We start from the raw sequence: 57,671 nt of genomic DNA on the forward strand, positions 1-57,671 counted from the left end.
CGACGTTCTGAACAGGCAATACATCCTCATGGCCAAGCCGCGGATGCCGCGCGCTCGATTTCGAGTGTGACAATTTCATGAATGATCCAGCGCAAGACCTTTGTGGTCGATGGCTGTTACGAAGCGCTTCATCAGACTGCGACATCAGCCCATGAAGACAGACATCGTCAAAGAGCTCGGACAGCCCGACATCCTGTTGCCGCAACTGGTTGCGGAAGGCTTGGCGGCGAACGATCGCATCAAGCTCCGTCTCAGTGCGCTGCAGGCGGCGGCACAACATGCAAAGCAACCGCGCGGCAACGTGCCTGATCTCACGATGGAGAGTCGCGCCGCCGGAATTGCGCCTGCCGCGCTGGTCACGCTGATCAGCGGAGCTCATCTCGCCGGCGACGACAAGGTCGTTGCACCGGGACTGGCGCCTTTGCTGAAGAGCATCGAGGGCGATATCGTCGCGATGATCAGCGCGGCGGCCGCTGGCGATCCGGCCGAAGGCCAACACTTCGAAAAGCGCCTGGCTTCGATCCGCAGCGCCGGTCATCTCGACGCGACGCCGGAAATCGAGATCGCCCGCATTGGTCGTCTTACGGGCGTGGACCATGAAGGGCCGGACAGCCTCCATCGGCTGGTGATGGATCTGCACAAAGCTTTGAACGGTCTGGCCGCAAGTCAGTCAGAGGCGGTCATCGCGGGGGCCCATGTGTTCGGCATCCAGGACTCCGATCGCGCTCCGATCGCGAGTTTCATGCGTGGCCTCAACGAGACACGACCGCTCAAGTTCAACCATCCTGGGCTGGATGCGACCGCGATACGGGCGGGCGATCGCCTGGTGATTCAGAACGACATCGGCACCACCGATGCCCATGTGATCGTCATCGTCGTAACGGCAAGTACTGTCACGATCACCTATACCGACATTCATCTTGCGCGCGCGAAATTCTTCGTGTCGCTGTTCGATGGTCGGCCGCTGAAATGGAGCGGGTTGGACAAGCATGCCGCCGCCGGACTCGAGGACGACGGGACCTTCTATCTCATCACCGGATCCTACGAGTATGGCAGGCCTGATGATCGAGACGAATTGCTCGCCGTCATCGGTGCGTCGCTGGTGTTCTTGATCGACTGGAACAAAGCCCGCAAGCTGCTGCGCAGCTGGGTCGCGAAGAACGATGCGGTACGGATCCTGGAGTGGGCGGCTCGCCAGCGGATCGGCCACCGCGGCTTCCTGGAACTCGGCGGCTACGAACTGCTCGGTGCAGCCGTTCGTAGCGCGGCTCCCACGCGCATCGGCTTCGGCGAGAGGCTCGATCAGGTGCTGGGACGGGACGGCGCGGTCAGCTTCCTCAAGACGGCATTGCAGATTTCGACCGAGGCTCTGCTTGGAGGTCAGTCCTCGCGGCTGGCGCGTGACCGGATCGGCGCCGACCTCGTCAGGCATCTCGATCGCGTCGATAGCGCACTGCTTGCCATGGTACTCCGACAGATCGGCCTATCGCGCGATGTCGCTGCGCTCGTTCTGCAATCCTTGTCCATGATTGATCCGGATCCGGTCGCAGTCAGACAGCTAGCGGAACGGGCTGGCCGGATCGAGCGCAAGGCCGACAAGATCGCCATCGAAGCGCGTGCTGAAATTGCACGGCTCAATGCGAAGCCAGTCATCGGCGAGCTCGTTGATCGCATCGAGCAGACGATCGACGAGCTGGAACAAGCCGCGTTCATCGCGTCTTTGGCGCCGGGGCCGATGAAGCCGGAGATCAGATCCGCGCTGGGAAGTCTGGCCTCCATCACCGTCACTGCAACTGAGCAGGCGGCGTCTGGACTGGCTGCCGCCGCAGAGGTCCAGGAAGGCCGCCGCGCGGATTCGGAGGATGCGCTTGCGGCCGTTGCCCGGCTGATGGATGCGGAGCATGAGGCCGATGCCAGGGAGCGCGAGATCACCGCGAGCGTGTTCTCCGGCGGGCTCGACGTCGCCGCATCGCTGGCTGCGCTGGAGCTCGCGCGAGCGATCGAGCGCGCAACCGATTGTCTGGCGGGCTTCGGCCACCTGCTGCGACGCTACACGATGAGTGACCTCTCGGCTTGAGGAATGATGTGATGATGATCGTACGGATCGGTGATGGCCGACGTGAGCTGCCCACGGCGGAAGACATCGGCGCAAAAGCGGCCAATCTCGCCAGAATGGCGGCGCTGGACTTGCCGGTTCCGCCTGCCTTCGTGCTGCCCGTGCAACTTTGCGCGGACGTGGTGGCCGGGAAGGGCCACGCAACGCGCCAACTGGTCGAAGGACTGAAGGAGGGGATCGCCTTTCTCGAGCAGACGACCGGAAAATCGTTCGGCTGCTCCCGCAACCCGCTGCTCGTCTCGGTCCGCTCTGGCGCCGCGCGGTCGATGCCCGGCATGCTGGACACTGTTCTCAACGTCGGCTGTACGTCCCGCGCCGTGCGCGGTCTCATTCGCGCGACCGGACGGCTCCGCCTGGCATGGGACTGCAGGCGGCGCCTGCTCGAGAGCTACGCCGAAACGGTCCTCGGGATCGATCCCGCTCCGCTGGCCGAGCGTCTGAACCAGATGATTGCTGCCGAACGCGTCAGCAACGATCGCGAGCTGGACAGCGAGGCGCTCGAGCGCCTGGCTTCCGATGAGCGCAAGCTCTTGGAAGATTTCGACGACGACGGCTGGCTGGAGGATGCCGCGCTCCAGCTGGAACGTTCGGCACGAGCCGTCTATCGATCCTGGACCAGCGAGCGGGCACAGACCTATCGCGGCCTGCAGGGGATGGAGCATCTGAAGGGCACTGCCGTCACCGTGCAAGCCATGGTCTTCGGTAATGGCGGCACGTCGTCCGGTGCGGGTGTCGCATTCTCGCGCGATCCCTCGACAGGAGCGCGCGAGCCGGTGATCGACGTGCTGTTCGATTCGCAGGGTGAGGACGTCGTGTCCGGCCGACGGACGCCGGAGACGGAGGCGGCTCTCGTGCGGGCGCTGCCGGCGGTGGCGGAGCAATTGCGCGCCACGCTCAAGCGGCTCGAGGGCGAATTTCGCGATGTGCAGGACGTGGAGTTCACGATCGAGGAAGGCCGGCTGTGGATCCTGCAGACACGAGCAGCGAAGCGCACCCCGTATGCTGCGACCCGCATTGCGGTCGATCTGGTGCATGAAGGGCTGACCACGCGCGCGGAGGCGATCGGAAGGATCGAAGGTATCGACCTCACCGCGCTCACGGAGACCTCGCTTGTCGCAACCGGGCAGCCCGCAGCCGTCGGAATTCCGGCGTCGAGCGGCGTCGCAACCGGACGAGTTGCATTCGACAGCGCTTCCGCAGAGCGGCTCGCGGCATCGGGCGATCCAGTCATCCTGATGCGTCATGACACCAGCACCGCTGACGTCGCCGGTTTTGATGCCGCCGCCGGGATCGTCACCGCCGTGGGTGCTCGCACCGCACATGCGTCGCTGGTCGCCCGACAGATGGGCAAACCATGCGTGGTCGGGTGTGGCGCGATCCGGGTTGATGGCGAAGCTCGTCAGGCGCGCATTGGTGAAGCGGTCATTTCCGCAGGTGATTGGATCACCGTCGACGGCAATGCAGGCTGCATCTATCTCGGTCGCTGCGAAATCGTCGCGCGGCGGCCTGAAGCCGAACTCGCGGAGCTGGCGAGCTGGCGCAGCTTGCAGGATTCCGAGTTTGACGGAGCGAACGTGGTCGCGGCGGCACCGGCTGCCTGATCGGCGGCAGCCTTTGCGGCAGAACTTTCGGACGGAGCACAAGGAAAAGCGGACGGTCTCGAATGCCCGTCATATCTCCGTGTTAAGCTCATAACTCGGTCATGGTCTAACATTAGCCTGCAGGTGTTCCAGAGCGTTCGATGGGGAGGGAGCGTCACCATCAAATTGCGGCTGTGTCGGCCAGGAGCGGCGTGCTGCATCGTACCGTCTTGCCGCTGCTGGTCGCCATGGCGTTCATGCTCGTCAATGCGGCGGCGAGTTTGGCTGTCGAAGCCGGCAGCCCAGGCGACGAGCAGCCCCGCTTCTTTACAATTCCAGCGCAGCCACTTGCGGCGGCGCTACAGGCCTTCGGCCAGACGGCTGGAGTTCAATTGCTCTATGAAAGCAGGTCGGCTGAAGGACGACAGTCCGCGGCGATCGACGGACTCTATACCTCCCGTGAGGCCTTGATCAGGCTCCTGGCGGGCACCGATCTCAAAATCCAATACAGCCGCCCTGGAGCGGTGACGCTGATGCTTGATGCTCCGACCGGTTCCGATGGTGTCACGCCACGATTTGGCGCGGATCTGTCGCTCGGAACGCTGCACGTCCGGGGCGAAGCGGCGAGCACGTCACACTCGCAGGAGTTCAGTGACTCGGTGCGGAGGGATGTCCATAACGCGCTGCGCAGCAACCCCCGGACGCGCGACGGCAACTATCGCGCGGTCGTGAACCTGTGGATCAACAACGAGCGCACCATCGAGCAGGTCGAGGTGGCCGCCACATCCGGCGATCCGGCGCGGGATACATCCTTGATCGCGGCATTGCGTGGGCTCACCATGAGTCGCCCACAACCGCCCGGAACGGCGCAGCCGGTCCGTGTCGGCGTCAGTGTCCGGACGTACTGACGTTTCGGTTCTCGCTTGGTCGACCGTCCCGCCGTGGACGTTGGCGGCGGTCATGCGCTCAGGTTGCGTTATTCGACTGGATCGCGCATCCGGCCGGCACGCGGCGTCGACATTCCGCCGATCGCGACCGAAACTCTTTCGGTGCCGGTCCCGATCAATCGTCTGTTTACCAGTGAACCGACCCACAGCGGCGCGCGTCCCGGACGCGCGCTTGGAGGTGAGGTTGCGCGCGCCGGAAATCAGGAGCGAACGATGTCGCAGGGCAGGTCGATGCACGCGAGGCGGGCAGCAGTGGCGATCACGTGCCAGCGACGTGCTGTGCATGCGGGCGACAGCGGCCGGCGCTCGCCGGACATCGGGGTACAGGCGCCGGCTGCAGGTCCCGCCGTCGCGTACCGGCACGCTGCGTGCGGGGCGCATACGTCCCGCTTCAAGCGATTGGTATGGCTCGGTTGCGTGAGTGCAATCGCGCTCTTCTTGAATGGCGCTGCCGTCCAGGCGCGACCACTCGGTGCGTCGGGGGCGGCGTCGGCTGCCGCCGCGGCGAGCGCTGCAGCCTCGGCCGCCTCTCAACAGGCAGCAACGATCGCAAAGCAGTCGCAGGATGCGATGACCAAGGCTGCAGCCATGCTGAAGGCGATGCAAGCGGCGCAGGCTGCTGCCCGCAATGTCGCGACGACCGGCACGTCGAACAGCCTCGGCGTCGGCCTTCCGGCTGTGACCGACGGTTTGTCGCCCGGCGGCCTCGTGGTCGATCCACGCGTCGTGAACGCTTCCCAGGCCGGCACGGCCACCAACCTCTGGAGCGGAGCCGACCAGCCGGTTCAGTCCGCGAGCAATGGCCAGACCACGGTCACGATCAAGCAGACCGCCTCTCAGGCGATCATGACCTGGTACCAGTTCAATGTCGGCAAGAACACCACACTCGTTTTCGATCAGAAGGGCAATCCCGGCTGGGTTGCTCTCAACCGCGTGGATGCGACCGGCAAGCCGAGCCAGATCCTCGGCAACATCAAGGCCGATGGCACGGTTCTGCTGATCAATCCGAACGGCATCATCTTCGGCGGCGCCAGTCAGGTGAATGTCGGGTCACTGATTGCGACCACCCACGATATCGCTGGAACCTCGACCGCTGCTGCCTCGGCCTTCTCGGGTACCAGCCCGAACTACAGCCTGCAGAGCGTCACCGCGAACGGTACGTCGTACTCGTTTGCCGCACCGGCCAACGAGAGCGGCGCTAACGACTTCTTCCTGCAGAGCGGGCTTTTCGTCACGGCCGCAACGAACTCCAACGGACTCTCGGTGGCCAGCGGCAAATCTGCCGTCTTCGTGATGGGCGACCAGACGCTGGGATCGCTCGGCGGCGGCGGCATCGTGGTGCAGCCGGGTGCGAACATCACCGCCAACCCCGGTGGCTCGACGACCAGCAACGGCTATGTAGCGCTGATCGGACCTACGGTCACCAATTCCGGCACGCTGACCGCCATTAATGGCCAGATCGTCCTCGCAGCTGGAAGCGGGATCGTGCTCACCGAGCCGTTCTCGTCGGCGACCGGGGTCAAGCAGGCGCTGACGGCGACCTCGTTCACGCCGGGCACGACCACAGTGTTTGTCAACGTGGCGAATCAGGACCAGATCGCGCTCTCGGCGGCGATCGCGACCAAATCTCTCACCACGGTTTTGCCGAATGGCGGCCTCGTTACCAATGATGGCCTGATCGTCTCCAACGACGGTGCGGTCAGCGTGGTCGCCGATAGCATCCGCCAACTCGGAGTGATCGAAGCTACGACGAGCGTCACCCGACCTGGGTCGATCGGTCTGAGCACATCCTACACGGCTCCGACGGCCAACGGAGCGATCGGGAGCATCGTGCTCGGACCGAGCAGCCTGACGACGATCCTGCCGGACGAGACCAGCAGCACCATCCCCACCAATACGGCCACGTCGACCTATTTCGCGGCCAACATCCAGCCGCAGATCTCGATCAAGGCGAGCGGTGACGTCGACCTGCAAGGCACTGCAGATGGTGCTGGAGGGGCGTTCCTCAGGGCGCCCGGAGCGGCGGTCGAACTGGCGGCCGGAGTTCTGTCAAGTGGGACGAGCGGCACCGTTCTGATGGAAACGGGCAGCAGCATCGACCTGTCAGGTCTCGTCGGCGTGACCTTGCCGACTTCCAACTACATATTGAGCTTTAAGGTGACTGCTGCCGAGGTCGCGGATACGCCGCTGGCGCGGGGGCTGATCGGCAGCACCGTCACGATCGATGCACGGCTCAGCGGAACGCGGGCCGACGGATTTTCGTGGGTCGGTTCGCCGCTTCTCAATGCCCAGGGCTTTACCGGCCTGATTCCGAAGACGATCGAAGAGTTGCTGACCGTGGGCGGCAAGCTCACGATCACTGCGGGACAGAACGCGATCACGCTGCCTGGTTCCTCGATCAACCTCTCCGGCGGCTATGTCCAATATGCCCCGGGCTTCGTGGCCACGACACGGGTGGTCGGCTCCAACGGCCGCGTCTACAACATTGGCAGCGCGCCGTCCGATCTCAGCTACACCGTTCTCAGCGGCTTCACGGTCGATCATGCACGCTGGGGCGTGACCGAGACCTACGCCAGCATGTTGGCGGCCGGCTATTATGATCCGGGCTACGTCTCCGGCCGAAGCGCCGGCTCCGCCGGCTTCACCGCGGCCGCGCCAATTCTGGAAGGATCGTTCGTATCGGGGATCGTTGTCGGTGAGCGCCAGCGCGCCGGCCTCGAAAGCATGCCGAATGGCGCAGGACTCGGCGTGACCCTGTCGGGCACCAACAGCACGACCTACACAGTGTTGCTCGAACCGCGGGCCGACGCCGGCCTGGATCCGTTCGGCATGTCGACGTTCAAGCTCGGAACATCCTGGTCTCCGACGCTGGTCGCGCTTGCCGACGGCACGCTGGCATTCCCGGTGTTCAGCGACCTCCTCACATCGTCAGCCTTCCGCAGTGTCAGCATCAACACCGGCAGCAATGCCATGCTGCAGATGACCGCAGATGCCGCGCTCACCGTGCTGCCCGGTGGCAGCGTGACGCTCGGCAACGTCGAGCGGGTCGACGGGACCATCACGGCGCGCAGCGGCAGCATCGTCCTGACGGGATCGACCATCGACACCGGGCTCGCCCGATCCGTGGCGGTGCAGGATCTCCTCGTCACGGGTCGGCTCGATGTCAGCGGACTGTGGATCAACGACAGCGGCGCCGCTAACGGCTCGCTGCTCGGATCCGCCTATGTCGACGGCGGCTTGGTGACGATCAGCACGACGGCGGACATCGTCCCCACGATCGGAGCTTTGATCGGATCGGGAACGACCACCTCCGGAACCGACCTTAGCAAGACGGTCGACAACATCGTCAGTGCGACCGACGACCTCACGCGCAGCATCACGTTGGCGAAAGGAAGCGTCATCGACGTCTCGAGCGGGGGCTATCTCGATCGCGGCGGTGTCCTTAAGAGAGGTGCCGACGGGGTGCCGCTCGGACGAGGTGGAAGTCTCAGCCTCAATACCTACGTCTCGTCTCGTTCGTTCCTGCTGCCGACCTATGACGTTGCGAAGACTGCGATCCTGGACAGCTCAGGAAAAGTCCTGGTGAATGCGGGCGGCACCTTCTATCACGCGTCGGCTACGCTGGATCTCGGCACCGTCATCTTTACGCCGATCCAGAGTGGCTATCGTGCCAACACCTATATGCAAGGGAGCATCTACGCCCAGAGTTTTGCCGGGGGAGGCACTTTCACACTCAAGGCGCCCTACCTCCAGGTCGGTGGGACCGACACGGTCTCCTATGCACCGGGTGAGACCCAGAGTGGCGGCGTCGGCCAGATCAACCTGCCGACCTCCTTCTTCAGCAAAAGCGGGTTCGGCAGCTACGCGCTGATCGGGCTGGCGGAAGCCAATGTAGCCGCAAACACCGCGCTGACGCTGCAACAGTCGAATCTCCTGACCCCGGCTCCCGGATCGCTGGCAGGGACCGCGACGAACGCTGCAAAGGCGAGCGATCTTGCCCAGGCCGGGACCGTGATCGATGGCCTGCGCAAGCCGCTCAATCTGTCGCTCACGCAGTCCGGCATCGATCTGTCCCAGTCCGGCTTTGCGAACGTGACCGGCGGTATCAATGTCGGCGCGGGGACGACGATTACCGCCGATGCCGGAGCAACAGTGAGCTTGGTCGCCGATCAGGCCGTGAGCTTTAAAGGCAGCATTGCCGCCGGGGCGGGCGCCACGGTCACGATGGTCTCGAACAATGCCGCCTTGACCGTCGCCGGCAGCGTCAAGGCGCAAGGCGGGGCTATCAACCTCGCGAGCGCTGGCAACCTCACGATCGCCGCCGGCAGCATGCTCGACGTGAGCGGCGTGTTCGTGCCCGATCCGACAGTGAGCCGTTATACGACCGGAACGGTCTATGATGGCGGCACGGTCACCCTGCTCAGCAACGCCACGGTCGAGGTGCAGCCGGGTGCCACGATCAACATTGCCGGCGCGGCGGGGGTGATCGAAGTCCCCGTCGGGCGCGAGCTCCAGACCCAGGCGGTGTGGAGCAATGGCGGCACGCTGCAGATTGGAGGCGTCACGGTCTATCTCGGTGGCACCTTGTCCGCGGCCGGAGGCGCGCCGCTGGCCACGGGTGGATCCCTGTCACTCGGTGATTTCGCGTTGCCGGGGACGCTTGCGTCCTATGGGTCGATCATCTCCAACATCTACAACGCCGATACGCAATCTGTCATTGGCATCAGGTCCGGCATCCTGATCGCCCAGAGCGGTCTGGCGACGCCGTCCACGACTGTCACGCTCACCGCCGACACGATCAACAATAGCGGACTCAGCTCCGTGTCGCTCGCGGCCGGAGGATATTTGGGCGTGCAAAATAAAGCCACGATCGGGTTTGCCGGGTCGACGGAGATCAGCGTGCCAGGATCGCTGGTGCTTCACAGCGGAAGCAACCTGATCAGCATCCTGGCGGCCGGCGCCAAATTGGCCAATCTCAATGATACTCCGACGAGCGTCGGTGGCGCGACCGTCACGCTCGACGCCGGTTACGTCCGGCTGGCAGGGAGCAGCTATGAGCAATTCCCCTCTCCCCCCGCAGCGAAGAACTTGGCGGACGGCACGCTCTATGTCGGCTCGGACGGCGTATCCCATGGCCGCTTTGTCACGCAATGGATCGATCTCCAGGGTGACCTGTCACTGGTGAATGTCGGCAATGCCACGCTGACCACGGCCGGCGCAGTGCGGCTGCTGCCCGGCCGCTATGGCAGCGAAGCTGTTGCGCCCACCGGCACCACGCTCGGCGGCTACTTCGTCACGCCCGGTCGGCTCACCATCACGGCGTCCGAGATCTTTCCAGCCACGAGCACCGCCTTCCTGCTGATGTCGACGATGAGCGTCAGCGATTCCTCGCCGACGCTGACCATCAGGCAATATGCTGGTAGCTCGCCGACCGCGCCGCTGTCGGCCGGCGGCACGCTCGTGCTCGACGCGCAGAACATCGAGCAGGACGGCACGCTGTGGGCGCCGCTCGGCAACATCGTCATCGGGCTGCGCTCGGCCGCCGACATGCCGCTGGCGGTGACCCAGTCGATCGTGTTGACATCGGCAACGGCCTATTCGGGCGCACTGGCGCAGACCCAGTCGGTGACTCTCGGCGCCGGCAGTCTGACCGCGGTCTCGACCGGCGGTCTCGACATCCCCTATGGAACGACGGTCGATGGCGCGACCTGGTACTACGGCATCAATCTGAACAATAGCTCTAGTCCCGTTCCCCAACAAACCGCAGCGCCGGCAAAATCGATCAGCGTCTTCGGCTCCTCGGTCAAGCTGGGCGGCAGCATCGATGCCAGCGGCGGTGGCGACGTGTACGCGGTCGAATATGTCCCGGGCACTGGCGGGACCCGCAACGTCCTGCTCAACTATCAGACGGTTTCAACCGTCACCTCGAGCGGCACGACCACCAGCTTCACGTCGACATATGCCGATGGACGTCAGGTCTACGCGCTAGTGCCGGCCTACGAGGCCCAGGTGGCCGCCTACGACCCGGCCTTCGCCACCTATCCTTTTTATTCCGGGAAGAGCGTGACGTCCGCCGGTCTCGTTGCAAGCGGGAGCAAGCTGTCCAGCTTCCCCGCTTCGGCCTTGAACAATGCCGCCGGGATCGCGCCGGGGACCTCCGTCACCTTGAGCGGTGGCAACGGAATCGCGGCCGGCACCTATGTGCTGCTCCCCGGCATGTACGCGACCTTGCCCGGCGCCTACCGGGTTGTGCAATACGCAGCCGGTGCTGCAGCATCGACCGGCAGCTTCACCGGGGCCGACGGCTCGGTCTATGTGACCGGCTCTTTCGGCAATGCGATCACGGGTGCCCGCTCGTCGCAAACGGTGCTGTTCCAGCTGCAATCGCAGGCGGTCTGGGGACAGTCCTCCAAGATCAACATCACCAGCGGCACCAGCTATTTCTCGAGCTACGCGGCAAACAACGGCCTCGCGCCGACTGCTCTGCCGGTCGATGGCGGACTGCTCGTGATCGGTGCCACCAGCCGGCTGAGCCTCGGCGGCACCAACAATTTTGCCGCCGGCAGCAGCGATCTGGCGCCGGCGGTCCAGGGGGCGACCGGGCAGATCGACATCGCGGCCGCGAACATCGCGATCGTCGCCAGCGATCGGCTGGGCCAGTTCGGCACCGTCGCCGCCGATGGCAGCTTCACGGCAAGCGCGGCGTTCAGCAATTATCTGTTCCTGGATGCCGACCAGATCAGCAATCTCGGCGCCGGCAGCGTGCTGATCGGCGGCACCGCGTCCGTCACCTCGCCGGGCTCGATCACGGCGATTGCCACGAATCTCGAGGTCGCGTCCGATGCACAGCATCAGCTCGTTGGTCCCGAGCTGATCCTGGTCACCCAGGCCGGCGGCGCCAGAGGACTCACCGTCGATGCCGGCAGCGTGGTTACCACCAAGGGAACCGTATCCGGGACCAGCCGGAACATCACGCTGAGTGGGGACGGCGCATTGCTGCGGGTGTCGAACGGCCGCATGGTTTCCGTTACCCGCAGCGGCGCCACCGGCACCGGGAGCTTCGCCATCGGCACGGCTGTTGGAACGGCGCAGCTCGTGGCCGGCGCCGGCGTCGTGATCACGGCCGGCAATTCGCTCATGGTCGATACCAGCGGCTCGGGTGCGTTCGCGCCCGATTTGGCGAACAGCAATGGTGCGTCCACGACCGGCGTCACGCTCAAGGCGCCCAACCTGTCGATCGCCGCGAACACGTTCAATTTCGGTCCCGAGGGCCTGGCGGCCAGCGGCCTCAATCTGACGCCCGGTCAGTTCAACAGCCTGTTTGCCGGGGCCACGTCGGTGACCCTGCGCAGCAATACCGGATTCGACTTCTACGACCAGGCCGGCCTGACGCTCGGTGACGCCGCCAATCCGATCGGCACGCTGACCTTCGACGGCTCCGGCTTTTACAGCATCGGCAGCAACACGAGCGGGGCTGGCGCCACGGATTGCTCTGCCTACTGTGCCACCATCGCGGCGACCAACATTACTCTCATCAACAGCCGCGGCGCGTCCGGCGTCAGCGCCGACCCGACCGTCGTCGCCGGCGCAGGCGGCACGCTCAACCTCAATGCTGCCAAGGTGATCACCGCAGATGCCGGCGCCAAGAGCTTCGGCGGGTTCAGTAAGGTCAACTGGAACGCTTCCGACGGCATCGTCTTCACCGGAGCAGGCAGCATCGATGCGGCTGTCGCCACCGCGACGGCAAAGTTCAACCTCAGCTCGGTCAAGATCAACAACGCTGGCACGGGATATACCAGCGTGCCGACGGTGACGATCTCCGGCGCCGGCGGAACGACGGCGACCGGCACCGCGCTGCTCGGCATCGTATCGTTCAACGTGTCTACCTCCGGCAGCGGATCGAGCTATCGCAACGGTGATCTGATCACGATCAAGGACTCGGTCACGGGAGCCGTTGCCACCGGAACGGCCGTCATCAGCTCCACGGGCGCCATCACCGGCGTCAACATCATCTCCGGCGGTTCCGGCTTCAGCGGCGTCCTCGCCAACTTGACGCTGACGGTCTCTGCCGGCTCGGGCTCCGGCGCGGCCATCGGCACGACAGCCTCACCCACCGTGGGGCTTCAACCGCAGTTCGGTGTGGTCGGCGTGAACGTGACAGGAGGCACAGGCTACACCGGAATTCCGACGGTCACGATTTCCGGCGGCGGCGGCTCCGGTGCCTCCGTGCAGGCGGTCGCCACGGTTAGTTCCCTGACGGTCGCCAATGGCGGCACCGGTTACACGAGCGCGCCGCTCGTCACCATCACCGGAGGCGGCGGCGCCGGTGCGGCGGCGACGGCCACGCTCGGCGGCACGGGCATCTCCGGGCTGACCCTGACCAATGGCGGAACCGGCTACACCAGCGTGCCGACCATCTCGATCTGGGGCGGCTCCGATCTCACGCTGTCGGCGCCTGACGTCGTGGTGAAAGCCGGCGCCAATCAGACGGTCACCGCACGCGGCAATCTCGTGGTGCAGGGAAATGGCGCCAGCGTGTTTGCCGCCGACAACAGCATCAGCGGCAAGCTGGCGCTGACCGGGGCGTCGGTCACGGCCCGGAACGGCGTGCATATCGATGCCGCCGGCGGCAAGGTCAGCCTGACTGCGGCGGCGGGGGACGTCGCGCTCACGTCCGGCGCCGCGATCAACGCCCAGGGCTTGCGGCTGCCGGTGAACGATCAGTTCATGGATGCGCCGGGCGGCAGCGTGCAGCTGATCTCCAGCCTCGGCAATGTCAGCATCGTCGGCGCGACCGTCGACGTGTCCAATCCCTATGCCGGCTATGCCGGGTCGCTCGCAATCCAGACCGGCAACAACGGCACGACCGGCACCGCCACGCTGGCGGGCACGCTCAATGGCGCAGCGCGGTTCAACGATCTCGGCGGCACTTTCAGCCTGCTAGCGGGCAACCTGAACGGCACGCTGCCGCTCGACGGCGCGACGCCGAACTTCTCGAGCAGTTTCACGGTGAGCTTGCAGAGCGGCAACATCGAGCTTCCGGCAGGCGCGACACTGACGTCGCGCAACGTCCAGCTCACTGCCAATGGCGGCAGCGTCAATGTCGGCGGCACCATCGATGCGCGCGGTCTCAGCGGCGGCCAGATCTCGCTGTTCGGAACGGGAACGTTGCCGTCGTCATCCGGCTGCACGAGCTCCTGTGGCGTGTGGATCCAATCGTCCGCGCGGCTGCTTGCTAGCGCCGTCACCCAGGATGATGCCGCCTTCAGCCGCTATTCCACGCTCGACAACGGCGCCACCAATCCCAACGGCGGCACCATCACCCTCGCCACGACGGGAACGCCGACGCCGAACGCCTATGATCCCACCTACGGCTTCGAGCAGGTGGCGAGCGCCAATTCCGGCTGGATCAAGGTCGATGCCGGCGCGGTTCTCGACGTGAGCGGCGGGCCCACGGCGCCAGCCGGCCAGGTCATCGTGCGCGCGCCACTGCTCAGCGACTCCACGGTGAACGTGCGCTTCAAGGGCAACGTCGTCACCAACGGATCGACGTCCGGCGGCGGCCTGGCGCTGAACGCCTATGCGACCTGGAGCACCACGGACGGCACGACGGCGGGCCGCCATTTCGACGGCATCATCGATCCTGCCGGCTGGTTCGACGGCACGGGCACGCGGGTCGCCGGCACCGTGATCGCCGGAGATACCATCAGCTACAGCTCGACCTCGACCTTCACCGCGGTGCCGACGATTCTGGTGGGTGGCGCCAGCGGGGTGGCCACCGCGATCATGACCACCCAGGCGGGGAATCTTACGCCGACAACAGCCAACAAGGGATCGGGCTTCGGCACAGCGAGTCGAACTTGCAGGGGCGGCGGTGCGACATTCACCTGTTATTCCGATGCTGCCATGACGCTCAATCCGGTCGTCGTGACATTGACGGGCGGCGGCAGCGGCAGCGGACTGGTCGTGAAGTCGCTGACCTTCATTTCGGGTGCCGTCAGCACGGTCACTGTGGATAACACCGCCGCCATCGGCTATACCAGCCCGGTCACGTTGACCGTGACCGGGGGCACGACGGCGGCAACCGTGACAGCCAACCTGCTCATCGCAGGCCTCGTTCCCACCAATCCGAACACGACCTACGCCACTGCTCCGGCCGTGACGGCCAACGGTGTGGCTCTCACCGCCAAATATACGGTCCAGCAATCCTATTCGCTGTCGCAGACGACCAACGTCGCGCAGGGCATCGGCATCTTCGTGCCGACCACGGCGAACGCCGATCACGTCAATTTCTATCAGACCACGCTGACCGGCTTCGTTCAGAAGGCGCTCGCGGGCTCCGTCAGCGCGGGCGACGGCGACGCGTTCGATTTCGCCAGCGGGCTCGGTGCCATCCTGCACGTGCGTCCCGAGCTCGTGCTGTCGAACCCGTCATCGTCGATCAATGCCGGCAACGTCACGGTCGCCAGCAACTGGAACCTCGGCGGCGTGAAGGGCCTGACAAACGCAACAGCATTCACGGCCGTGAACGGCACGTCGGTCGCCGCGAATACCGTCATCACCGACGTCGCCGGCAAGCTTCTCGCCAACTACACGAACTACACCGGGCAGCTCGTCGCCACGGCCAATACGCCGCTGGCTTATCGAACTGCTGCCGGGGAGCCCGGCGTCCTGACCGTGCGTGCGGTCAACGACGTCGCCGTCAAGGCGACCATCAGCGATGGCTTCTACGAGACACGGGACTACTTCGGTGGATCCGTTGCCGTGGCCGACCTGATCGCCAACAATCCGGCGCTGTCGGGCAAAGTGGCCGATTACAATACGACGGCCGCAGCGGATCTGATGTCGCGAGTCCAAGGCGTCAACAATGGCTCGTTCTCGATCAACCTGGTCGCGAGCGCGGCTTTCACCTCCAATCGCGACACGACGGTGAACCCATACGCGGTCACACCTGTGTGGGCGCTCACCGGCGCCTTGACCGGCAATGTCAATATCGACGGCCACGGGAACTATTTCTTGTCGGCGACGAAGCTGCTCATGATCCCGACATTGGTACGCACAGGAACCGGCAACATCTCGATTGCCGCGGCCGGCAATTTCCAGCTGCTCGATCAATTGGCTCCGGGTGCAGTCTATACCGCGGGCGCGGCGACAGCGACGCCCAGCGATTTCACGCCGTTGACGCTCCCGTCCAACTACAATTGCTACGGCTGTTCCAATGGAAGCGTGAACGTGCCGACCTGGGCCGCAGGCGGTGGTTCGGTGTCCATCAGCGCCGGGCAGTCGATCATCGGGGTGGAGACGCCGATCGACAATGCTGCGGGATCACAGACCGGAACGGCCTATCAGTATATGATGCAGCTGTGGAGCAATTGGTACTTCCATGGCGGCTGGGGCAATGGGACGTCGACACCATTCGCCAATTGCACCGGCGTGGCAAGCTGCCAAACCACAGCTTGGATCAACTACGCGTCGTTCTTCCAGGGCATCGGTTCGCTCGGGGGCGGCAACGCGACCCTGGTGGCGGGGAACGACATCAAGCAGATCGGGGTCTCGCTTCCCGAAACCCTGGTCGTCGCCGGTGGCCTCACCGCCAGCGATCCGGCGCACATGGTCACCTATGGCGGCGGCAACCTGTCGGTGCAGGCCGGCGGCAACCTTCTCAGCGGCGACTTCCTGGTCGGGCTCGGCAGCGGTCGGATCAAGGTCGGCGGCTCGATCAGTGCGGACCCCAACTCCGCGCTTTCGGCGACGATCCGGACCGGAAATTCGAACGCGACCGCCAAGGCGAGAACGACTTCGCCGACCGGTAAACCGCTTGATCTGATCCTCGGCGCGCAGAACGGATTCATCAGCGCGATGGCCGGCGGCAGCATCAACCTCCTGTCCGTCTATGATCCGGCGCAACTGCCCGTCGTTTCCAACGTCGCCCTGCCAGCAGCGTCCAATCTGGCGACGTCCTCCTGGATGGGCACGCCTTTCACCAGTTACGGGGCCCAGAGTGGCGTCTCGCTAACCAGCGTCTCCAGCGACATCACTCTCGCAACCGCGACTGCGGGCACATTGGTGCCCAAGGGCACCAACGTCTATGGAACCAGCGTTCCTGGGATTTACCCCGCCACCTTGGACGTCACGGCCCTCAGCGGATCCATCCTCGTCGGTGCCGTGGGGCAGAGCATCAATATCATCCCAATCCCGAGCTCCACCGGGACGGCTTCGGGAACGCTGTCGCTAATGGCGGCCCAGTCGATCAATATCGGTGCCGCCTCAGGGATCTCCATGCTGGATCTGGCGACCGGAGCGTCGAGCAGATACGTGCATAGCGCCGCCACCGGTCAAAGCTACATCAATCCGCTCGGGCAAACCTTTGCCGATCTGACCCAGGCGCTGCACGCCAATGACCCGGTGCCGGTGATCATCGCCGCGGGACAGGATATCACTATAGCGAGCACCGCCGCCATCGCGCTGATCAAGCCGGCCGCCATGACCGCGGGTAACAACATTCTGTCTGAATTAGCGATCAGGTCGGCTGTCGACGGTGTCCCGCAGACCAATGCCGGACTTGCGACCATCACCTTCCAGAACAACAATGTCAGCGACGTCACATCTCTGGTGGCGGGAAACTCCATCATCGGCGGTTCCTATGTTCTCTACGGTCCCGGCTCGTGGCTGATCCAGGCCGGGCGCAACATCGGTCCGCTCCGCCAGAGCCAGAACGGCTACGCGGGCCTGGTCGCGGCAGGCAATGGCACCAACTATGGCACCAATACGGATGTTCCGGGACAACTGGTCAAATACCTGCCGAACCAGAGCGCCGACATCTATGTGATGGCCGGCGTCAGGCCGCAGCACATCGACTACGCGGCAGTGATCGCCGAATATGTCGATCCGGCCCGGTCGGTCACCAGCGGGATCGATCTGTTGCGGCTCATCGCCGCCAGGCTCAACGACGGGATTGATCCGTCCAAGTCGTGGGACACAGCCACCCGCGCCAAGGCATGGAGCGACTTCAATGCGCTTGCCGTAGACAAACAGCACGGCTTGGTCGATCAGGCGCTGAGCGGCTATTTCGGCACCGGCGCGCGCGCCAACTATATCGCCTTCATCAACACCTATATCGCGCCGACGGCGCCGGATGTCGGCTTCGATTTCCTGGCCGACATCGCCGGCGTCCTTGGAATCACGAAGGACGCCGCGAGTGCGAGGTTCGCCACCATCGCCGCCGGACAGGATACGCCCAGCTTGCGCGAGAAGCTCGCCATCGTCAGCAGTTTCAACGACTTCCTCATCCGGGTCGGCAAGGATCGCAACGATCCGGCCAGCGCGTATGCCGGCGAGTATGGCCGCGCCTATGCTGCGATCTCGACCCTGTTCCCGGCGGCGCTCGGCTATACCGACAACCGCCCCGTCAACGGCGTCAACGGCGCAGCCAATCGCGTCGTGACAGGCACGATCTCGCTCGGCGGCTCGGTGCTCGAGACACAGATGGGCAGCGACATCAACATCCTGGTGCCCGGCGGCAACATCAATGTCGGCCGCAATGGAAGTGACCTGCTGAGTCCCATTCAGGAAGGAATTTTCACGCTCGCCGGCGGGACGATTCGCGGCTACAGCGACGGCACGATCCAGCTCGCGCAGAGCCGGGTCATGACCATGCAGGGCGGCGACATCGACCTGTTCTCCGCCAATGGCGACATCAACGCCGGGCAGGGCTCCAAGACCTATGCGGCCAGTCCGCCGCAGCAGACCATCTGCGACGCCAACGGCTATTGCTACCTCAATCCGACCGGATTGGTGACCGGCGCCGGCATCGCCGCGCTGGTCACGCGGATGGGGCAGGACCCGAGCCAGAGCGACGTCAACCTGTACGCGCCGACCGGCACCATCGACGCCGGCGCGGCCGGAATTCGCGTCGCCGGCAATCTCAGCCTCGGTGCCGCGCATATCCTCAACGCCTTCAACATCAACGTCCAGGGTGCGACGACAGGCCTTCCGACCGTCGCGCCGCCGCCGGTGGCGGCCTTGACCCTCGGCAACAACACGGCGGCCGCGCCGCAGAAGCTCGCGCCGTCGCAGCAGTCGTCCACTGATGCGCGGCCGTCGGTGATCATCGTCGAAGTGCTCGGCTATGGTGGCAGCGGCCAGGGCAGTTCCGGCACCGACACGCCTGCGCGCAACGGCGCAGGCCAGAGCGGCAACAACAGCGGCGCCATGGCGCCTCAGAGCGGTGGATCCAAGCCCGAGGCCTGCAAGGATGGCGCGGCGGAGTGCCGTCCACAGCCGTGAGCCGGCGTCATATGGCTCCGCGCGAGCAGGCCGGTAACGTCATGTCTTTTCGTCGCGCGGGTAAGCTGCGCTTCGATGAGACCGAGGGCGAGCGCCGCAGGTCGCCTTTTGTTGGCGCTGCGTCGACTCGACGACGACAGGGTCGGAAGGCCCCCGCGAGACAGTCCAGCTTGTGAAAGGTCCGCGGCGATGGCGCGGACGGCCGTCATCGCCGCGGTCCTAACTACCAGTGTCTTCCAGCGCCGGCGTCCAGGCCCGCACGGGAGGGCAAGGCAACAGGCGGGCGTCTGGCCGTGACGGTGCCCGCCGCTCCAGCGAACGATCGAGCTGGCCTGCGCAATGGAGCAGCGCCTCGCGCAACTCGACCTGAATCCGGCGGGTGGAAATCCGGTGCCGTCGGGCGATCTCGTGCACCGATAGCTCATCGACGAAGGTCGCGAAGACGATGTCGCGCTGACGTGCGGAGAGTTGCCCCAGCACACGGCTCAGTGCCGCCATTTCGGAGCGGGACTCTGCGATGCGGGCGGGATCAGGCGAATCGTCCGGAATCTCGAGCAGCGCGTCGATCTCCGATGTCGTGAGCCTGCGGCTCTCAGCCACGCGGCGGTTGGTTGCGAGATTGAGCGCGGTCCGGAACAGATAGGCGCGCGGACTCTGGATGACGCCGACGTCGTTGCCGCATTCCAGGCGCAGGAACGTATCCTGAAGCGCCTCGCCCGCCAGCTCGGTCGAACCTAATCGGCGGGCGAGCCGCCGCTTCAGTTCGTCATAGCCATCGATCAGCGCGCGCAGCAACGCCGCTCGGCCCGGATCCCGCATTTCTGAAACGCCCGCCCCTGGGTGACCTTTCGGAACACGCGGCCGCGAAGGTCTCGTCACTAACAAAGTACCGGCTCACAATGACTGACCCATGACATGTGTTGCAGCACGTGTCTCAAACACAGAGTTGTGCTCGCTCGCAGCCACCAAGGTTCCGGCGCACTGCTCGATCACCGAACGGTAGCGCGAGATTTTTCGAAGAAAGAGATTCGCTGAGACGCCGTGTCGATTGTCTCTCCCATGCAAGCCACCGATTGCAATGATGCGGGCGAGCTTTGTGGGATCGTCAATCCGTCCCCAATGATCGCACCGGTCGTGCCGGAGAGTGGATCGCTCGTCCGACTGATCGTTGCATCACGATGGGTCCTCCTCCCATCGATGATGACCTGCATCATTGTGCATCGAAGGCTCGCAATCCGACTGCAACCCCACGGAGATTTCCGATGACGACTCGTTCTTCGATCAGCCGCCTGCGCTGCACCGCTTCGGTGCTGGTGCTGTCGACCGCCGCGACCTTTGCCGCAGCGGTGCAGCCCGTCGCTGCCCAGACCGCCGTCTACGGCGGCGGCAGCACGCTGGTATCGCTCGCCATGCGTCAGGCGATGGACTGCTATAACGCGCAGACCGTGACCAGCGACGGCTACAGCTTCTCGACCGGCTTCAATGCGGCGACCCCGACTCCCGGATTGCTTCCCGCAACGCCGGACGGCGCCAATTGCAGCCAGCTCGGTGCGCTCGGAACGGTCGGTCTCTACGCCGCGGTCGGCTCCGGTGCCGGCCAGCGCGCCTTCATCACCAACGATCCGAAGCAGCTGCTGCGTGGCAGCGCGCCGTCGCTGTCGCTGCCGGCCGTGCCGCCGGTGTTCCTCGAGAGCAGCGTTCCGGCGCTCGCGACCTATCCCTATGCGCGCGTCGACTTCGGCGCCGGTGACTCGCCGCTTCCGAGCTCGCCGACGAACACGCCGAGCGTGACGGCCCTGACCAACTTCTCCTCGGTCAGCAACTGGCAGAACCAGACCACCATCACGGCCAGCAACGCATCCTCGGCAACGGCCTACAACGCTGCCGCATTCGGTCCGGCGATCCAGCTGCCTATGATCGAGGCGCCGGTCGCGATCGTCGTCAACACCAACGCCACCCCGACGGCCACGTGGACCATCAACTCGGCCGGCACCGCGGGCGCCCCCGGCTCGGCGATCCAGCTCTCGACCGCTCAGCTCTGCGCCATCTTCTCGGGCGAGGTGCGCGACTGGAGCTCCACCGCTGCCATCGCGGCGCTCGACAACGCCGGTCAGGCCCGCGTCCAGACCTTCATGGACGACAACACCGGCAACGGCGGCGCGGCTCAGGCCTATGTGTCGAACTCGCTGCCGATCCAGATCGCGTTCCGTTCCGACGGCTCCGGCACCAGCTTCATCCTCACCAACTTCCTCGCCAACAGCTGCCCGCAACTCGACGACACCGCTGGTTCGCACAACTACGCGAAGATCTTCACCGGCGTGGGCGTCACTTTCGCCAGCACGGTCGTCACGCTCAACGACCAGGTGACCGGTACGACCACGACCACCACGATCGCCGCCAAGACCAACGCGTCGGCCGCCAACCTGCCGTCGACGACCTTCGCCAACCTGATCGCCAACATCAAGGCCGTGAAGGGTGTGGACGTCTCGACCGGCGCCGGCGGCTGGCTCGCGGGCAACGGTACCGGCGAAGTCGCCGACACCGTCAACAGCAACGCGCAGGATGCCAACGGCAACTATCTGGGCGGCCGCATCGGCTATGTCAGCAACGACTTCGCCAAGCCCTACAACCCCGCCGCCAGCGCGCCGCTGTCGGCCAGCGTCCAGAACGATGATCAGCGTGCTCGTGGCGTCTATCACCCGGGTGACCTTGGGGAGAGCTTCGTTGCGCCGACCCCGGCATCGGCCGATAACGCTTTCAGGAGCGTTGCGGTCCCCACTGGCACAACCTATACGGCTTGGAATCTGTACAACCAACAGTATGCGGCCGGTGCAACGTTGGCCGATGGCGTGACGGTTGTTCCTGCCGACGGGAAAGTGAGCGGGGTGAACGTTGTCGGCAAGTCGCAGCTCGGTCTGCCGATCATCGCGGGTGCCTATCCCGTCACGGGCACGACCTTCGCCTATCTCTATAGCTGCTACAACACGGCGTCGGCCCCGACCCGCGTGGCGGACATCACCAACTTCCTGAATTGGTTCTATTCGAGCCAGGATGCGGCCAGCGTGCTGCAGAACAACGGCTTCAATGCTTTGAATAGCGCCTTTGTGACGGCGATCAGCTCGTCGTACCTGGCCTCAGGCAGCGGCACTGCCATCGCCGCCAGCTCGACCCAGGTCGACGGTTGCAGCACCGTCGCCGCTGGCGCCGGCGCTCAGTAAGGCAGCTGCAGGCGACGCGGGTCCCGTGCAGATCGCCCAGTCACGATCCTGAGCCGGGCGCCGTCATGGCGCCCGGTTTCGTTTTGTAGTTGCAGACTCCAAATTGCTGAACGCCTCTGACGTCGAGGCTCCGCGAGCGGCCCAAACGATCGCGCGGCGCCTCGACATCGGATCAATAACGCGATACCAGCTTGGCTATGCCAGGGAAGATGTCCGCGGGAAAGATCATGTGGCGCTCGGCGTCCCTCAGCCGGCCGGTTCATGATTTCGGCATGCGTGCTTGAATGGATTGAATTCGATGGCGCAGAGCGCGTGGTGGTCCAAGCACCTTGATGAGGAGTCGCAGCATCACGACTGGCGTGCGGCGGCCCCGGCAATCGGTCTGCGCTCGCTCGCAGCCGTTGCGATGACCGTGCCAGCCCTTCTGGCCGTCGGCGTGTATTGGCTGCGTCACACGCCGACCGGCACCGGAATGCACTCGAGTGACAACGTGATGCAGGTGCGGCTCGTCGCGTCGCCGGCGGCTGATGCCGCGCGGCCGGCCGTTACACCGACCGCGCCGGCCTTGTCTCCGGCCAGCGCTCCGGCTCAGGATCCGAAAGTCGTCGCTGCTGCAGTCGTGGCGGGGTCCGAGAGCGTGACGACCCGGGATTCAACAGCTTCGGGCCTGGTGTTGTCGCATCTGCCGGCCGCGCCGGCCTGGGACGCGCCTGTTCCTGGCTCGCCGCTGGCCGCCCAGCAGACCAAGCCTGACCAAAAGACGATGACCTTCGTTCGCACGGTCAAGTCGCACATCGCCCGCTTTCAATATTATCCTGAACGTGCCCAGCGCGATCGCATCCAGGGACAGGTCGGCCTTGTGCTCACGCTGCGACGTGACGGCACGGTCACCAACGTCCGCATCGCGTCGAGTTCCGGTTTTGCCTCTCTCGACGCTGCCGCCGTCGACACGGTGAAGAGGGCGCAGCCGCTGCCGAGCATTCCGGTGGAATTGCCCGGGCAGCTCAGCCTGGACTACACGATCGCGTTCGATCTGCCACAGTAGTTGGTCAACGGCGTCGCCATCTCTGGTCGTCACGTCACTGTCATTCTCCGCCGATAGGTACAACAGTGGGGTTGAGAACCGCCTGCAAATGCGGGCGGCGTCACGGGGCTGCGTTGGTGTCCTACTCGAACAGCAAATCGCTGCGTGATGTGCTCGCGGCGGACTATGAAAGTCTGGCCCGCCGCCTGACGCGCTGCCTCGGCTCGCCGGATGTCGCGCGCGAGGCGCTTCACGAAGCCTTCGTACGGGCGGATCGCGTCTCCGATGCCATCCCCGTTCGCAGTCCCGTCGACTATCTGTTCCGGATGGCGCTCAATTTGGCAAAGGATCACCGCAAGAGCGAGCGCCGGCTGCTGAACGCCTCGGAAATCGAAGCGATCATGGCTCTGCCCGACGAGCGGCCGGGACCTGCAGCCGAGGTCGAGGCTCGCTTCGAACTCGAACAATTCGAAAAGGCGCTTGCGGAGTTGCCGCCGCGAAAGCGCGACGTCTTCATCTGTGCTCACCTCGAGTTGATGCCGCATCGTGAGATCGCCCAGCGTTTCAGCATCAACGTACGCACCGTCGAATTCGATCTGCAGCATGCCATGGAGCATCTCGGCCGCCGGCTCGGGCGCAAGGTGGTCCGCCGATTCGGTCCTCGCGCCGTCTCTCAATCCAGCAATCGCAGCTAGCGCGGCGCGATCGAGCGAGAAGGGAGCTTGCTGCATTCCGGCTTTGTACGCTATTCAGCGGTGCACCAGCGCCCGGATAGAACTGCGGCTCCGCCGATATCGAGATTGACGCGTGCGAAGTATTCGATTTTCCCTTTCGGTCCAGCGCTATACGAATCGTCTATCAGATGACCGCAGGGCGTTGCCATGAGGGAACCGTCCTTCGGCCGCCGAAACGAGCGAGCCTCATCTTGATCGCAGGCGACGACAGCCAGTCGGACATGGATCAGACCCTTCGTCAGGCTTTGGCATGGGTGATCCGTCTTCATTCCGGGGAGGCAACCTCGGACGATGCTACTGCGTTGACGTCGTGGCGACAGCGAAGCCCTGAGCACGAAGCCGCGTTTCGGCAGGCGGTCACGCTATGGCGCGGCTTTGGCGACGCCACCCGCAAGCTCGCTGGCGATGCTGCGTTCGTCAAAGCAGCTTCGCGCCCGGAGCCGATGCCTCGTGCTGGTCTCGGCCGCCGCGCGCTGATCGGCGGAGCGATTGCGGCTGCAGCTTCAGTGGCCGGCGGCTATCTGGCGCTCCGTCCGCCGTTGGATCTCTGGCCGTCGCTGCAGGAACTGTCCGCCGACATGCGGACGGCCAAGGGCGAGCGGCGCAGCGTTGCGCTGGCGAGTGACGCCTCCCTGGTGCTCAACACCCAGACCAGCATCGCCTTGCGACCCGCGGATGGGCCACGGCGGTTCGAACTCATTTCGGGAGAGACCGCGGTGCAGTGCGGATCGACCGCACGGGACCCGGTCGTCATCGATGCTGCAGGCGGTCAGATTACGGCGTCGCAGGCCGACTTCAACCTGAAGTGCCTCGATGGTCTCGTGACCGTCTCGTGTCTCGACGGCAGCGTCGATGTTGCGTGCAAGAGCCGTGTCGTCAAGCTCGTCAAAGCTCAGCAGATTTCCTACTCGGGCGACAAAGGGCTTGGCTCGACCTCGCGGCTGGATCTCGACACGGCCAAGGCCTGGCAGAATGGCCTTCTGATCGTGCGCGATTGGCCGGTCAGTCGCCTGGTCACCGAGATCAACCGCTATCGCCCAGGCAAGATCGTGGTCCTGGACGAGCAACTCGGGCGGCGCATGATTTCCGGGACGTTTCATCTCGACCGCCTGGATGATTTCATCAGCCAGGCCGAGAACCTGTTCGGAGCCAAGGCACGCTCGCTGCCGGGCGGTCTCGTTCTGCTGAGCTGATATCTCCTCACGGAGCGTGACGGCGCTGGATCGCCGTAGCTTCAGAACTACAAATGTAGCGCACGGACTACGCCGGAGGCGCTTGCCCGGCGGCTCATCGCGGTCGTTCTGCGAACGGATTGACAGTCTGCGAATCGGCTCGGTCGAACTCGGCATTCGTTAAAATTCCGATTCAGTCTCTTGAGGGGCCGGTCGTCTTTCCTGCTGAGGCACCATGCTCGCGGCTTCCTGCCGTGGCGTCATGGGCGTGCCCGAAGGTGAGCGGAAGTCCGTGCGGGTCAGAATTGGTTACGAGCGTGGCAGGCGCTCGCCTTCGCGGCCGGCATGGATCGGCTCGGTGGCCATGCTCCTGTCGGTGGCAGCTTTTGCAGGCGGCAGCGTCGCGCCGGTTCGGGCCGAGGCTGCGGCAGCACAGCAGCCGCCGACTGGCGCAGCCCTGGCCAAGCCGGCGGCTGGTCCGCTACAGCGCTTCGATATCGATGATTTCGCCGTCCAAGGCGCCGAGAAGCTGGCACAGGTCGACCTCGAAGAGGCTATCTATCCTTTCCTTGGTCCGAACAAGACGGCAGACGATGTCGAGAAGGCGCGCGCGGCGCTGGAGAAGGCCTATCACGACAAGGGGTTTCAGACCGTCTCGGTCGAGGTCCCACCCCAGAATCCGTCGAATAAGGTCGTCATTCTCAAGGTGAGAGAGCTCAAGGTCGGCCGGCTCCGCGTCAAGAACTCGCGCTACTTCGATACTGACAAGATCAAGGACGGGGCGCCTTCGCTCAAGGAGGGCACCGTCCCGAACTTCAACGACCTCACCAAGGATATCTACGCGCTCAACCAATGGCCGGATCGCCGGGTGACGCCGGCACTGCGCGCCGGCGTTGCGCCTGGAACTGTCGATGTTGACCTCACCGTCGAGGATAAGGCGCCGATTCACGGCAGCCTCGAAGTCAACAACCGTCGTTCCGGCGATACGACCGCGACCAGGGCGATCGCCACGGTTCACTACGACAATCTCTGGCAGCTCGGGCACTCCCTGACGCTCAGCTATCAGGTCGCGCCGCAGCGTCCGAAGGACACGGAAGTGTTTTCCGCCTCCTATCTGGCGCGCCTGCCGGTCGATTGGCTGGCGTTGCTGGCTTACGCCGTGAAGTCGAACAGCGACGTCGCCACGGTCGGCGGCACTAACATCGTTGGCCCCGGCCAGATCGTGGGTACGCGTGCGGTCATGACGCTGCCGGGCCGCGATGGGTTCACGCAGACGCTGTCGGCCGGCGTCGACTACAAGCATTTCTTCCAGCTCGTCTCCCTGAACGGCGGCGGTTTCGCGTCCCCGGTCACGTATTTCCCTGCCGTGGCCAGCTATACGGCAACCTTCCAGGGCGAGAAGTTTACGACGCAGTTCAACGCATCGCTGACGTCCAATCTGCGGCCGCTGTCGAGTGATCATGTCGCGTTCGACAACAAGCGCTATGCGGCGTCCGCGAGCTTCACGCATGTGAACGTCGACGTTTCGCACACCCAGGAGCTGCCCGAAGGCTATCTGCTTTGGGGCAGGCTGCAGGGACAGAAGGCGGATGGGCCACTGGTCTCGAGCGAGCAGATCAGCGCCGGCGGCCTCGACACCGTGCGCGGCTATCTGGAATCGGAAGCACTGGGCGACGACGGCATCATCGGCAATATCGAACTGCGCAGCCCCGACATCGGCGCGATGCTGCAGAAGCAGATGAAGGACGAGACCGGGCAGGGCGCGCCGCGCTTTACCACCTTCAACGAGACGCGGCTGTTCCTGTTTGCCGATGCCGGTCTGGTTCACACCCAGCGCACGCTGCCGGATCAGACGTCGCAAACGGACCTCTGGAGCTATGGCGTCGGCACCCGCTTCAAGATGTTCAACGCATTCAATGGTGTGTTCGCGCTGTCGGTCCCGATGACCAACCAAACCTATACCCGCGCGGGCAATCCGCGCCTCAATGTCCGGCTCTGGGGCGAATTCTGATGATCATGGAACGCGAGGACAGGCGAGCGAGCTGCTGTGGGAGAGTTGCGAAGCGCGTCGCCGCGAGGCTGTTCGGTGTGGTCGCCGCATTGGCGATTCTGTCGTCGCCGGCAAGTGCCTGGTGGAACGACGAGTGGCAGCTGCGCAAGAAGATCGGCATCGATGCGAGTGCTGCCGGCGCCAACATCACCGATCCGATCGGCACGACGCCTGTCCTGGTGAGGCTGCATCCCGGCAACTTCCGGTTCAGCGCTACCAAGGACGACGGCAGCGATCTCCGTTTCGTCGCCGGCGACGACAAGACCCCGCTGAAGCACCACATCGAAAAATATGACGCGCTCCTGGGCGAAGCGCTGGTCTGGGTCTCGGTGCCGAGCCTGCCGTCGGGCGCCAAGACGGAGATCTGGCTCTACTACGGCAACAAAAAAGCTGTGCCTGCTGCGGATGCCAAGGGCAGCTACGATCCCGATTTTGCCCTCGTGTACCATCTGGCGGAGCGGGGCACGCCTGCGTTGGACTCCACGGTCTGGGGCAACAACGCGCAAAGCGTCGGACAACCGGCGGAGGGCTCCCTGATCGGGACGGGCCTTCGGCTGGACGGGCGCACGCCTCTCATGCTGCCGTCATCATCGTCGCTGGCGACGGCCGCCGATGCCGGCTGGACGTTCTCGCTGTGGATCAAGCCGGCGACGCTGCAGCCCAATGCAGCGCTGTTCAGCCGCCGCAACGGCGGCAGCGGCATCGTGATCGGCCTCGACAATGGCGCGCCATTCGTAGAGATGACCAATGCCGGCTCCGCGCAGCGGACTTCGGCAGGTGCGGCGATCGCTCCGGCGAGCTGGCATCATCTGGCCGTCGTTGCAGCCGGCGGCAGGATCTCGCTCTATCTCGACGGCAATGCCTACGCAGCGCTTGATGCGAGTCTGCCAGAGCTCGACACCACCGCGCAGATCGGTGGCGGCGATGCCGCGGCGGCCAGCCAGGCTGCCGCTCAACCGGCTTCCGCTGCGGCACCCGGTGATGCGGCCTCGGCGGATGCGAATGGTGTGCCGGAAAGTACCAATGATGCTACCGTCGCGGCGAGCCCGACGTTTGCGGGATTCGTCGGCGACGTCGACGAGATCCAGATCAGCAAGGTCGCGCGCCCGGCAGGTTTCATCCGCATCGCTGCGATCGGTCAGGGGCTGGATCAAGGCAAGCTCGTCACGTTCAGCGTCGACGAGGAGACGGCAAGCTGGCTGTCCGGCTATTTCGCGGTCATTCTGAAGTCGGTCACGCTCGACGGATGGGTGGTGATCGGAATCCTGCTGGTCATGGCCGCGATCAGCTGGATGGTTATGTTCGATCGCGCCTCTTACTTGAGGCATCAGGCGAAGGCCAATGCACGCTTCCTGAAGGTCTATCGCGATCCGAAGTTCGACCTCGCCATCTTCGGCAGTGGTGATGCCGAGGCCGTCGCGTCGCTCGCGGGCGGCATCGGCAAGCGCGATACGATCGTGCTGCGGTCATCGTCGCTCTATCGTATCTATCGCATTGCAGCCGACGAGATCCAGCGACGTTCGGCCCGAAACGCCCAGCCTTACCTTTCCGCCACGTCGATGGCCGCGATCCGTGCTGCTCTCGACGGCGGCGTCGTCAGGGAGATCCAGCGCCTGAACCGGCTCATGGTGATGTTGACGATCGCGATCTCGGGAGGACCGTTCCTCGGTCTGCTCGGAACGGTCGTTGGTGTCATGATCACCTTCGCTGCGATTGCGGCGAGCGGTGACGTCAACGTCAACGCCATCGCGCCCGGCATTGCCGCGGCGCTGGTCGCCACCGTCGCGGGGCTCGGCGTCGCGATCCCGGCCTTGTTCGGCTACAACTACCTCATCTCACGGATCAAGGATCTCACCGGCGACATCCAGGTGTTCGTCGACGAATTGGTGACGCGGCTCGCGGAGCTTCATTCCGCGGATCAGCCGGATCCGGTCGAGCGCCGCATGGCGGCGGAGTAGCGCCATGCAGATCAATACCGACTCCAAGCCCTATGACGACATCAACATCACGCCGATGTTGGACCTCGCCTACGTGCTGCTCGTCATCTTCATTATCATGACGACGGCGACGGTGCAGGGGCAGAAGGTCAATCTGCCGAAAGCGTCGGCGGCGCCGAGCCTCGCGACGCAGACGACCAAGGCGATCACCGTGGCCAACGACGGCAAGATCTTCCTCGACACCATTCCGGTGACCTTGCCGGAGCTCGAGCAGCGCCTGATCCAGCAGAAGGCATTGACGCCGGAATTTCCGGTGGTGCTGCGCGGTGATGCGCAAGCGCAATATCAGAGCGTGATGGACGTGCTCGACCTGCTGGGCCGCATCGGCCTGACCCAGGTCGGGCTTGCGACCAAGCCGTTGGTGAAGTGATCGAGGTGGACCAGATCATGCGCAAACGGCCTCCGCATCATCCGCCTGGTTCGCATCGCCCTGAAGCTGGCGTGCTCGTGCACATGCGTGAGCTCATCCTGCGGCGGCGGATGCAATTGCTGCCAGCGCGGCCTGAAGGGGAGACGGCGCTGAGTGAATGCGACGAGTCTGCTGCTGTGCTGCCGTTTCCGGTCCGGAGCGAAGCGCTGCTCGCCAGCCTGGTGCCGACACTGCGCGGCCTCTACGTCAGTGGAGAGGATGAGAGCGACCCGTTTCTGATGACCATGTCGCACGGTCCGCGGCCGCGATTGTCGATCGATCGCGACGCCTATGTCGAGCTTCGGCACCAGCCCGAGGCGTTCCTCCTGAAGATCGCCGCCGCGCCGGATTCGAAGATCACGTTCGAAACGCCGGATTTCACAACGCTGGTGAAGTTCGTGCTGCAGTACATGGCCGAGCGTCATGGTGAGCCCAGGCCGGGCGGGAGCTTGTCGTGAGCAAGCTCGAGAGCGGCTGTCAAGCAGCGGCCGAGCCGGCGCGAGCCGGTGCCCAACCAAGCCGGTTGCGCTCGTCGCTGAGTCTGACCGCAAAGATCATGGCGATCGCATTGCCGTTGGGCGGTGTCGCCTATTGGGTTCTCGCCCAGCGCGATCAGCCGCCTCCGCCGCGTCAGGTTCACGAGATCACGCTGCTCAACATCACGCCGCCGCCTCCACCGCCTCCGCCCCCGAAGGTGGCACCGCCGGTCGAGCAGAGGATGATCGAGCAGCAGAAGATGGCGGAGCCGGAATTCAAAGAGGACAAGCCGCTCGACAAGCCGCAGGACAAGCCGGTCAAGGACGCCAAGGACGATCAGCCGCCGGGCCCGCTGTCGCTCGACGCCAAGGCGACCGGCCCCGGCGATCTGTTCGGTCTCGGCGGCAAGCCCGGCGGCAGCCCCTATGGCGGCGGCGGAGGCGGCGGCGGGAGCCGCTGGGGATGGTACGCCTCGATCATTCAGCAGCAGATCGAGGCGGCACTGCGCGCCAACGACAAGACCAAGAAGGCGGTCATCAGAGTGCAGATCAGCCTTTGGGCCGACAGCTCCGGACGCGTCAGCCGCGTCCAGCTGCTCTCGTCAACGGGGGACGCTGCGTTGGATCAGGCGCTGCGCGACGACGTTCTCGGCAGTCTGACGCTGCGCCAACCGCCGCCGAAGGACATGCCGATGCCGATCGTGACACGCGTCACGGCGAGCCGGCCGAGCTGATTTCCGTCAAACACGACGAACTAAAAGGACTGGGGACGATGTTCGAGACTTTTCCAAATGCACGCCGATGTGCGCTTCTGATTGCCGCCTCGCTCGCGGTGGCCGGTAGTGCCGCTCCGGCATTTGGCCAGACTTCCGATCAGGCCACAGCATCCGAGAAGAAGTCGGGCTCGACCAAACCGAGATTGTCCGATGCCCGTCCGACCTCGCCGAACGCCACGATCAATCTCGTCCATCTCCTGGTCAAGCAGGGCGTCCTCACCGAGGACCAGGCGGCGGGGCTGATCAAGCAGGCCGACGACGAAGCCTACATCGCGCGCCAGGCGGCGAAGAACGCGTCGACCAGAGCCGAGGAAGCCGCCAAGGCTGCCAATGCCGCGGCGGCGGCGACCGAGCCGAACGGGACGCGGCACGTCACCTACGTGCCGGAAGTCGTCAAGCGGCAGCTGCGTGAGGACATCAAGCGCGAGGTGATGGCGAAGGCCGAGCACGAGAACTGGGCGTCTCCGGGCAAATACCCGGAATGGGCGCAGCGCATCCGCTTCTACGGGGATATTCGTGCCCGCTACCAGGGCAGCTTCTTCCCGACCGGGAATGATCAGCTCGATGCGTTCAACTTCAACACCGTGAACACAGGCTCTCCGTACGACATGGCGAGTGCCTACAATCTGCCGACTTACAACGCCTCCAAGAACCGCAACCAGGTCAAGCTTCGCGCGCGCCTCGGAATGGAGGCGGATCTCACTAACGGCTTCTATGCTGGACTCCGCATTGCCACGGGAGAGTCGAATTCTCCGGTTTCGACGAACCAGACAATGGGCGGCGGTGGTTCGAATTTTTCCAAGTTCGGGCTGTGGCTCGATCGGGGTTACCTGACCTATCAGGCATGGGACCGGGACCTGGTTGCGTCGGTCGGACGTTTCGATAATCCGTTCTGGTCGCCGACCGATCTCGTCTGGCATCGCGATCTCGGTTTCGACGGCTTTGCGCTACAGGGCAAATATCGCGTGTCCGAGAGCTTCACGCCGTTCGGCGTGATCGGCGCCTTTCCGATCTTCAACACCGACTTCAACGCTGGTACCAATCTGACGCAGCTGGACTCCAAGTTTGCAAGTCACGACAAGTGGCTGTTCGGCGCGCAGGGCGGCTTTGCGTCGCGTTTTGATCCACTGCACGAATTCCGGGTCGCCGCTGCATTCTACGATTTCGAGAACGTGCAGGGCCAGCCTTCCGAGCCTTGCTACGTTCAGTCGAGCTCGGATGTCTGCAACACGGACCAGACGCGGCCATTGTTCGCCCAAAAGGGAAACACCTACACTTTGCTGCGCAACTTCCAGGTGGGCTCCTGGAATAATTACGGCACGACGGGTCTCTATCAATATTTCGGTCTGCTGCAGAAATACCGGCCGCTGACGGTGAGCGCATCGGTCGATCTCGGCGACTTTCATCCCTATCACATCGTGATCGATGGCGAGTTCGTCTGGAATACGGCCTTTAATCGGGCGCTCACTGCCGCCGGCACCGGCCTCGCCGCAAGCACCGGCATCACGGCGCCCGGCATGGCGCTAAACAATCGCGCAGCCACGTCGAACGGACAGACCATCGGCCCGTTCAATGGCGGTGATAAAGGATGGATGACACGTGTTACGGTCGGCAACAAGGAGATCAAGCAGCTCGGCGACTGGAATGTCCACGCCGGCTACAAATATTTGGAGTCCGACGCCACGCTCGATGCGTTCGTCGATTCCGATTTTGGTCTCGGTGGCACCAATCTCAAGGGCTATTTCCTCGGCGGCAGCTACGGTCTCAGCCCGAATGTCTGGGCCTCGCTGCGCTGGATGAGTGCCAATAGCATCGGGGGCGCGCCCTACGCGGTCGACGTGCTGCTCGTCGACCTTAACGCGAAGTTCTGACCCATGCGCAAACGTTGGATCGTCCACAGCATCGCAGCTATCGCCTGCATGCAGGTGAGCCTCGCATACGCCGCCGACAGCGACGCCGACAAGCTGCGCGAGGCGTTGCGCGCGGCCACCATGCAGACGCGCCAGTTGGAGGACCAGCGCGCCGCGCTGCAGGCGAAGCTTGCCGACGCCGACAAGGAGAAGGCCGCCGCCAAGGTCCAGATCGAGGCTGCGAAGGCCGAGACCCGCAGGGTCGAGAAGCGCGAGCGCGAGATGACGGAGGAGTTCAACCGCCGCCTCGCGGAGCGCGACGAGACCCTGGACAAATGGAAGGCCGCCTATGAGGAGGCGGCCAGCGTCGCCCGCGATCGCGACGCGGCGCGCGCCAAGTTCGAGGCTGACGCCAAAGCGTACAAGGCATCGACCGACAGCTGTGTTGCCAAGAACACGCAACTGATCAAGCACGGCCAGGATCTGCTGCAGCGTTATCAAAGTGTCACCATCGGCGACACAATCGTGGCGCGTGAGCCCGTCCTCCGCTTTCGGCGGGTCGAAATCCAGAACGCGATCCAAGATCTCCAAGACAAGATCCTCGACCAGAAGGCAGCACCATGAGCTCTTCATCGTTCGGCAGCACAGTCCGGCTGCGATCGTTCCAGGTTTCCATGCTCGCCGCGGCGCTGGCCTGCGCCCCCTTGGTGGCTTCGGCGCAGACCGCCCCACCGCGTCCTGCTGCGCCGGCCGTCAAGCCGAAGCCGTCAGCACCGGTGGCGGCCACGGCCGCGCAACCTCCGGCCTCGACGCCGGTGCAGAGCGTCGCATCCGGCAAGGGCACGGGAGGCGATGACGTCATCGCGCGCGTGGGTGGCACCAACGTCTCCGCCGACGAGATCCGCGGCTATGTCGCCGCGCTCGGGCCGCGCGAACGCGCTGCGTTCGGACAGGATCCGGGCCTGCTCAGCCAGGCCGTTCGCATGATGCTGGCCAATCGGATTGTGCTGCAGGAGGTCGTCGCCAAGAAGTGGGATCAGCAGCCGAACATCGCCGAACAGCTTGACCGCGTGCGCGAGAACGCCGTGGTGGAGCTGTATCTGCAGTCGGTGTCGACACCTCCCGCCGGCTTTCCCAGCGAGGACGAGCTGCAGAAGGTCTATGATGCCAACCGTGCCGCCCTGCTGATGCCGCGCCAGTTCCAGCTGGCGCAGATCTTCGTGCCGCTGACAAAGGATTCCGACAAGGCGGCCGAGGACAAGAGCAAGAAGACGATCGAGGACATTCAGCGTAAGCTGAAAGCGCCGGGCGCCGATTTCGCGGCCCTCGCCAACGACACCAGCGAGGTCAAGAATGGCGGCGATTTGGGCTGGATCGTCGAGAGCCAGATCCGGCCGGAGATCCGCACCAGCGTGATGGAGCTCGCCAAGGGCGCCGTGTCGGAGCCGATCAAGCTCGACGATGGCTGGCACATCCTCAAGCTGGTGGACACCAAGGCGTCCTACACGCGGACTTTGCCCGAGGTCCGTGATGCGCTCGTGCAGCAGATCCGCAACGAGCGCGCGAGCGCGCTGCGGCGCGCCTATCTCGCCGAACTCGTGAAGCAGCATCCGCCTGTCATCAACGAGCTCGCGCTGTCCAATCTGCTCAGCGAGCAGGTCTCGGCGGCGAGATAGCGCCGCTATGTCTTCTCGCGCTGCCGGCACGCCGGCCGTCCTCTCGTTTCTTCGCCGGAGCTTCTGATGTCCGACACCATCATCGACAGGCTGCCCCTCGATCAGCTGCGCGAGCAGTTCCAGCACGCGGGCTACCGCGTCGAAACACTGACCGATCCCGCCGCGAACGTGTCCTATCTGCGGTCCGCGACCAACGGGATCGCATTCGACATTCGTCCCGGCAATATGGTGCCCGGCGACGAGCAGGTCTTCGTCGATGTCGCGCTGACTGCGGTCCTGCATGTGCAGGGTGAGATGCCGCTCGATCTCGTCAATCGCTGGAACGCGACGCGCCGCTTTGCGCGCCTGCAATTCAGCCCGCCCTTCCTGGCTTTGTCGCTGGACATCTCCCTGGCGGGCGGCGTTTCGCCGGACCATGTACGCGGACAGATCGAGATCTGGGATCAGCTCGTGCAGCAGCTGGTGTCTTTCCTCCGTGAGGAGATCTCAGCCCTTGCCAAGCCGAAGCAGGCCGACGATGCCCAGATGGCGACGACGACCGCGTCCGCAAACGGCCACATCGCTGATGCGGGTCCGGCTCGTCCAGTGCAGTAGCGCGCGCATGGGGGACAGCGTGAGCATCGATCCTGGTAGGCCAAACGCGGCCATACCGTGCGACCGCCGCAGGGGTGTGCTCGCAGCCGTCGCGATTGCACTGGCGGGGGCCGTCTCGGCCGTCCCGTTGCACGCGGAGCCGGCTGCGGAGGATCGCGCCACTCGCGAGAGTGATGCTGGCTCTGGAGCAACGCTGAACGTTGTCGCCAGGCCGCCAGTGGCTTCTGCACTCGCAAAGCCAGGATCATCCTCGTCTCCTTCCCTCGGCACGTCTTCGAATGCAGGTCAGTCAGACGCACTCGGCACCTATCGGGCGTTGATCACCAAGGAGGCTCGGAACTCAACACTTGCGCCGGAGATTGCCGAGGCGGTCATGGCCGTGGAGAGCGGCTACAACCCCGACGCGATCGGCGGCTCCGGCGAGATCGGCCTGATGCAGATCATGCCGTCGACGGCGCGGATGCTGGGGTTTATCGGTAGCAATGCCGAGCTCGCGGTGCCCGAGACCAACATTCACTATGGTGTGCTTTACCTGGCCCAGGCTTGGCGTCTCGCCGGCGGCGATCTCTGTACTGCCACGATGAAATATCGCGCCGGTCATGGCGAGACGCGGTTCTCCTATCTGTCGGTCAACTACTGCCTGGCGGTGCGGGCCAAGCTCGCCGCCCGCGGCTTCGCCGTGACCGGCGAGGTTCCGACGGCGACCTTCGGAGCGCCCGGCAGCGCCGGTTCGAGCAGCGTTGTGCGCGCTGCAGGCGCCTGTGGCCGCCGCTGTCTCATCGGACCGGCGACGGTCGGCCGTGTCGATTTGGCATCCCTCAATGCGAGACTCAGCACGCTAGTCGTGCAGGCGCGCGCGGGCAGGTGACAACCCATGCTGTTCTTGAGCCGATGGCCCATCCCGGCAATGACAACCGTTCCTGCCGTGATGTTGCTCCTCGTCAGCGGGCCTTCCATCGCTGCCGAGCCGCAACTTCTTCCGCCGGTGACGGTGGACCTGCCTGATCGCCCGCCAGCGAGTCCGCTGTTGCCGGGATCAGGGGACGCGGCCGCGGCTCCAGTGCTGGGTGGTCGCATGGCGACGTCTGGCGACAAACCCGAGCGCTGCACGGGCAATGCATCGGCACAGCCTCGCACGTTCGGCTGCATCAACGAGAGCCTCAGGCGCAAGGTGGACGCCGTGAACCCCGCCGAAAACCAGACGCCGATCGACGCGAGATCATCCGATCTCAAAGTCGGCACCGTGAACATTCCCGCGGTACGGCAGCAGTATGGAGCCAATTTCGGACGCTCGGTCGTGCCGTATCGGCCTACGGCGGTGTTTCCTTCGGGCTTGGGGCGACGCTGAGCGGGCGTCGGACGTTCCACGCCCGACATGTCTGCCGCAAGTGCCTCTCGTCAGGGGGCTGCAGAGTCGAGTCTTCGCGAAAATTGGGTTCCACTCTGCGCGAAGCTGCTTCAGTCTAGCTCGCTTATTCCGACCCGGCCTCTCTCAGCGGAAGGCCCATCTCGGCGGCGCGCTGCTTGCGATCTTGCCGGAGGAATTCATTCTCTCGCGCTTCAAATTTAGCGAGTTCGTCGCGCAACGTCTTCAGGAAACGATCGCGCTTGGTCAGGACAATTGAGAGTTGGGTGGACTCCATCGGACCTCGCTCCGGACCTCCGTACCCCACTATTACAAATTTATGAATAGCTGGCAACGACCAACGTTGAGGCTCGTCATCGGACATTCGATCACTCCGGTTCGCGGTACGGCCTGAGCAAGCGCGACGTCGTCTGCAACCTGAACTTCTTCATGAACGTGCCGATCGAGACTTCCGGCAATTCACTGTGCTCGACGGCCCCTCGATACCGGGAACAGTGTCGACGTGACCGCGGAGATCACGTCGTAGAACCTGCGTCGCGTGTGGCTCCAGCACGCTGCGAGCGTGATGCCCTCCTTATCGGCCCGCTGCTCGAAGCCAGCGTATCCATCGACATGCAGGATGCCCTTGAAGGCAGCAAGATGTGCGGCTGGACGTTCGGCTTTGCGGTCCGGCGCGAACAGATAGATGGCTGCCGGAGGTTCGGGTCCGCTCCACGGCCGTTGCTCGCGGGCATAGATCCAGAGCCGCCCCCGTCTTGGTTCGTCCGCGGCCAGGATCGAGTACTGGGATCGGCGTGTCATCGGCGAACAGATGGTTGGAGGCGAACACGTTCTTGCAAAGTCGCTCGTGCAAAGCCTCGAGCCACCAGCATGCACCACCAGCCCAGCCAGTCAGCGTCGAGCGGCGGAGATCGATACCATGACGGTGGAAGATCTGCGACTGCCGATAGAGCGGAAGGTGATCGCAGTATTTGCTGATCAACACGTGCGCGAGCAGCGCGGGGGGCGCCAGGCCGCCAGCGATCAACCAGTCCGGCGCGCCGGCTTGCACGACCTTGTTGCCGGCTCGGCAGGCGTACTTCGGACGGGGTAGTGCGCACGACGCGAAGCTGCGCCGGGACCCAATCCAGCATCTCACTGACACTCTCGCCGATCATATGAAGAGTACCTCCACAGCAGCTGCAGAGTCTGCTGTCGACGTCGAGGAGAACATCTTTTCTCTGCAGGTGATCTGGCAGCGTGCGACGTCGCGGTGGTGCTTTGGTTTCCGGAGCGAGCCTTGGTTGCGCTTCCTCGACGCGGCCGATGTCGCTGTCAAGGTCCTCAAGACCGAGCGTAAGCTGGTCGGGATCGAAGCGCTCGGAGCTGCGTCCGAACTGCATTCGCTGCAGCTGTTTGATGATTGGGCAACACGACACGGCGAGCTTGGAGCGTTTCTTATTCGCGATGCCGAACTGCGCGCGCCAGCGGAACAGCAGCCTGGTGACGATGCCGTGCTTGCGCGCGAGGGCAGAGACCTTGCGCCTGGTAGCTCGGTTTCCCTGGCGATCCCGAGCGTTTCCTCGCCGCTGAAGAAAGCGTCGAACCGGTGCCGGCGGCGCTGCCGGATCGCCGATTTCGGCAGCCGTCAAGCGGCGTTCGGGCTGTGAGTTCCTAGCACTAGTGCTAACGGCCGGACGGGCGGAGGGATGAAGATGGGCGCGCCAGTCGATCGTGACCTCGCCGGTGGCCAGTCGGTCGCGCCATTTGCGCAGCGAATGCGGCGACAACTGCATCGCCGCAGCGTAGGCGCGGAGCTCCATTCCGCTCCAGTTCAGTGCCTCGACATGCATCGCCCAGAATGCCTGGGACGCCCGATTGCGCACATCCGAGGTGACCGTGAACCTGCGCTGCTTCTGCTTTCGGAGCGCCTTTCTTCGCTCTTCCCGGGCGCGCTCGCGGCGCAATTCCGTCTGATATTTCTCGAGCTTAAGCGCAGTCTCGTTGCCGGCCAGCCGCTTCAGCCAACGCCGCAACGTGTTCTCGGTCAGACGTTGTTGCTGGCAGTATTTGCGGATCCCGAGACCGCTCCGACGCCACGCTTCGATGTGCAGCGACCACCACTCGCGGCGCGCTTTGTTCTCGAAATGTTTGGATCCCACCGGAAATTCTCCACAGTAGCAGAGAGACCGAAATGGAACGACAACACACGAGGGGGAAGGCGTGCAGAGACCGGACGGTTACCTGCCGACGGTCGATCGCAAGATAAAAGCGGCTCGCCGGTCGAACAGCAAGCCATTGACTTGGCTTGCGTTCAACCGTGCCGGTCGGTCGGAGGGCGTGCCGCGATTGAGAGTTTTCCCAGCAAACTCAAAGATCATTTCAGCACTGCTCGTGCTGTAGCGAACTCTGGCGAAGACTCGGATCATTCCGCGCCAAGGGCAGAATCCGCTACGCGGTCTGCGCCGGCGGATGAAGCCGTATTGCGGCCTTGGCGCCTGCGAGTCTGCGCTGACGCATTCCACCCAGGGCTGGGGGAAGGCTGTCTTAGACGATGAATCGGATCGCGCATCAGGCGGTGTCGTTGTTGCCGCCTTCGGCCTGCTGTGTGTTCGCATTGACCTCCGATCCCTGTCGCTCCAGCCAGAAACCAGGTGCCTGGTACCAGACCCGTTCGGACTCGGCGGATGATGGAAAGCCACGGTGGAGTGCTTGGATCGGAACATTCATCATCGGCGAGTTCGCGAGGGCGCTCTTCAGCCGGCCGCCAGCGTCCTCATCGCGGCCGTTTATACAGGAGTAGATGCTGACTCCGCCGATCGACGCGGCTTCGAAGGAGGCACCGCGGCGGACCACGCGCAGCAGGAAGCCGGACCAATCTTCGCTGGTCAGCGGGAGCAGCAGCCGACCGTTGTCGGCGAGGCCATCCAGCCATTGCGGAGCGGGGTGCGTGCAGCCTGCGAACACGATCACGACGTTATGGTCGCTCGCGCCGGCATGGAAATCCCGGCCGTCGCCCGAGATCACCTGGACCTGCGGCCAGCCGTTGAGGTTGGCGTGGGCTCGAGCGGCGAGAGCCGGGTCGACTTCGACCGCCGTTACCCGCCCGGTGGGCCCGACGATTTCGGCGAGCACGGCCGAATAGTAGCCGCGGCCCGCTCCGATCTGTAGTACCCGTTCACCTCGGGCGATATCGAGGTGCTCGAAATTGCGCGCCCAAAAGCTCGGCATCCCATTGTTGAGCTTCCGGCCCGGGTCGATCGAGACCAGGACGTCGTGATAGAGCCAACTCGGATCGTCGTCCGGGGTGATGAACGGCTCCGGGTGGGGGTAGGGTATGATCCACCAAGGACCTGGGCCGACGAACGCCTCTCGCGGGACGGCGCCGAAGGCCTCGACTATGTGTGGGTTGCGCAGAATTGGCGTCTTGCAGCGTAGGTCCTCGGCATACCAGCGGCGGGCTTTTGCGATCTGATCCACGGTTCGCTCCTCTCGTCATGGAGAGGATGCGGATCGCGGATCGGTAGCGCGGACACGGCCCAAAATTTTTCCCGAGGGTGTCCGCAACGTATCTACTCGGCCGCATAATAGGGGTGATGGAACGATCGATTGGCACCCCTGGAGTTGGCTCAAACGCCGGTCGCACCGTCGCCGATGCAGCGGCGGCGATCGAGGCCTTGTCCGAGACCGATCTGGTGCGGCTGAAAGCTCTGGCGCAATTGTGGAGCCGCGGGCTGCCCGGAGGGATCGGCTGGACCGACGTGCTGCATGAGGCCACCCTCCGCGTTCTCGACGGATCGCGGGTCTGGCCGATGGGCGTGCCAATCCTGGCTTTCCTGTCCGGCGTCATGCGCAGCCTCTGCGACGATTATTGGCGGCGCGTTTGGAGCGAGAAACGGCTACTGGTCAGCTGACCTGCCCCTAAGAATTTCCTCCAGAACGATTTAGAGTCCGGCCTGACGAAGGACGGACAGATGAAGCGAAAGCGGTTCACGGAAGAGCAGATCATCGCGGTTTTGAAGGAGCACGAGGCCGGTGCGAAGACGGCCGATCTGGCTCGGAAGCACGGGATTTCGGAAGCGACGTTCTACAATTGGAAGGCTAAATTCGGCGGCATGGACGTCTCCGAAGCCAAGCGGCTGAAGGCGCTCGAGGACGAGAATGCCAAGCTGAAGAAGCTGCTGGCCGAGCAGATGCTCGATGCGGCCGCGCTGCGGGAGCTGCTCTCAAAAAAATGGTAAGGCCTGCCGCCAAGCGCGCCGCGGCGGCGCACCTGCAGGCCAAGCTGGGCCTGTCGGAACGGCGGGCCTGTTCGATCGTCGGAGCGGACCGGACGATGGTCCGCTACCGGTCCCGCCGGCCCCCCGACACCGCGCTTCGGGGCCGCTTGCGCGAGCTCGCCAGCGAGCGGCGGCGCTTCGGCTATCGACGGCTGTTCATTCTGTTGCGGCGGGAGGGCGAGCCGTCCGGGATCAACCGCGTCCATCGACTTTACCGGGAGGAAGGGCTCACGGTGCGCAAGCGCCGCAGCCGCCGCAAGGCCTGCGGCGTCCGCGTGCCAATCCTGGTCGATGCGAGGCCGAATGCGCGCTGGTCGCTGGACTTCGTGTCCGATCAGTTCGTAGGCGGGCGGCGCTTCCGCATCCTCAACATCGTTGACGACGTCACCAAGGAGTGCCTGGGCGCGATTGCCGACACTTCGCTCTCGGGGCGGCGGGTGGCGCGGGAGCTGACCTCGATCATCGCCCGGCGCGGCAAGCCGGGCTCGATCGTCTCGGACAACGGCACCGAGTTTACCAGCAACGCGATGCTGGCCTGGTGCAGGGACAACGCGATCGACTGGCACTTCATCGCACCGGGCAAGCCGATCCAGAACGCCTTCGTCGAGAGCTTCAACGGCCGGATGCGCGACGAGTTCTTGAATGAAACGCTGTTCTTCGGTCTCGATGATACCAGGCGCAGGCTCGCCGCCTGGGTTGCCGACTACAACAACGCGCGGCCGCATTCCTCGCTGAGATACCAGACCCCTGCGGCCTTTGCCGCCAACCTCACCGCAACGGGCGATCGGCTGCGCAACCCCGACCAGCTCCGCCAATCGCCCGTTGCTCCACCCGCGCCACTCGGCGTACAACCCACCCGGACTCTAAACGCTGCTGGATGAAACTTCGGTGGCAGCTCACAGCCGCGATGATCCCGGCCAGCACGGCGTCCCGAGCGATCCCGTTGACGAATTGGCCGATCCCGAACGCATGGCTGTGGCGGTCGCAGGGCTCGCCGAGGTGTTCCGGCTGTTTGCAGGAGATCCAGTCGTGTTGCAGATCATCGACGGGCTGGCCAACGGCCTCACGGCCAGGGACATCTGCCGGGCGTATGGCATCTCGGATATCGATTACGATACTGCGCGGCGGCGAATGCGGCGCGCGCTGCTCCGGCACCAGCGGAATTGGAGCACGCCATGACACGTTGGCACCCCCGTCTAGAACTTGCGCGCCTGCTCCAGGCGCTCAGCGATGATATCATTGCGGCGACTGACGAGGAGCTCCGGGAGATCCAGGGACGTGCCCTGGCCGGCACGGCACGGCAGGTCAGGCGTCTCGTCAAGGCGGCGCAGGCGGCCGAGGGCGGCGAGCCCCGCATTGTGAGCTCTAGCGATACAGAACGCGGCCTCGAGTCAGTCCTATCACTTCACAATCGGCACTGATCGAGTGGGAGAAGGCCTGGAAGAGTAGGGGAGCCGGTCTCTCTGAGGGACCGTCGGCTTAGCAGGGGCGGCCGGTTTGGGGGACAGCATGCGGTCCACAGCCTCGCACTGGCGACGCTCATTGTGGTGACGCCCTTACGTCTCCCGGACCCCCGCGACTTGTCGATCGCATAGCGGCGTAGCACAGCGAAGAATCGGCGATATGCGAGCTCGGAGTTGCTGTGGCACAATCGACCTATGTCGTCGTGCAGCCATTGCCAGAGCGAGTTGCGCGCTCCGACGAATGCGAGGTCCTGCAAGCGCCCGAACCGCGCGTATGCTCGTGAGAGCCTCGCGCGCCTTCGCGTAGGGCAATTGGGCCGTCGGCCGGCTGAAGTTCGCAACGGTCTGCATGGGGTCACCTGGACGGTCACCCGCCAGTGACGATCGTCCGTCGGGAGCACAAGGCGCAGTTCACCATCGTCCCGAACGCGGTCTTCGCGGATCCCCGCCTCTCTGTCGAGGCCAAGGGCGTTCTCGGCTATCTCTTGTCACGCCCCCACAAATGGCATGTCCGCCTCGATCATATCGGGCGAACCCTCCTGGTCGGCCGCAAGAAGCTGCAGCGCATTTTCCGCGAGTTGATCGACGCTGGCTACGTCACACGCGAAGCGCAACGAATTGTCGACGGACATCGGTTCGGTGAGATTGATTACGTCGTCCGAGACGTGCCTGCGCCTGTGGATAAGTCGGCGCGTCCGCGGGGTCGAAAGGGACCTGCGGCTCCGCGGGTCCAAAAGGGACCTGCGTATAAAGACTCACCGCGGGGCCCTGAGGGACCTGCCTATAAAGAACTATATAAAAACAGATCTGCATTGCCGGCGGGCCTCCCTCTTGAGGGTCGGCCGGAAACCATCGGCGTGATGCGCGATCAGATGGCCGAGCTCCAGGATGACGCTCGCCTTGATCCGGGGATTGTCCAGCTTTTCGACGACGCTGCTGAAGGTTGGGAGTTGATTGTCGCGATCCCGGACCAAGCTCGGGACGAGCTGCGCCAGCGCTACAAGCGGGGTGAGCTCGATCGATTGACGATGATGGAGCTACGGAACAGATACCGACACTTGCTGCGTGGCAGTCGCCGCAAGTGATCGGCGCTTTTGGGAAAGCGCTGAGAAGCTGCGGACGCCTCGGAGCAGGCGAAGCCGTTTTTCCTCGTTGATCTCCCACCCATTCTACGCGATTGTACGCAATCCTACGCATTCGTCCTACAAGTGGGCAAGAGAACTGTTGTTGGATGATGATTGATTCAATGATCGCACGTCGCACAAGAGTCGAGAGACGTGAATTCATCGATCGCAGCTCAAACGCAGCCCGCCATTACACGGGATACCCCGCTTCGCCTTGCGGATGCCGTGAAGATTGCGTTTCCTATGGGCGGTATGACCGTTGCAGGCTTGCGACGTGAGCGCGACCGGAAGCGCCTGGTCATCGAGAGGATTGCCGGCAAGGAATTTACGACGCTGGCTCACATTGAACGGATGCGAGAGCTATGCCGCGACGAAGCAAGGGAGCTCGACTCCAGCTTAAGGCCGCCCGCCGCGACAAGCGCGGAAAGATCACCCATCGTGCGACCTGGATCATCAGAGACAACGGTCGGGATGTCGGCACAGGCTGCGCTGCGGATGAGGTTGCAGCAGCCGAGAAGAAGCTCGAGGAGTACATAGCGTCCAAATATACGCCGAAGCGACGCGTGCGGCATATCGACGATATCCCGATCGCAGACGTCCTTTCGATCTACATCGATGCGCAGCTCCAAAAGCTTCGGGATCGCTTCGCGGTGGACGGTGAGGCTGAGGACACCGTACCCGCGATCCGGAAGTTCAAGAAGCGGATCGAACGATTGAACGACTGGTGGGGCGCTAAAACTCTTGGCGAGGTCAACGGCGAGGAATGTCGCGCGTACAGGAAGAAGCGTTCCAATCGGGGCGGTGCCCGGCGCGATCTGGAGGATCTGCGCGCCGCCATCGGCCATCATGCATCTGAGGGATTTCATCGGGAGATCGTCAAGGTCTCGTTGCCCGACAAAGGGCAGCCCCGGGACCGGTGGCTCACGCGCAGCGAGGCTGCCAAGCTGATCTGGACGTGCTGGCGTTACCGCGAAAGGCAGAAGTCGTCTCGCCGCCCCGAGGACGACGTCAAGGCGCCGACAGCGAAACGTCCGCTGAGACATCTGTCTCGCTTCATTCTGATTGGGATATACAGCGGGACGCGCGCAGGAGCCATCGCGTCAGCGTCCCCAATGCCGGCGGTCGGGCGCTCCTATGTGGATCTGGAGCGGGGCCGCTACTATCGCCAGAAGCAGGGTATGGCGAAGACGAACAAGCGGCAGCCGACGGTTCCGATCCCTTCGCGCCTGCTGACCCACTTGCGGCGCTGGCACCGTATCGATCCGGAGGCCAAGCATTTCGTCGAGTTCAATGGCAAGCCGGTGGCTTCGGTCAAAACCGCCTTCAAGAGCGCTGTAAAGCTCGCCGAGCTCGGCCCTGGAATATCGCCCCACACGCTCAGGCACACGGCGGCAACGTGGCTGATGCAGCGCGGTGCGGACCCATGGCAGGCCGCGGGCTATCTCGGCATGTCGCTCGAGGTTCTGCTGAACACCTACGGTCACCATCACCCGGACTATCTGTCCGACGCTGTCGAGAAAATCGCGAAGCGCGAGCCCGTTGCCAGGCAAACGGTGATGGCGGCCGGGAAGGTGATTGCGTTGCAACGGACGAAGTCGGAATGAACGTGTCGCGGTCCTGAGCGCCGCAAAGAGCCGACATCGCGTGGATAGTGTTGTGTCATTCGAGTCAGGTGGCCTCGGCGGCGGGGCTTGCTCGGGCTCATTTGCGCTTGAACCATACGGCCGGTGGCAGGGCAGCGTCCCTGGTGCCAAGCGTCTCTTACATCGTTGAGCCGTACCGCCGCTGGCGTGAGCCAGTGGATGCTGAGCCTTGCGGCTTCCACACGAACGAAAAGTGGACGTATCTGGTGCGGTTTCTGGTGCGGCGAGGCAGTCGTGACAAAATCCAAGCCAGCAAGTCGTTGAAATCGCTGGTGGGCCCGGCAGGACTCGAACCTGCAACCAGACCGTTATGAGCGGTCGGCTCTAACCATTGAGCTACAGGCCCCGCGACGCTGAGGTCTTGCCGGCGGCGGGCAGGAGCGGGCCTGCCCGGCGCGGCGTCGGAACCCCAACGACGGCTCGGGCTCCGTTTACAGCCTGGCCAGCCATCCGGCAATGCCGCTGCCCGATTGTTTTGGCGCGCTTCCGTCGACGCCGGTCCGTCCCGGCGCGCCGCGACGCTAGTCCACCGAAACCCCGGCGAATTCCACCACCTTGCGCCACTTCTCGGTCTCGTCGACGACCAGCTTGCCGAACTCCGCCGGTGTCATCGCGCGCGGGATGCCGCCGGTCTCGGTGAGTCGCGCCACCAGCTTGGGGTCCTTCAGCGCCTCGCCGACCGCCTTGTTGAGGATCTCGACGATGTCGGGCGGCGTGCCCTTGGGCGCCGAGATGCCGTAGAAGCCGACCGATTCGTAGCCCGGCACGGTCTCGGCGATCGCGGGCACGTCCGGCACCGTCGGCCAGCGCTGCGGCGAGGTGACGCCGAGCGCGCGGACGCTGCCGCCGCGCGACTGTTCCAGCGCCGTCGGGAGGTTGTCGAAAATCAACTGCACCTTGTTGGAGATGATGTCGGGAAAGGCCAGCGCCGAGCCGCGATAGGGCACGTGCAGCATGTCGCATTTGGTCATCGCCTTGAACAGCTCGGCCGCCATGTGCACCGAGGTGCCGTTGCCGGAGGACGCGAAGGCGATCTTGCCCGGGTTGGCCTTGCAGTAGTCAATGAACTCCTTGACGGTCTTGGCCGGCACGTCGTTGCTCACCACCAGCATGTTGGTGAGCTGCATGATGCTGGCGACCGGCACGGTGTCGCGGATGAAGTCATAGGGCAGCTTCTTGTAGAGAGAGGTGCTGATCGCGTTGTTGGGCGCGACGAACAGCAGCGTGTAGCCGTCGGGCGGCGAGTTGATCGCGGCGGCGGCCGCGATGTTGCCACCCGAGCCGGTGCGGTTCTCGACCACGACCTGCTGGCCCAGGTGGTCGGACAGCCACTGCGCCATGATGCGGGCGACGATGTCGACGGGCCCGCCGGGGGCAAAGCCGATCAGCCAGCGGATGGGACGGTCCGGATAGGCGGCGAGCGCCGGTCCCGGTTTGGCGGCGAGTCCCGCCGCGACGATCAACCCGAACAGCAGCGCGCGCGCCAGCTTCATGCTCGTCTTCCCCCATTGATTGTTGTCGTTCAGCTCGCATGCGGCGGCCCGGTCGCCCCGGCCGCCGATCGTTCAGTGCGCCGTCACTTCTTGATCAGCGGGCACGCCGGATCCGGCGGGCCGAACGCGTCATCGCCTTTGATGGTCGCGAGGATCTTGTAGTAGTCCCAGGGATATTTGCTCTCCTCCGGCGATTTGACCTGCGCCAGCACGAGATCATGCACCATCAGATTGTCGGCTCGCAGCTTGCCGTTGCGGGCGAAGAAGTCCTCGACCGGCGTGTCCCGCATCTTCGCGGCGACCGCGAGGGGATCGTCGCTGCCCGCCGCCTTGATGGCGTTGAGATAGTGCATGACGGCGGAATAGACGCCGGCCTGCCACATCGTCGGCATCCGGTTCATCTTGGCGAAATAGCGCTTCGACCATTCGCGCGTCTTGTCGTCCATGTCCCAGTAGAACGAGGTGGTGAGCAGGAGCCCCTGCGCCGCCGGCAGGCCGAGCGAATGGATGTCGGTGACCAGCGCGAGCAGCGCCGCCATCTGCTGGCCTCCCTTGAGCAGGCCGAACTCGGATGCGGTCTTGATCTCGTTCATGTTGTTGGGCGGGCCGGCGGCGATGCCGATGATCTTGGCCTTGGAGGCCTGCGCCTGCAGGATGAAGGACGACAGATCGGGCGTCGCGAATGGCGGCCGCACCGCGCCCACGACCTTGCCGCCATTGGCGATGACGACGCTGGAGGCGTCGCGCTCAAGCGAATGGCCGAAGGCGTAGTCGTCGGTGATGAAGAACCAGCTGTCGCCGCCGCGCTTGACGACCTCCTTCGCCGTGCCGGTGGCGAGTGCGCGGGTGTCGAACACCCATTGCATCGCGTAAGGCGAGCAGAACTTGCCGTGAAAATCGGCGGCACCGGTCGACTGGGTGATGAACAGCTTCTTCTTCTCGGTGGCGATGGTCTGCACGGCGAGGCCCACCGCGGAGACCGGCACGTCGACGATGAGATCGACCTGCTCGGTGTCGTACCAGCGGCGCGCGATCGCGGCGCCGATGTCGGGCTTGAGCTGATGATCGCCGACGATGACGCTGATCGGCTTGTCCAGCACCTTGCCGCCGAAATCATCGACCGCCATCTGCGCCGCGGTGACGGAGCCTTGTCCGGTCGGCGTCGAGGCCGGGCCGTTCATGTCGCTGAGCACGCCGATCTTGACGACGTTGTCGGAGATCTCGGCCTGCGCGGCGGTCGTGACCAGCAGCGCGGCTGCGGCCCACGCCGCCCGCTTCAAACAGCTGAGTTGCAATCAGTCCTCCACCGGTAGCGGCGTGACGCCGTTGTTTGTTCCGGCTCTGCCGGCCGGTCCGCCTATCTGCAATCAATCCAGGGCGGCCGTCAATCATGCCGGACGGCGGAGCGGTGGAGCGATCCCGTGCGCTGCAATGCCGCAAGCAGTGAGGTCGTCGCGCACGCGCGCAGGATTCTCGGCCGTTCAGGCCTTGGCGGTCTTTTGCTCCTCGTGCGCAGCCTCCCACACCTCGCGCGCGGCGTCCGCATTCATGAGCGCGATACCGACCCCCACGATCAGGTCGGGCCAGATCGAGGGCCACACAAAGGCGGTCACGAGACCGACCGCGATGATCGCGATGTTGGCGAAGGCGTCGTTGCGTGCGGACAGGAAGGCGGCGCGGGTGAGGCTGCCCTGGTGGTCCCTGACCCGCGCCAGGATCAACGCGCAGCCGAGATTGACGATCAGCGCGCCGAGGCCGGTCACGGTGAGCGGCAGCGGTGCGGGTACGATCGGCGTGAAGAACTTCTCGCCGGCGGTCCACAGTCCGGCGACCGCCGGCGCCAGCAGGATCAGCGCCAGCACCTTGCCGAGTAGCGCCCGCCGCGGGGCGCTCCAGCGCAGCGCCAGCGCAATCAGGATGTTGACCGAGGCGTCCTCCAGAAAGTCGACGCTGTCGGCGAACAGCGACACCGAGCCGATCGCCAGCGCCACGGCGAACTCGATGCCGAAATATCCGAGATTGAGCGCGGCAACGGCAAGCACGGCGCGGCGAACGATGGTTGTCGCGTCCATCAGGCGTCCTCAATCCTCGAGAGCTGCGAGCCGCTCCGCCTCGGCGAGGTCGACTGCGGTATTGGCATTGAAGAACGGATCCAGCGGCACCGTCGGCCAGCTCACGGTCGCGACCTTGTAGCGCGCCGTGAAGCGGGTGACCTTCCGGATGTCCTCCGCGACCAGGGCGTGCCGGAGATCCTCGCGCAGCCCGACCGGCCACAGTCCGATCACCGGGTGGATCTGTCCGCCGGACGCCGCCAACGCCAGCTTGGCCTGCTCGGCCGCCCGCGCTGTCGCCAGCCGCGCGACGAGATCACGCGGCAGGAATGGGCAGTCGCCGGCGGCGCTCAGCATCCACCGGGCCTCCGGCATGTGCGCCGCAACCCAGTCGAGGCCGGCGAGAATGCCGGCGAGCGGGCCCGGGAAGCCTGCCACGCCATCCGGAACGACGGGCAGACCGTTGCCTGCGAACCGCGCGGGGTCGCCATTGGCGTTGAGGATCAGTCGGCTGCACTGCGGCGCCAGCCGCGCGATCACGCGCTCGAGGATGGTGCGGCCGTCGACCATGCGCAATGGCTTGTCGCCGCCGCCCATCCGCTGCGCGCGACCGCCGGCGAGCAGCACGCCGGGGATCGAAGTCGAGGTCATGGCTGTCATCGCGGGTTCGTTACCACGACTGCTGCCAGGGCGTCAGTGTTGCGCCGCGCGCGATCCACCCATTTGCGCCTGCCCGGCGGCCATGCCGGCATGGCCCTCCCACGGCCCTTGCCTGGTCCATGGGGCTGCTGGCATGACATCGCCAAGAGTGGACGTGGCGTTCCACGGGGCCTTCGGGCCATCGATCGATCCCGCGCTCCTGGCTGTGCGAAAAACGCCGGGGCCTTTCTGGAGACCGCGATGAAAGTCATCGGCCTCGCCGGCTGGAGCGGCGCCGGCAAGACCACGCTGCTGACGCGGCTGATTCCTCATCTCAGGGGGCAGGGACTGCGCGTCTCGGTGATCAAGCACGCCCATCACAAGTTCGACGTCGACGTCCCGGGTAAGGATTCGTGGCGGCATCGCGAGGCCGGGGCCGAGGAGGTCCTCGTCGCGTCGGGCACGCGCTGGGCGCTGATGCACGAGCTGCGCGGCGCAAGGGAGCCGGCACTCGCGGAGCTTCTGGCGAAATTGTCTCCCGTCGATCTGGTCGTCATCGAAGGGTACAAGGCCGGGCCGCATCGGCGCATCGAGGTGCATCGCACGGCCAATGGCAAGCCGCTGCTGTTTCCCGACGATCCAGGCATTGTCGGGCTCGCCAGCGACGGCGATGTCGAGACGGCGTTGCCGCGCGTTCATCTCGACGACATCCCGGCGATCGCGGCGCTCGTCCAACATCTGGCGACGCCGCGGGCGGACGTTCTCGCGCTGTGCGACAAACCTGGTGTTCCGTGATGGAACTCGCTCGAGCTCGCACTCATCGCTTCTGGCATCCCAGGAACCCTGCTCCGAGTTCCATAGGATGGTGCCGCCCCGGTTGACGTGCCGGAACCGCTTCTCCATGGTCGCCCGCATGATGACGAGGCTGGATCTGACGGGCCTGAAGTGCCCATTGCCGGTGCTGAAGACCCGGAAGGCGCTGCAGACGCTCAAGGCGGGAGAGCGGCTCGAAGTGTGCTGTACCGACCCGCTTGCTGTGATCGACATCCCGAATCTGGTCCGGGAGACCGGAGATCGGGTCGAGAGCGTCGATCGCACCGAGCGCGGCATCCTATTTCGGATCGAGAAGGCCGCGGAATCGGCCGGATCCGTGCGGCGGTGAACATCCTCTGCTGCGGGTTGCTCGAACTACGTAGTTCGCGCGCGGTCTTGGTCGGACTGTCAAGAGATCGCGCTGCTTCCTATCGTCGCAGCGGCGCCAACCCGAGCTCACAACAATGCCGCGTTCTCAGTCCAGGCTTGCGACGCTGTTGCAAGGCAAGGACAAGTTGTTCTTCTTCACGTTTCCGCGAGCGCGTGCATGCTGATGGTCGGCCCATCTTATTAGTTGATTTCATCAGGTATGGTCGTGACGCGTCGAGAAAGTAATCGAGAGCAACATGACTACAGCCGGGAGTGGCGGTCGCGTTGGTTGCACGTGAATTTGTGTGTGTGCTAGCAACACATTCGCGCTGCAGTGCGATCAATCCACCAAGATTGACCGATTATTACCATTTTACTATCGACAATTTGCCTCGGTTCTGCACCAATTGGGGCGCTTCCGCGGAGGTTGCGGGGGGCGAGTCATGCCCGCTGGGGAGCGGGCCAGGCAGAACAGCGGCACAAGAAGCGGCACAAGAATGGTGAGGGCATAACGTCTCGGGTGGGGTGTTATGCGCATCGAGGCAGTGATGAGCGTTTGTGCGTTGCGAGACTGCTCTGGTACGCGATAGCGGGCGGGGTGAGTGGGCGTATTGATTCTGATCAAGGGGACAGAACATGACGTTGTTGCGTTGGACGAGAGTCCGTAGGGGAGGGATGCATGGCTACCATTGAAAGCGCGGGCACGCTCCCGGGCGCGCAGGCGGGGATCTTCGATCGTGAGCACACGGTCGCCAAGGCGGGGTTCAACCGCTGGCTGGTTCCTCCGGCTGCGCTGTGCATCCATCTCTGCATCGGCATGGCCTATGGCTTCTCGGTGTTCTGGCTGCCGTTGTCGCGCGCGATCGGCGTGACCAAGACCCAGGCCTGCCCGGACATGACCCTGGTGCAGGAGCTGTTCACGACGACCTGCGACTGGAAGGTCGCGAGCCTCGGCTGGATGTACACCCTGTTCTTCGTGCTGCTGGGCGGCTCCGCTGCCGTCTGGGGCGGCTGGCTCGAGCGGGCCGGACCGCGCAAGGCGGGTGCCGTCGCGGCCTGCTGCTGGGGCGGTGGCCTCCTGATCGCGGCGCTCGGCATCTATGTTCACCAGCTCTGGATGATGTGGCTCGGTGCCGGCGTCATCGGCGGCATCGGCCTCGGCCTCGGCTACATCTCGCCGGTGTCGACCCTGGTGAAATGGTTCCCGGACCGGCGCGGCATGGCGACCGGCATGGCCATCATGGGCTTCGGCGGCGGCGCGATGATCGGTGCTCCGCTCGCCAACCTGCTGATGAACTACTTCAAGACCCCGACCTCGGTGGGTGTCTGGGAGACTTTCGTCACGATGGGCGTGATCTACTTCGTCTTCATGATGATCGGTGCCTTTGCCTATCGCGTCGCTCCGGTGGGCTGGCAGCCCGAAGGCTGGACGCCGCCTGCGGTCAAGAAGGCAATGATCTCGGAGCACCATGTGCACCTCGACAACGCGCACAAGACTCCGCAGTTCTGGCTGGTCTGGTGGGTGCTCTGCTTGAACGTGTCGGCCGGTATCGGCGTGATCGGCATGGCCTCGCCGATGCTGCAGGAGATCTTCGCCGGCAAGCTGATCGGTTTGCCCGACGTCAGCTTCAACCAGCTCGACGCCGGCCAGAAGGCCGCGATCGCGGGCATCGCGGCAGGCTTTGCCGGCCTGTTGTCGTTGTTCAACATCGGCGGCCGCTTCTTCTGGGCGTCGCTGTCGGACCACATCGGCCGCAAGAACACCTATTACTGCTTCTTCCTGATCGGCATCGTGCTCTATGCGCTGGCGCCGACCTTCGCAGCGATGGGTTCGAAGCTGTTGTTCGTGGCGGCCTTCGCCATCATCCTCTCGATGTATGGCGGCGGCTTCGCGACGGTGCCTGCCTATCTGGCCGACCTGTTCGGCACCCAGTTCGTGGGCGCCATCCACGGCCGTCTGCTGACGGCCTGGGCGACGGCCGGCATCATCGGTCCGGTGGTCGTCAACTACATCCGCGAGTTCCAGCTTGCCGCCGGCGTGCCGCGCGACCAGCTGTACAACACGACGATGTATATTCTCTGCGCCATGCTGCTCGCCGGCCTGATCTGCAACTTCTTGATCAAGCCCGTCGATGACAAGTGGAACATGAGCGCGGACGAAGTCGCGAAGTACCAGGCGGAGCTCGCCAAGAACGAGTCGGCGATCCAGCACGGGTCGTTCGGCATCGGCAAGGGCGGTCTCGACGTCAAGGCCGCCCTGTTCTGGGCCTTTGTCGGCGTGCCGCTGGCATGGGGTGTCTGGAAGACGTTGGAAAGCGCGGTCAAGATCTTCTGACCGATCGGCGATGAGACAAGCGGGGCGGCCGGATCGGCCGCCCCTTTTTTTGCGGCGCAGAGGCTTGGTTTCCGGACGACTGGATCAGCGCCATCGTCGCGCAAAAGAGCGCGGTGTAGCCGATCATCTCGTCCCAATGGTTCAGGCCCGCGGCGAACACGCCCTTGCGGCGCAGCACCGCAAGCATGGCACACAGGATCATGGTCATCCAGAGCAGGGCGGCGAGGCTGCGACCGAAGCCGATGCGGCCGAACGTGGCGAACAGGATGAGGATTGCTAGTCGCAGCACAACTCGCAGCAGGACCCTGGCCGCCGGACGCTCAGCGGGCTTGTCGGTGGAGATCAGCGTCGAGCAGGTAACACCGGCTCAGAAGTTGTCGCAGCAGAGCAGGTCGGCAAGCCCCGGTTCGGCCTGGACGCCGCGCCTTGCGTCAGTCTGCGAGACGCCGGGCTCGAGACGGCGGGCCTCGGCGGCTGCGTGGAGAATGGCGAGGGCGAGATCGGCGTGGCGGGCTTCGACACAATGATCGAGCCAGTCCGGCAATTCGCGTTGTTGCGACAATGCGCAGTGCCATTCGCCGTCATCATAGGCGATGCGCCGGAGCTGCCATCGTGGCAATTGCAGCGCGACCAGCTCCAGCGCGGCATCGATCCGCGCGTCGGTCTCCAGCAATCGTGCGATCCGCAGCCGGCGTCGCCCTCGCGCCGACAACGGTGAGACGCCCTCGTCTTCGCCAAGCAGGGCCGTCAGCATCGCCGTCGTGGTCTGCGCGAGTTGTACCCGCTCGGGCACATCCGGTCGTGTCGTCAAGGCAGCCATGCCGGCCTCCCGTCGTCAGTGAGCGATGGCCCGATGGGCCTTGATCGGCAATGTGGTCGACGGCGGCGTAGGAATGCGAGAGGGGCGAAGGCGGGAAGAAATAGCCGGCGCATAAAGACGCCTCGGCGGCATGGCCGGTTCATATGCGGCTGCGGCCGCGCGGTTCTGCCGGGGGGCGGGAGAACGCCGCGGTCTTTATGAGATTCCTATAACTCTGTCGGCAGTGCTGTCTCGAAAACCTATGAGGTCGGATGCCATCTGTCCGCGATGGAACGGACCGTGGCCGCAGCGGCGCTCCCGGCCGCTCCAAGCGTTGCGCGTCTTTCGCGCGCATGAGGAGCACACCATGCTGGACATCCTGATGCTGGCGCTGGCCGCCGGCTTGTTCGCCCTGGCGATCGGCTACACCTACGCCTGCGAGCGGCTCTAGGAGACGAGCCATGATCTTCGACTATTCGCTCGCCGGCGCGGTATCGCTCGGCCTTCTGATCTACCTCACCTACGCGCTGTTGCGGCCCGAGCGGTTCTGACCGCCACCGTCGCACCTTCAAGGACAACATCCCCATGACTGTGATCGGCTGGATCCAGATCCTGCTCTACTGCGCCGTCATCGTCGCGCTTGCCAAGCCGCTCGGCTGGTACATGACGCGCGTCTTCAATGGCGAGCGCACCTTCCTGTCGCCGGTGCTGCGGCCGGTCGAGTCCGCAATCTACTGGATCGGCGGCGTCGACGAGCGCCGCGAGCAGCATTGGCTGACCTACACGGTCGCGATGCTGCTGTTCCATGTCGGCGGCTTCCTGATCATCTACGGCGTGATGCGCTTGCAGGCCGTGCTGCCGTTCAATCCCGCGGGACAGTCTGCGGTCGCCGAGGATCTCTCCTTCAACACCGCGATCAGCTTCCTGACCAACACCAATTGGCAGAACTACGGCGGCGAGAGCACGCTCTCCTATCTCGTGCAGATGCTCGGGCTCACGCACCAGAACTTCCTGTCGGCCGCGACCGGCATCGTGCTCGCGATCGCGCTGATCCGCGGCTTCTCACGCGCCTCGGCGCGGACCGTCGGCAATTTCTGGGTCGACGTCGTCAGATGCACGCTCTATGTGCTGCTGCCGCTCTGCATCGTCTACACGCTGTTCCTGGTCTGGCAGGGCATCCCGCAGACGCTCGGGCCCTATGTCGAGGCCACGACGCTGGAAGGGGCGAAGCAGACCATCGCGGTCGGCCCGGTGGCTTCGCAGGTCGCGATCAAGATGCTCGGCACCAATGGCGGCGGCTTCTTCAATGCCAACGCCGCGCATCCGTTCGAGAACCCGAACGCGCTGTCGAACTTCATCCAGATGCTCTCGATCTTCGCGCTCGGTGCCGCGCTGACCAACGTGTTCGGCCGCATGGTCGGCAACCAGCGCCAGGGCTGGGCGCTCCTCGCCGTGATGGGCGTCCTGTTCATCGCCGGCGTCGCCATCACCTACTGGGCCGAGGCCAACGGTACGACCACGTTGAACGCGCTCGGACTGACCGGCGGCAACATGGAAGGCAAGGAGGTCCGCTTCGGCATCGTCGCATCGTCGCTGTTCGCCGTGATCACGACGGCCGCCTCCTGCGGCGCCGTCAATGCGATGCATGACAGTTTCACTGCGCTCGGCGGCATGATCCCGCTGATCAACATGCAGCTCGGCGAGATCATCGTCGGCGGCGTCGGTGCCGGCCTCTACGGCATGCTGCTGTTCGTGGTGCTCGCGATCTTCGTTGCCGGCCTGATGGTCGGGCGCACGCCGGAATATGTCGGCAAGAAGATCGAGGCGCGCGAGGTCAAGATGGCGATGCTGGCAATCCTGGTGCTGCCGCTGATGTATCTCGGCTGGACCGCGTTCGCGGTGGTGCTGCCCTCGGCCGTCGCGTCGATGGCCAATGCCGGTCCGCACGGCTTCACCGAGGTGCTCTATGCCTATACCTCGGCGACCGCCAACAACGGCTCGGCCTTCGGCGGCCTCACCGGCAACACCTTCTTCTACAACCTCACGCTCGCGTCCTCGATGTTCGTCGGCCGCTTCTTCATGATCATTCCGGCGATGGCGATCGCGGGCTCGCTCGCCGGGAAGAAGTCGATCCCGCCCTCGGCCGGCACGTTCCCGACCACGGGCGGCCTGTTCGTCGGCCTCGTGGTCGGCGTCATCCTGATCATCGGCGGCCTCACCTTCTTCCCGGCTCTCGCCCTCGGTCCGATCGTCGAGCATCTCGCGATGGCCGCCGGCACCGTGTTTTGATCTCGGAGCAACCTCCATGGACACCATGAAACTGCAGAAGCGCTCGTCGATGTCGACGATGCTCGACCCGAAGATCGTGCTGCCGGCCATCAGGGCCGCGGTTGTCAAGCTCGACCCGCGGCTGATGATCAGAAATCCGGTGATGTTCGTGGTCGAGGTCGTCGCCGCGCTGACCACGGTGATCTTCCTGCGCGACGTCGTGACCGGCGGAGCGGATCTCGGCTTCATCTTCCAGATCATTCTCTGGCTGTGGTTCACCGTGCTGTTCGCCAATTTCGCCGAAGCCGTCGCCGAAGGCCGCGGCAAGGCGCAGGCGGATTCGCTGCGCAAGACGCGCACCGAGAGCCAGGCCAAGCTGCTGACGGGCACGAACCCGGCCGATCACACCTACAAGCTCGTGCCCGGCACCAGCCTGAAGGTCGGCGATCTCGTGCTGGTCGAGGCCGGCGACACCATCCCTTCCGACGGCGAGGTGATCGAGGGCGTCGCCTCGGTCAACGAGGCTGCCATCACCGGCGAATCCGCGCCCGTCATCCGCGAATCCGGCGGCGACCGCTCGGCGGTGACCGGCGGCACGCAGGTGCTGTCGGACTGGATCCGCGTCAGGATCACGGCCGCGCAAGGCTCGACCTTCATCGACCGCATGATCAAGCTGGTCGAGGGCGCGGAGCGGCAGAAGACGCCGAACGAGATCGCGCTCAACATCCTGCTCGCCGGCCTCACCATCATCTTCGTGTTCGCGACGGTGACGATCCCGAGCTACGCGGCCTATGCCGGCGGCTCGATCTCGGTGGTGGTGCTGGTGGCACTGTTCGTGACCTTGATCCCGACCACGATCGGCGCGCTGCTGTCGGCGATCGGCATCGCTGGCATGGACCGCCTGGTGCGCTTCAACGTGCTGGCGATGTCGGGCCGCGCGGTCGAGGCAGCTGGCGACGTCGATACGCTCCTGCTCGACAAGACCGGCACCATCACGCTCGGCAATCGCCAGGCGACTGCATTCCGTCCCGTCAAGGGCGTGAGCGAGCAGGAGCTCGCCGACGCGGCGCAGCTCGCATCGCTCGCCGACGAGACACCGGAGGGCCGCTCGATCGTGGTGCTCGCGAAGGACAAATACGGCATCCGCGGCCGCGACATGGCCGAGCTCGGCGCCACCTTCGTGCCGTTCACGGCGCAGACCCGCATGAGCGGCGTCGATGCCGGCGGCTCCTCGGTGCGCAAGGGTGCGGTCGACGCCATCCTCAACTCCATCGGCGGCGGCCCGACCCAGCCCGTCTCCGGCAACACGGTGCGCGCGGTCCAGCCGGTCGAGAGCGAGCTTGTCCGCGAGATCCGTGCAATCTCCGACGACATCGCCAAATCCGGCGGCACGCCGCTCGCGGTCGCCAGGGACGGGCGCCTGCTCGGCGTCGTCCAGCTCAAGGACATCGTCAAGGGCGGCATCCGCGAACGCTTCGCCGAGCTGCGTCGGATGGGCATCCGCACCATCATGATCACCGGCGACAACCCGATGACCGCGGCGGCGATCGCCGCCGAAGCCGGCGTCGATGATTTCCTGGCGCAGGCGACGCCTGAGGACAAGCTCAAGCTGATCCGCGACGAGCAGGCCAAGGGCAAGCTGGTGGCGATGTGCGGCGACGGCACCAACGATGCGCCGGCGCTGGCGCAGGCCGATGTCGGCGTCGCCATGAACACCGGCACGCAGGCCGCGCGCGAAGCTGGCAACATGGTCGATCTCGACTCCAACCCGACCAAACTGATCGAGGTGGTGGAGATCGGCAAGCAGCTCTTGATGACGCGCGGCGCGCTGACGACGTTCTCGATCGCCAACGACGTCGCGAAATATTTCGCGATCATCCCGGCGATGTTCCTGGCGTTCTACCCACAGCTCAACGTGCTGAACGTCATGAACCTGGCGAGTCCGCAGAGCGCGATCCTGTCAGCGATCATCTTCAACGCGCTCGTCATCATCGCGCTGATCCCGCTGGCGCTGAAGGGCGTCGCCTACCGCGCCATCGGCGCCGGCGCGCTGCTCGGCCGCAACCTGATGATCTACGGGCTGGGCGGCATCATCATCCCCTTCATCGGCATCAAGGCGATCGACCTGATCGTGACCGCCTTGC

40 protein-coding genes, 1 tRNA gene and 3 pseudogenes (2 of these 44 running past the window's edge) are annotated in these 57,671 nt (G+C 64.6%); 32 read left to right on the top strand and 12 right to left on the bottom strand.

From position 1 onward, the window contains the following. The 5 genes from QX094_RS19505 to QX094_RS19525 all read left to right on the top strand — a co-directional run. Positions 1-11, top strand: partial view of a CorA family divalent cation transporter gene (locus QX094_RS19505; RefSeq protein ID WP_315718475.1) — the final stretch only. 679 nt of this gene lie to the left of the window's left edge; 11 of the gene's 690 nt are visible here — the last part of the coding sequence; the start codon falls outside the window, past its left edge; the stop codon is at positions 9-11. A 140-nt stretch (positions 12-151) separates the two neighbouring features. Further along, positions 152-2,077, top strand: coding sequence for a hypothetical protein (locus QX094_RS19510; RefSeq protein ID WP_315718493.1), 1,926 nt, complete (start codon positions 152-154; stop codon positions 2,075-2,077). An 11-nt stretch (positions 2,078-2,088) separates the two neighbouring features. After that, a complete protein-coding gene (locus QX094_RS19515; RefSeq protein ID WP_315718476.1) occupies positions 2,089-3,717 on the top strand; it encodes a PEP/pyruvate-binding domain-containing protein in 1,629 nt (542 codons plus the stop codon). Between the two features lie 191 nt (positions 3,718-3,908). Continuing rightward, positions 3,909-4,604 (top strand): TonB C-terminal domain-containing protein, encoded by a 696-nt coding sequence (locus QX094_RS19520; protein ID WP_315718477.1) that lies wholly within the window; start codon positions 3,909-3,911, stop codon positions 4,602-4,604. A 609-nt stretch (positions 4,605-5,213) separates the two neighbouring features. Continuing rightward, positions 5,214-18,929 (top strand): filamentous haemagglutinin family protein, encoded by a 13,716-nt coding sequence (locus QX094_RS19525; RefSeq protein WP_316188093.1) that lies wholly within the window; start codon positions 5,214-5,216, stop codon positions 18,927-18,929. A gap of 219 nt (positions 18,930-19,148) precedes the next feature. Here the strand turns inward: QX094_RS19525 and QX094_RS19530 are convergent, their stop codons facing one another. Further along, entirely contained in the window at positions 19,149-19,724 is a 576-nt protein-coding gene (locus tag QX094_RS19530; RefSeq protein WP_315718479.1) for an RNA polymerase sigma factor, read from the bottom strand. A gap of 467 nt (positions 19,725-20,191) precedes the next feature. Here QX094_RS19530 and QX094_RS19535 point away from each other — a divergent pair, with 467 nt between their 5' ends. The 15 genes from QX094_RS19535 (at position 20,192) to QX094_RS19605 (ending at position 36,253) form a co-directional block, all read left to right on the top strand. Further along, positions 20,192-22,147 carry a substrate-binding domain-containing protein gene (locus tag QX094_RS19535; RefSeq protein WP_315718480.1) on the top strand — a complete coding sequence of 652 codons (1,956 nt, stop codon included), beginning with the start codon at positions 20,192-20,194 and terminating at the stop codon, positions 22,145-22,147. Between the two features lie 298 nt (positions 22,148-22,445). Further along, positions 22,446-23,192 carry an energy transducer TonB gene (locus QX094_RS19540; RefSeq protein ID WP_315718481.1) on the top strand — a complete coding sequence of 249 codons (747 nt, stop codon included), beginning with the start codon at positions 22,446-22,448 and terminating at the stop codon, positions 23,190-23,192. Positions 23,193-23,308: 116 nt separating this feature from the next. Beyond that, positions 23,309-23,866 carry an RNA polymerase sigma factor gene (locus QX094_RS19545; RefSeq protein WP_315718482.1) on the top strand — a complete coding sequence of 186 codons (558 nt, stop codon included), beginning with the start codon at positions 23,309-23,311 and terminating at the stop codon, positions 23,864-23,866. 260 nt (positions 23,867-24,126) lie between these two features. Then, positions 24,127-25,098, top strand: coding sequence for a FecR family protein (locus QX094_RS19550; RefSeq protein ID WP_315718494.1), 972 nt, complete (start codon positions 24,127-24,129; stop codon positions 25,096-25,098). A gap of 343 nt (positions 25,099-25,441) precedes the next feature. Then, positions 25,442-27,088, top strand: coding sequence for a ShlB/FhaC/HecB family hemolysin secretion/activation protein (locus QX094_RS19555; RefSeq protein ID WP_315718495.1), 1,647 nt, complete (start codon positions 25,442-25,444; stop codon positions 27,086-27,088). Further along, positions 27,088-29,085: a MotA/TolQ/ExbB proton channel family protein gene (locus QX094_RS19560; protein ID WP_315718483.1), complete on the top strand. Its 1,998-nt coding sequence runs from the start codon at positions 27,088-27,090 to the stop codon at positions 29,083-29,085. Before QX094_RS19555 ends, QX094_RS19560 begins: the two co-directional genes overlap by 1 nt. 4 nt (positions 29,086-29,089) lie before the next feature. Further along, positions 29,090-29,494: a biopolymer transporter ExbD gene (locus tag QX094_RS19565; protein ID WP_315718484.1), complete on the top strand. Its 405-nt coding sequence runs from the start codon at positions 29,090-29,092 to the stop codon at positions 29,492-29,494. A gap of 83 nt (positions 29,495-29,577) precedes the next feature. Further along, complete coding sequence (locus QX094_RS19570) at positions 29,578-29,991, top strand: hypothetical protein (protein WP_315718485.1); 414 nt, start codon at positions 29,578-29,580, stop codon at positions 29,989-29,991. Then, the gene (locus QX094_RS19575) at positions 29,988-30,743 is read left to right on the top strand and encodes a TonB C-terminal domain-containing protein (RefSeq protein ID WP_315718486.1); all 756 of its coding nucleotides are present in this window, start codon (positions 29,988-29,990) and stop codon (positions 30,741-30,743) included. The genes QX094_RS19570 and QX094_RS19575 overlap by 4 nt, the downstream gene beginning before the upstream one ends. A gap of 38 nt (positions 30,744-30,781) precedes the next feature. Beyond that, positions 30,782-32,656, top strand: a complete 1,875-nt coding sequence (locus QX094_RS19580; protein WP_315718487.1) for a putative porin — start codon at positions 30,782-30,784, stop codon at positions 32,654-32,656. 3 nt (positions 32,657-32,659) lie between these two features. Beyond that, complete coding sequence (locus tag QX094_RS19585) at positions 32,660-33,259, top strand: hypothetical protein (protein ID WP_315718488.1); 600 nt, start codon at positions 32,660-32,662, stop codon at positions 33,257-33,259. Then, the gene (locus QX094_RS19590) at positions 33,256-34,311 is read left to right on the top strand and encodes a peptidylprolyl isomerase (protein ID WP_315718489.1); all 1,056 of its coding nucleotides are present in this window, start codon (positions 33,256-33,258) and stop codon (positions 34,309-34,311) included. Before QX094_RS19585 ends, QX094_RS19590 begins: the two co-directional genes overlap by 4 nt. 66 nt (positions 34,312-34,377) lie before the next feature. Then, a complete protein-coding gene (locus QX094_RS19595) occupies positions 34,378-34,905 on the top strand; it encodes a YbjN domain-containing protein (protein ID WP_315718490.1) in 528 nt (175 codons plus the stop codon). Between the two features lie 7 nt (positions 34,906-34,912). Then, positions 34,913-35,773, top strand: a complete 861-nt coding sequence (locus QX094_RS19600; protein ID WP_409998037.1) for a lytic transglycosylase domain-containing protein — start codon at positions 34,913-34,915, stop codon at positions 35,771-35,773. A 6-nt stretch (positions 35,774-35,779) separates the two neighbouring features. Then, a complete protein-coding gene (locus QX094_RS19605) occupies positions 35,780-36,253 on the top strand; it encodes a hypothetical protein (protein ID WP_315718491.1) in 474 nt (157 codons plus the stop codon). Positions 36,254-36,377: 124 nt separating this feature from the next. On the opposite strand, the gene QX094_RS19610 is transcribed toward QX094_RS19605, so the two are convergent. Next, the gene (locus QX094_RS19610; RefSeq protein ID WP_315718492.1) at positions 36,378-36,548 is read right to left on the bottom strand and encodes a hypothetical protein; all 171 of its coding nucleotides are present in this window, start codon (positions 36,546-36,548) and stop codon (positions 36,378-36,380) included. 104 nt (positions 36,549-36,652) lie between these two features. Here QX094_RS19610 and QX094_RS19615 point away from each other — a divergent pair. Continuing rightward, positions 36,653-36,762: pseudogene (locus tag QX094_RS19615) on the top strand (DUF1989 domain-containing protein); the annotation flags it as partial. 16 nt (positions 36,763-36,778) lie between these two features. On the opposite strand, the pseudogene tnpC reads toward QX094_RS19615, so the two are convergent. The 3 genes and pseudogenes from tnpC to QX094_RS19625 all read right to left on the bottom strand — a co-directional run. Beyond that, positions 36,779-37,671, bottom strand: a pseudogene (gene tnpC, locus QX094_RS19620) (IS66 family transposase); the annotation flags it as partial. Between the two features lie 627 nt (positions 37,672-38,298). Further along, positions 38,299-38,412: pseudogene (gene tnpA, locus QX094_RS34590) on the bottom strand (IS66 family insertion sequence element accessory protein TnpA); the annotation flags it as partial. 409 nt (positions 38,413-38,821) lie between these two features. Next, positions 38,822-39,730, bottom strand: a complete 909-nt coding sequence (locus QX094_RS19625) for a protein-L-isoaspartate O-methyltransferase family protein (protein WP_315717969.1) — start codon at positions 39,728-39,730, stop codon at positions 38,822-38,824. Positions 39,731-39,843: 113 nt separating this feature from the next. Between QX094_RS19625 and QX094_RS19630 the strand changes: the two genes are divergently transcribed. From QX094_RS19630 to QX094_RS19650, 5 genes are all read left to right on the top strand, one after another. Then, positions 39,844-40,164: a hypothetical protein gene (locus tag QX094_RS19630; RefSeq protein WP_316188094.1), complete on the top strand. Its 321-nt coding sequence runs from the start codon at positions 39,844-39,846 to the stop codon at positions 40,162-40,164. Between the two features lie 60 nt (positions 40,165-40,224). Continuing rightward, positions 40,225-41,411 (top strand): IS3 family transposase gene (locus tag QX094_RS19635; protein WP_316187580.1). Its coding sequence is split into 2 segments (ribosomal slippage): positions 40,225-40,486 and positions 40,486-41,411, totalling 1,188 coding nucleotides; the frame shifts between segments, so codons are not numbered across the junction. Between the two features lie 7 nt (positions 41,412-41,418). Beyond that, positions 41,419-41,709 (top strand): hypothetical protein, encoded by a 291-nt coding sequence (locus tag QX094_RS19640; protein WP_316188095.1) that lies wholly within the window; start codon positions 41,419-41,421, stop codon positions 41,707-41,709. Between the two features lie 661 nt (positions 41,710-42,370). After that, on the top strand, positions 42,371-43,078 hold the full coding sequence (locus QX094_RS19645; RefSeq protein WP_315717971.1) for a hypothetical protein: 708 nt from the start codon (positions 42,371-42,373) through the stop codon (positions 43,076-43,078). Positions 43,079-43,479: 401 nt separating this feature from the next. After that, a complete protein-coding gene (locus QX094_RS19650) occupies positions 43,480-44,721 on the top strand; it encodes a site-specific integrase (RefSeq protein WP_315810715.1) in 1,242 nt (413 codons plus the stop codon). Between the two features lie 309 nt (positions 44,722-45,030). Here QX094_RS19650 and QX094_RS19655 read toward each other — a convergent pair. From QX094_RS19655 to mobA, 5 genes are all read right to left on the bottom strand, one after another. Then, a tRNA-Ile gene (locus tag QX094_RS19655) sits at positions 45,031-45,106 on the bottom strand. Positions 45,107-45,281: 175 nt separating this feature from the next. Next, positions 45,282-46,253 carry a tripartite tricarboxylate transporter substrate binding protein gene (locus QX094_RS19660; RefSeq protein ID WP_315750189.1) on the bottom strand — a complete coding sequence of 324 codons (972 nt, stop codon included), beginning with the start codon at positions 46,251-46,253 and terminating at the stop codon, positions 45,282-45,284. 83 nt (positions 46,254-46,336) lie between these two features. Continuing rightward, a complete protein-coding gene (locus QX094_RS19665) occupies positions 46,337-47,548 on the bottom strand; it encodes an ABC transporter substrate-binding protein (RefSeq protein WP_315717975.1) in 1,212 nt (403 codons plus the stop codon). Between the two features lie 186 nt (positions 47,549-47,734). Further along, on the bottom strand, positions 47,735-48,325 hold the full coding sequence (locus tag QX094_RS19670) for a cation transporter (protein WP_315717976.1): 591 nt from the start codon (positions 48,323-48,325) through the stop codon (positions 47,735-47,737). Between the two features lie 9 nt (positions 48,326-48,334). Further along, positions 48,335-48,964 (bottom strand): molybdenum cofactor guanylyltransferase MobA, encoded by a 630-nt coding sequence (gene mobA, locus QX094_RS19675; protein ID WP_315717977.1) that lies wholly within the window; start codon positions 48,962-48,964, stop codon positions 48,335-48,337. A 240-nt stretch (positions 48,965-49,204) separates the two neighbouring features. On the opposite strand from mobA, the gene mobB reads away from it, so the two are divergent. The 3 genes from mobB to QX094_RS19690 all read left to right on the top strand — a co-directional run bounded on the left by mobB (position 49,205) and on the right by QX094_RS19690 (position 52,460). Next, entirely contained in the window at positions 49,205-49,738 is a 534-nt protein-coding gene (mobB, locus tag QX094_RS19680) for a molybdopterin-guanine dinucleotide biosynthesis protein B (protein ID WP_315717978.1), read from the top strand. A gap of 106 nt (positions 49,739-49,844) precedes the next feature. Further along, the gene (locus tag QX094_RS19685; RefSeq protein WP_315717979.1) at positions 49,845-50,105 is read left to right on the top strand and encodes a sulfurtransferase TusA family protein; all 261 of its coding nucleotides are present in this window, start codon (positions 49,845-49,847) and stop codon (positions 50,103-50,105) included. A 699-nt stretch (positions 50,106-50,804) separates the two neighbouring features. After that, positions 50,805-52,460, top strand: a complete 1,656-nt coding sequence (locus QX094_RS19690; RefSeq protein WP_315717981.1) for an OFA family MFS transporter — start codon at positions 50,805-50,807, stop codon at positions 52,458-52,460. Here the strand turns inward: QX094_RS19690 and QX094_RS19695 are convergent. After that, positions 52,447-52,668, bottom strand: coding sequence for a hypothetical protein (locus tag QX094_RS19695; RefSeq protein WP_315729378.1), 222 nt, complete (start codon positions 52,666-52,668; stop codon positions 52,447-52,449). The two genes, QX094_RS19690 and QX094_RS19695, sit on opposite strands and share 14 nt — an antisense overlap. A gap of 159 nt (positions 52,669-52,827) precedes the next feature. Beyond that, on the bottom strand, positions 52,828-53,280 hold the full coding sequence (locus tag QX094_RS19700) for a hypothetical protein (RefSeq protein ID WP_315717983.1): 453 nt from the start codon (positions 53,278-53,280) through the stop codon (positions 52,828-52,830). A gap of 440 nt (positions 53,281-53,720) precedes the next feature. Here QX094_RS19700 and QX094_RS19705 point away from each other — a divergent pair, with 440 nt between their 5' ends. The 3 genes in view from QX094_RS19705 to kdpB are tightly spaced (at most 34 nt apart) and all read left to right on the top strand, a layout consistent with a single transcriptional unit that may run on beyond the window. Beyond that, a complete protein-coding gene (locus QX094_RS19705; RefSeq protein WP_042340291.1) occupies positions 53,721-53,810 on the top strand; it encodes a K(+)-transporting ATPase subunit F in 90 nt (29 codons plus the stop codon). 34 nt (positions 53,811-53,844) lie between these two features. Continuing rightward, positions 53,845-55,548 (top strand): potassium-transporting ATPase subunit KdpA, encoded by a 1,704-nt coding sequence (gene kdpA / locus QX094_RS19710; RefSeq protein ID WP_315750191.1) that lies wholly within the window; start codon positions 53,845-53,847, stop codon positions 55,546-55,548. A 16-nt stretch (positions 55,549-55,564) separates the two neighbouring features. Next, a protein-coding gene (gene kdpB, locus QX094_RS19715) for a potassium-transporting ATPase subunit KdpB (protein WP_315750192.1) crosses the window boundary here: on the top strand, positions 55,565-57,671 show its 5' portion. It continues 11 nt past the right edge of the window; 2,107 of the gene's 2,118 nt are visible here — the first part of the coding sequence; it begins with the start codon at positions 55,565-55,567; its stop codon lies off the right edge, out of view.

It is taken from the genome of Bradyrhizobium sp. SZCCHNS1050 (genome assembly GCF_032484785.1).
Classification (GTDB): domain Bacteria; phylum Pseudomonadota; class Alphaproteobacteria; order Rhizobiales; family Xanthobacteraceae; genus Bradyrhizobium.

Bases quoted from the DNA above. Each gene is read 5' to 3' on its own strand.
- QX094_RS19510 (WP_315718493.1), top strand. From the start codon at position 152: ATGAAGACAGACATCGTCAAAGAGCTCGGACAGCCCGACATCCTGTTG.
- QX094_RS19610 (WP_315718492.1), bottom strand. From the start codon at position 36,548: ATGGAGTCCACCCAACTCTCAATTGTCCTGACCAAGCGCGATCGTTTC.
- QX094_RS19565 (WP_315718484.1), top strand. From the start codon at position 29,090: ATGCAGATCAATACCGACTCCAAGCCCTATGACGACATCAACATCACG.
- QX094_RS19695 (WP_315729378.1), bottom strand. From the start codon at position 52,668: ATGACCATGATCCTGTGTGCCATGCTTGCGGTGCTGCGCCGCAAGGGC.
- QX094_RS19660 (WP_315750189.1), bottom strand. From the start codon at position 46,253: ATGAAGCTGGCGCGCGCGCTGCTGTTCGGGTTGATCGTCGCGGCGGGA.
- QX094_RS19650 (WP_315810715.1), top strand. From the start codon at position 43,480: ATGCCGCGACGAAGCAAGGGAGCTCGACTCCAGCTTAAGGCCGCCCGC.
- QX094_RS19555 (WP_315718495.1), top strand. From the start codon at position 25,442: ATGCTCCTGTCGGTGGCAGCTTTTGCAGGCGGCAGCGTCGCGCCGGTT.
- QX094_RS19590 (WP_315718489.1), top strand. From the start codon at position 33,256: ATGAGCTCTTCATCGTTCGGCAGCACAGTCCGGCTGCGATCGTTCCAG.
- QX094_RS19525 (WP_316188093.1), top strand. From the start codon at position 5,214: ATGACCAAGGCTGCAGCCATGCTGAAGGCGATGCAAGCGGCGCAGGCT.
- QX094_RS19580 (WP_315718487.1), top strand. From the start codon at position 30,782: ATGTTCGAGACTTTTCCAAATGCACGCCGATGTGCGCTTCTGATTGCC.
- QX094_RS19605 (WP_315718491.1), top strand. From the start codon at position 35,780: ATGCTGTTCTTGAGCCGATGGCCCATCCCGGCAATGACAACCGTTCCT.
- QX094_RS19515 (WP_315718476.1), top strand. From the start codon at position 2,089: ATGATGATCGTACGGATCGGTGATGGCCGACGTGAGCTGCCCACGGCG.
- mobA (WP_315717977.1), bottom strand. From the start codon at position 48,964: ATGACAGCCATGACCTCGACTTCGATCCCCGGCGTGCTGCTCGCCGGC.
- QX094_RS19670 (WP_315717976.1), bottom strand. From the start codon at position 48,325: ATGGACGCGACAACCATCGTTCGCCGCGCCGTGCTTGCCGTTGCCGCG.
- QX094_RS19705 (WP_042340291.1), top strand. From the start codon at position 53,721: ATGATCTTCGACTATTCGCTCGCCGGCGCGGTATCGCTCGGCCTTCTG.
- QX094_RS19600 (WP_409998037.1), top strand. From the start codon at position 34,913: ATGGGGGACAGCGTGAGCATCGATCCTGGTAGGCCAAACGCGGCCATA.
- QX094_RS19535 (WP_315718480.1), top strand. From the start codon at position 20,192: ATGACGACTCGTTCTTCGATCAGCCGCCTGCGCTGCACCGCTTCGGTG.
- QX094_RS19585 (WP_315718488.1), top strand. From the start codon at position 32,660: ATGCGCAAACGTTGGATCGTCCACAGCATCGCAGCTATCGCCTGCATG.
- QX094_RS19540 (WP_315718481.1), top strand. From the start codon at position 22,446: ATGGCGCAGAGCGCGTGGTGGTCCAAGCACCTTGATGAGGAGTCGCAG.
- mobB (WP_315717978.1), top strand. From the start codon at position 49,205: ATGAAAGTCATCGGCCTCGCCGGCTGGAGCGGCGCCGGCAAGACCACG.
- QX094_RS19560 (WP_315718483.1), top strand. From the start codon at position 27,088: ATGATCATGGAACGCGAGGACAGGCGAGCGAGCTGCTGTGGGAGAGTT.
- QX094_RS19550 (WP_315718494.1), top strand. From the start codon at position 24,127: ATGGATCAGACCCTTCGTCAGGCTTTGGCATGGGTGATCCGTCTTCAT.
- QX094_RS19685 (WP_315717979.1), top strand. From the start codon at position 49,845: ATGGTCGCCCGCATGATGACGAGGCTGGATCTGACGGGCCTGAAGTGC.
- QX094_RS19700 (WP_315717983.1), bottom strand. From the start codon at position 53,280: ATGGCTGCCTTGACGACACGACCGGATGTGCCCGAGCGGGTACAACTC.
- QX094_RS19570 (WP_315718485.1), top strand. From the start codon at position 29,578: ATGCGTGAGCTCATCCTGCGGCGGCGGATGCAATTGCTGCCAGCGCGG.
- kdpA (WP_315750191.1), top strand. From the start codon at position 53,845: ATGACTGTGATCGGCTGGATCCAGATCCTGCTCTACTGCGCCGTCATC.
- QX094_RS19595 (WP_315718490.1), top strand. From the start codon at position 34,378: ATGTCCGACACCATCATCGACAGGCTGCCCCTCGATCAGCTGCGCGAG.
- QX094_RS19690 (WP_315717981.1), top strand. From the start codon at position 50,805: ATGGCTACCATTGAAAGCGCGGGCACGCTCCCGGGCGCGCAGGCGGGG.